The organism is Streptomyces regalis (assembly GCF_001509475.1).
Lineage (GTDB): Bacteria > Actinomycetota > Actinomycetes > Streptomycetales > Streptomycetaceae > Streptomyces > Streptomyces regalis.
In genome coordinates, this window is sequence record NZ_LLZG01000385.1 from 1 (window position 1) to 46,524 (window position 46,524).

Consider the following 46,524-nt stretch of genomic DNA (forward strand, 5'->3'; position numbering starts at 1 on the left):
TGCCCGAAGACGTCGATCCGGCCCGGTACAGCAGCGTCAGCATCTGGTGCGACCGGTTCGACGTCTCCTTCGGCGCCGCCGAACTCGCCCGTGCCTGACGGGTACTGGTGACGCCGGCGCCGGCGGTCGTTGACGCGCGGGGGGCGTAGCCGAGCTTGTCGTGGACGGCGGCGAGGTCGTCGGGGAGGGTCGAAGGCAGGCGGGCAGGTCGACAAGGGGGCGGCCGGGTCGGGCCCCTCGCCGACTCCCTGGCCTCAACGCCACAGGCGGCGCGGAAGGTCGCCTTCCGCGAAGAAGTGCACATCGTCGAGCACCCAGCCGTCGGCCAGGGAGTCGACCAGATCACGGTCGAAGAAGTGCACGGCGAACCCGCCGTGTTCAAAGATGTCGTCCCCATGGGCCGTGCCGGCTCCGAAGTGTGCGTGTGCTGCGGCCCGGGCCGCCTCCCGAAGCTGCTCCAGACCGGTCCTGCTGAAGTCAGCAGCCCGCACCGTGAAGCCCTCCCGCGCGAAGAACAGCGCGTCGCGACCGTGCCCCGCCCCCAGCTCCAGCACGTCACGTGCACCGGCCGCACCGAACACTTCAGCAGCATGGACGGCGGGCACGGAGGGATGCTCGCCGTACATCCCCGGGTGGGCGATGTACGTGCTCTGCCACTGCGCCCGCTGCGCGTCGGCCAGCTCCATCCCGTCGTCGCTCGCGTCTGTTCGCTCCTCTTGCCCAATCTGTACCGCCGACGCGCTCGGGCAGCGCGCGGTCACGCCGCAGCCGGTGCCGTGGCCAGCAGCTGGCCCATCGCGGCAAACACGGAGGGCTCCACCCGGTAGTACACCCAAGTGCCGCGCCGCTCAGAGGTCAGCAGCCCGGCCTCCTTGAGCTTCTTCAGGTGATGGGACACGGTCGGCTGGGAGACGCCGACGTCGGAGATGTCGCACACGCACGCTTCGCCGGCCTCATGCGAGGCCACCGCGGAGAACAGCCGCAGGCGGACCGGGTCGCCGAGCGCCTTGAACATCCGCGCGGCCGTCTCGGCCTCATCGGCGGTCATCGGGCGCTCGGTCAACGGCGGGCAGCAAGGCACCACACCCTGGCCGTCGGTCTCCAGCAGCGGCAGCACCTCGGCATTCGACATGCGTCTATGTTGACACACATCGAAGCAACCGGGCTGGGTTCACCTGTACCCCAGGCGGGCGGCCAGATGGCGGGAGATGCGGGCCGCGTCCCGGCCAACGCCTCGGAGGACGTTCGACGACAGACTTGGCTGCCACTCCAGCCCGGCGTATGCCAGACCCCGGTGGTTCCGGGAGACGCCCTGACGATGGAGGGGCCGCCCGGCGTCACCCAGGGCGCCGGGGAGGCCGGCGAGGTAGGGCAGGCCAGGCCAGGCCGGTAACGGCGCGGGAGCGGCAGTCGTCGATGACGAGTTGCATCGCAGGCTCGCGCAGGAAGCGGCCCGAGGATGCACTGACAGGCAAATCGCGACTCTGTCAAGATTTCCGTGAAGCCGATCATGCTTCCGTGCGCCGGTGACGCTCCGTTACAGGCGGCGTGACAGTCGCCGAGTGCGGGGAGCTGCTGCCGACCGTGTTGCCGCCGCACCTGGGCGGTGCACTCGTGGAGCAAGTGAGCCCCGAGCGGGGGCCGTAACGCATCGTGACCAGAACCTCGGAGTCGGTACAGGTTGCGCGAGCCACCAGAAGGCCCTACCGCCCTCGCGCCTGCTCCAGGTTCGACCGGTGGATGCCGGAGAGCCAGTCCGCATGCGGCCCCAGACGCGCATCGACCGGTTCCTCTCCTCGCCGGAGCGCGTCGATGTAGGCATGATCGGCGGCGAGGCGGGCCGCCACCTGGGGACCCTCGGCAACGGCGCCGTGGCCGGGGACCACGACATCGACATGCCTGGCGGCCTCATCCAGCCGGTCGAGTGCCGTCTCGTAGGCGCCCACCTGGTCGTCTTGGCGAAAGTCGAAGAGCGGGATCAGCACGTCGGAGAGCATGTCGCCGGCGAGCAGGACGCCATGGTCCGCGAGGAGGATCGCGGCGTGACCGACAGCGTGCGCCTGGTGCTCGATGATCTCGCCCGGCACGGGTCCGCCGTCCGCGGGCAGCGGGGTGACGAGCGCGACCAGCTCGAGAGGGATACCCGACGCGCTCTCCGCCGCCATCGCCTGCGCCCGCTCTCGCGCTCCACCGGCAACCCGGGCGCAGGCGGGGGTGGCGTAGCGCGGCACGTCGCCGAACCGGGAATGCCAGAGCAGGTGGTCCCAGTGGGGATGGGTGGAGAACCCGGCAACCACAGGAATGCCGAGCTGGTCCACGGCATCGGCGAGTTGGTCCAACTCGGAGCCATCGATGCCGGGATCGATCAGGATCAACCCATCCTCCCCGCGCACCGCGATGGAATTGCTCCAGACCCACTCGCTCTGCCGGACCCAGACGCCGTCGGCCACCTGATGCAGCTTGCCCATCTCCACTCCCATCGGTTGGTTACCGTGACGAGACTGCGATCCGCAGCCAAATTCATCGCTTTCGGCGCCCACTGGGCCCGATGGTGTGGTCGAGATGAAAGGAACGTTGTCGCCGACGTTCAGGTCATCCGCTGATCGGCCGTCCGCAGGGCGAGTCAGGTCTCCTCGCGACGCTGGAGTCGAGCCAGCGGTGAGGATCCCGTCAAGGCCGGCTGCGGGCCGCTATCCGCCCGCCGCCCTCCGTCTCCACGTCGGAGCCACCGTGAGCGCGCCGGACGGCGGCCACGCGGCGGCCCGTGCGGATGTCCGCATCCAGGCGGCGGTCGCCTCCAGCGCCACCGGCTTCAGACTCTGACGCAGCAGGGCATGCGCCGCCGCAAGGCCGGACTGCCCTGCGCCGAACACCACCACGTCGACGCGCTCCACGAATGAATAATTCGATGAATGTCTATGTTGACATATATCGAAACAGCTACCATGCCGGCCGCGCAAGCATCGACGGATGCCAAAACAAGCAAGGAGTCGCCGTGAACGCGCCCACCACCGAGCTGCCCGTCGTAGCGATCGGAGCCGGGGCAGCGGTGCGCGCACGTCCGTCTCTTCTCCACCTGGGGCGAGGTCACCGACCCGGTCGCCGAAAAACTCCTCGCCCCGACCGGCTGGAGCAAGCCCGACCCGGTGACCTACCCCTCCGGCGGGGACTGGGCCGAGCAGTACCTGGAGCCTCTCGCCGACGTCCTCGCCAGGCGCGTGCGCTTCGGTGCCCGGGTGACCGGTGTCTCCCGCGCCGGGCGCGACCGCATCGTCGACGCCGACCGCGAGACTCAGCCGTTCGTCGTCCACGTCACCCACGCAGACGGCCGGGAGGAGGGTCTGTTCGCCCGCGCGGTCATCGACGCCTCCGGCACCTGGACCACCCCCAGCCCCGCCGGCGGCAGCGGCCTGCCTGCCCTCGGTGAGAAGGCAGCGGCCGACCGGATCACCTACCGCGTCCCGGACCTGATGGACCGGGCCGTACGCGCTCGCTACGCGGGCAGGCGCACCGCCGTAATCGGCTCCGGCGCCTCCGCCTTCACCGCTCTCGCCCACCTGGCCAAGGCCGAGGACGGCAGCGGCACGAAGGCGGTGTGGATCCTGCGCCGCGGCATCTCCGGCTCCACCTTCGGCGGCGGCACCGCTGACCAGTTGCCCGCCCCCGGCGCCCTGGGGCTCGCGGCGAAGGCAGCCGTCGACGAGGGCTACGCCGACGCGGTCACCGGCTTCCGCACCGAGGCGATCGAATGCGACGCCGACGGCCGCCTGGTCCTCGTCGCCGAGGACGGCCGCCGTCTCAACGCGGTCGACGAGGTGATCGCGCTCACCGGGTTCCGCCCGGACCTGTCCTTTTTCTGTCCGAGATCCGACTCGGACTGGACGAGCGGCTCGAGGCCCCGGTCGCGCTCGCACCGCTGATCGATCCCAACCAGCACTCCTGCGGCACCGTCTACCCCCACGGCCACCGCGAACTCGCCCACCCCGAGCAGGGCATCTACCTGATCGGCATGAAGTCCTACGGCCGCGCCCCGACGTTCCTGGCGATGACCGGCTACGAGCAGGTCCGCTCCGTGGTCGCCGCCATCGCCGGGGACCTGGAGTCCGCCGACCGCGTCGAACTCACCCTCCCCGAGACCGGGGTGTGCGGCGGGGCCGGACTGTTCGACGCCCCCGAGGCCGACCAGGCCGGGGGCGGCTGCTGCGACTCGTGACCGCTCTCAGCACTCGCAATGGCCGGGCCGCGACCGGATCCAGGGACCGGTCGCGGCCCCGCGCCACCCTGCCCGCCTCTGCGTCACACAGATCACCAGCTGGAACATCGTCCACTACGCCTTCCCCGTCCTGAACCCGCAGATCACGCCGCCACGGGCTGGTCCACCGGCGCGACCACCGCGGCGTTCTCCCTTGCCCTGGTCATCTCCGCGCTCGCGGGGGATCCGCATCGGCCGCGTACGCGACCAGGCCGGCCCGCGAATGGTCATGACCGCGACGATCCCGAGGCACCCATGCTCCCGGACCGCGAGGTGCCGCGGCTGCAGCCGTTCTTCCAGCAGGCCCTCGTCGACGGCGACCATCGGCAGGGTCTCGGGGATGTCCAGGACGACGGCCGACTCGGGGTCGGGGGGTGACCGCGGCCTTGATGCCGGCCGGCGGGGTACGCAGGTCGTGGCTGACGGTGGCCGGCAGCGCGGTGCGGATGCGGTTGCCCTCGGCGAGTTCCTTTGCCTGGCCGGCCTCTTGCTGCAGGCGCCGGCGGACCAGGACTACGGCGGCCTGTGCGGCGAAGGCGGCCTGGACCCGGCAGTCCTCGGCGGGCAGAACCCGGCCAGCAAGGGCCGGCACCCGTCAGTGCACACTGCGCCGGTGGGCATTGCCCTCGCATGGGGAACATCAGGGGGAACAGGCATCCGCCGCAGCTCACAGCAAGGCTCCGGCCAGAGATTCCGCACGCGTACGAGGCTCTCCGGGATGCAAGCCAAGGGGACACGGGTCAATGGCCCAGGCTCACAGATCCGCCGAGAACCCAGGCACGCGAGGCATCAACAGAATGGCCGAGAGCCATACTTGGGCATGCGGAGATCATCCCGCGGCGGCCTGATACGGGAGGGGCAGCGTCCGGTGAGCAGCCACAGCGCAGGACTCGGCAAGGTCGAGGTCAGGCTCCGGTGGGATCCGAGCCCCTGGAATGAGCCGCCCCATCATCTCGACATCGTCGCCGCGACCTACTCGGCGGATTCCCCTCACGGACGCCCCCTGTACGTCGTCCACTTCGACAGCCGCTCACCGGACGGCACCATCAACATGAGCCGGCACAGCCAGACCGGTCAGGGTTTTGGCTTCGTCGAGGTGATGGTCCTGGAACTCGACCGGCTGGCGTCCTCCTACGCGCGGGTGGTCGCGGGTGTGGCGATCCATCAGAGCAGCGGCCCCAAAACCTTCGGCGACATAGCGAACGCCGGGGTGCTGGTCGTCGACGGGTACAAAGAGCTGCTGGCATACGACTTCGCGCAGGTCGCCGACTCCACCGCCGCGACGATCGCGGAGTTCACCCGGAGTGCCACCGGAGCCTGGGAGATGCACGAGATCATCCGAGGGTACGACAGCCACCCGGCGGTCTTCGCCATGGAGATGGGCAGGGCTCCACAGCCCTGAGCCGTCCCGCCCTCCATGCGGTCAAGCCCTCTCCGCTCGCGCTTCGACGGCCTCGATGCCGGTCGGGCGGCCGGCCCGGCTGCACCGGCGAGCGGCAAGCGGCAAGCGGCAAGCACCGCCACTGACGAAGGCGTGCCATCGGAGCGGATCCGGCGTCGTGCGCGGTGGCGTTCCGCCGCGGACTTCGCCGTATGCACCGATCCTTGCCGGACCCATCCGGAACCCAGCCCCGCATATGTAGAGATGTCGCCGATTGCCGTCTATTGCGCAACTATTCCTGGGTGCCCGGTGTCTTATGAGACGAGTGCGATGTCACGCACAACTCATGGGGGAATACGGGGGATTCGTATGAGTGATCGTCGTTTTGCCGCGCGCGACGCGCGGGTCCGGGCCGCCGAGGCGGAGTTCCAGCGCCACGTACCGGTCCACGCCTCCAACGGGGAGGAGACGGACCACCCCTTCGTCGCGAACTACTCCAAGGGATTGCCGCACAACAAGTTCGGAGAGGTCGACCCGGCCGCGTACCACCTGCTGCGCCGGGCGCTGGCCACAGGCAGCTACGAGGACTTCGAGCGGATCCCGCTCGCAGACACCCGCAAACTGACCAACCCGCAGGCCGGGCTGGCCTTCGACCCGCAGGGCCCGGACGCCCAGGCCCTGTCCATGCCGCCCGCGCCGCGCATCGACAGCCCGCAGAATTCCGCCGAGGCGGTCGAGCTGTACTGGATGGCGCTGTGCCGTGATGTGCTGTTCACCCGGTTCGGTGACAGCGAGCTGGTCGCCGAGGCGGCCGGTGAGCTGAGCGGGCTGGAGGACTTCCGGGCGCCGAAGCTGGACGGCCGGGTCACCCCCCAGACCATCTTCCGGGGCGACACCCGGGGCGATCTGGCCGGGCCGTACCTCTCGCAGTTCCTGCTCAAGGACATCCCGTACGGCACGCTGCTGATCGACCAGCGGCAGGACACCCTCGTCCGTCCGGTCGACCACCTGACCACCTGGGGTGACTGGCTGGAGGTGCAGAACGGCTCCGAACCCGAGCCGGACGAGCGAGACTTCACCCACCGGCGCTACATCCAGACCCCGCGCGACCTGGCGCACTACGTGCACTTCGACGCGCTGTACGAGGCTTACCTCAACGCCGCGCTCATCCTGCTGGGCAACAACGCCCCGGTGGACGCGGGCAATCCGTACAACTTCTCACGCAACCAGATCGGCTTCGGGACGTACGGCGGACCGCACATCCTCTCACTGGTCACCGAGGTGGCCACCCGCGCGCTGAAGGCGGTGTGGTTCCAGAAGTGGTACGTGCACCGGCGGCTGCGCCCCGAGGAGTTCGGCGGCCGGGTCCACCAGCAGCTGCGCGGGCAGCGCGAGTACCCGATCCACTCCGGCGTGCTGGACTCGGTCGCCGTGAAGCGGGTCTTCGAGAAGCACGGCAGCTACCTGCTGCCGCAGGCGTTCCCGGAAGGCAGCCCGACCCACCCCTCGTACGGCGCCGGGCACGCCACCGTGGCCGGGGCGTGCGTGACCATCCTCAAGGCGTGGTTCGACGAGTCGCACATCCTGGCCGACCCGGTCGTGCCCACCACGGACGGCACCGCCCTGGAGCGGTACACCGGCCCGGACGCCGACCGGCTCACCGTCGGCGGCGAGCTCAACAAGGTCGCCGCCAACATCGCCACCGGCCGCAACATGGCCGGCGTCCACTGGCGCACCGACTACACCCAGGCCGTCCGGCTGGGCGAGGAGATCGCCATCGGTGTCCTGCGCGAGGCCAAGGAGGCCACGCTGGAGGACGCGGCCTTCACCCTCAGCCGCTTCGACGGCACCACCCTCTCCATCTGACCGCCTCCGGACCGGCCGGCCCGGTGCCGCGGGAGCCTGCGGCACCAGGCCGGTCAGCGCAGTGCGTCGAGGGCGGTAAGGATGCCGGCCGGTTCGGCGCGCGTGCTGTAGTCGGGGTCTACGCAAGCCCAGCGAAGCGTGTTCTCGGGCCGCCTACCGCTCGCCGTCGTCGTCGATCAGACGCCTGTGGAGCTCCATGGTCATCGCGTGGATGGCCCGGGTCAGCTCGGTGTTGGTCTTGAACTCCCGCGGGTGACCGCGCGGCGTACGCCGGCTTCGGTGAAGGTCAGTGCGGCGGCGGCCACCAGGCCCAGCAGGACGAGGCCGATCGCGTAGGAGCCGTACGCGCCGTACAGCGAGCCCATCAGCAGCGGCGGCACGAACCCGCCCAGGCCGCCGGCCGCGCCGACGATGCCGGTGACCGAGCCGACCTTGTTGGCCGGGGCCAGCAGGGCGACCAGGGCGAAGGTGGCGCCGCTGCCCGCGCCGAGGGCGGCAGCCATGGACAGGAACGCGATGGTTCCGACCGGTGCCAGGGACGGGGTGAAGGACTGTGCGAGGGCTCCGGCGAGGACCACGGCCAGCGATCCGGCCAGCACCTGCACCGGGCCGAGGCGGTCCGACAGCCAGCCTCCAAGGGGGCGCATCGCCACTGCGAGGAGCACGAAGCCGGCCATGCGGTTGGCGGCGTCCGCCTGGGTCAGCCCGTAGCCGGTCTTGAGGTAGGTGGGCAGGTAGACGGAGAAGGCCACGTAGCCACCGAACGCGACCGCGTACAGCGCGGATGCCTGCCAGGTGATGCCGAGCCCCAGTGTGGCGGCCAGGCGGCGGGCGAGCGGCTCGGTGGGCACCGTGCGGCCGGGAGCGTCCCTCAGGAGCAGTGCGGCCGCGGCAGCGTAGACCGCGAGTACGGCGGCGGTGATCAGGAAGGGGTTGGCCATGCCGTGGGCGTCGACGAGCTTGACCGTGGTCAGGGCGCTGATCGCGGTGCCGCCCATGCCGGCGCCGAAGATCCCGATCGCCAGTCCGCGCCGTTCGGGCGGGAACCACGCGCTGACGAAAGGCACCCCGACGGCGAAGGCGGTGCCGCCGATGCCGAGGAAGAAGCCGCCCACGAGCAGCGCGGCCAGCGAGTCGTGCCCGGCGAGGCCCAGGTAGAGGACCGGGACGATGGTGGCCGCCGACACCAGCGGGAACATCACCCGGCCGCCGAACCGGTCGGTCAGCGCACCGACCGGGATCCGCCCGAGTGAGCCGACCACGACCGGCACCGCCACCAGCAACGACTGCTCGAACGAGGACAGCCCGAGGGAGTCCTTGAAGCGCGGGCCGAGCGGGCTCAGCAGCGCCCAGGCCCAGAAGTCGACGGCGAAGCCGACCGTGGCCAACGCCAGCATCAGCCAGGCCCGCCCGGACACGGACTCGGCCGGTGCCTCGCTTTGCTTTCTAGACGGCAGGAGCATGCCGCCCGCCCTTCCTGCTCGCCATGGGCGGCCCCGGTTGTCGGTCCGGGGCCGCAGGCCCTGCGGCCGCTCAGCGCGTGCCGGTGACCTGCTGCCACTATCCGCATCGCGACGCTCTGAACGGGTGGGCCATCAGTCCTCGATCACCGGGCCCGGCGGTCCCCGGTTTCTGGGCCGGGTGGCAGCAGGACCGCGCACCCGTCCGGGGTTGGTTGGGGCCGGTCGGCCCTAACAGGGGCTCGGCCCCGGGAGGGAGCATGGACTGATGTTCCACAACGACGGCTTTCGCACGCTCGACCGGCAGGAGTGTCTGCGGCTGCTGGCCAAGGTGCCGGTCGGGCGCATCGTCTACACCAGGCAGGCGCTGCCCGCAGTCCTGCCGGTCAACTTCTCCCTCGACGCGGACTCCTCCGTGGTGCTGCGCACCTCGGCCCGCTCGGAGCTGGTGCGTGCCGTCGACGGGGTCGTGGTCGCGTTCGAGGTGGACGAGTTCGATGCCTCCACTCGGTCCGGGTGGAGCGTGGTGGTCACCGGCCGGGCAATGGTGGTGACCGACCCCGCCCAGCACGAGCGGCTGCTGCGGACCGGCCCCCGTTCCTGGGCGGTCGCGAGCGACGGGGTCTTCGTACGGATCGAGTCCGAGCTCGTCACGGGGCGGGAGATTGTCGGCGCCGAAGACGCGGTGGGGGGCAGCGCCTCACGCTGAGCTTCGGCTCATGCCGGACAGCACCCGGCGGCGATGCAGGGCCGCGCAGATGGTTCAGCCGGACGTCGCCCTGCCTTGGTGTCTGGCGGTCTGTCTGCGTGCGTTGCGCGGCGGCGGCCGCGCCGCCCGTCACTGTCCGGTCTTTGGGCGGGCAGCCTCGGTTTTCAGGAGCTGTCCGGACGGGCTGTCGCCCGCGGGGTCCTCCCGCCCTCGGGGCCGTAGCCGAAACGGATCAGCAGCTGCGGGCAGCACCGCCTTTGTCGGAGGCGGGCCGCATCGCGCAGATCCGGCCACTCCATCGCCTGGTGCAGCATGGAGGTCCGCAGCCCGTACTCAGTCGCCGTCAGCAGCACGCGCTCCAAGCCCTGCCCCGCACGCAGCCAGTTCTCCGGTCGGTCGTGCGCGGTCCACAGCAGGGCCAGCTGGGCGTGGCGCTCGAAGCGCAGGGCCGGCAGGCGCAGCACTGGCAGCGGGCCGGTGAAGTCCCGCATCGGCATTCGCCCTGCTGTGTCTTGCGGACCGAGGGCAGTGAACGGGATTCCATACGGCGTACTCGCTGCCGGGGCGGTGATCCAGGTACGTGTTTCGGCGGTGCGTGCCGGGCTGGCCTGGTTGCGTGCCTCGACCGCGGCGGTCAGCCGCAGCAGCCGACGGGTCCCGGCGATGCCCGGTACGTGCAGCCGCGCGCCCTCGGCCTGTGCGGCCGCGACCATCTCCGCGACGACCGGCTCGGGCACCGGGCGGCCGGTGAACGGCATCCGGCTGGTGTGGCGCCGCTCGATGGCCGGGTACAGCCACTGGTAGTCCGGCGGGTCGCCCGCGGCGCGGGTCAATTGCACGGTTGCCAGCAGGTCGGCATGGGCGGGATCGGGCAGCAGCCGTACGACTGATTCCCAGCCCAGGTGCGCGACAGCGACGCGGAGGTTGAAGAGCGCGGCGCCCACGGACAGGTGCCGGGCGCGTTGCTCCGGATCGGCCAGTGGCAGTGCCCGTCTGCGGTCGGCGCGGACCTCGATGGACCGGGTGGCCGGGTCCATGCCGAAGCGCCAGGGCTGTGTGTTGTGGATCGAGGGCGCCGCCACCGCTGCTGCCAGCAGCGTTTCCAGCGCGGTGGCATCGATCTCCCGGGTCGGCATCGCGGCTCCTCACTCGTCCGGGGAGCCGCCTGTGCGGGCGCGGTTCCCCGTGTGCCCTCCACCCTCCGACGGCGGCGAGCGGGTGGCGAGGGCCGCCAGTCCCTCGCTGCGGGCCGAGGGGCCCGGGGCCTGGAGTCCACAGGGGCAGAGTGCGCCACGCGGTGGTCAGGCGGCGCGCATCGCGGTCGGGAGATCGGGGTGGACGTCGAGCAGGTGATCGGCTCCCGTGATGCGCAGCACCTTGCGGCTGATGCGGTGGCGTGCCGTGATCCGCAGGACCCGGCCGCATCGCGTCGCGACCGCGTGGGCGCGTTCGAGGAAGGTGACGCCGTCCGTGGTCAGGAGCGAGCAGCCGAGGTCCACGATCACTGTCCGCTCGGGACTTTCCCGGATCGAGGTGTCGAGTTCGGCCGCGAACTGCTCGACATTGGCGATGTCGACGACTTCGTTCACCTCTACGATCCGGTGGCCGTCGATGTCGTAGATCAACAGTGCCATGATCGGCTCCGGCGCAGTGTCATGTCATACCCGGGAGCAGCCGTGGCCCGGCCGTGCCCCGAGGATGCCTGGAAATGGGTTTGTCCTACCGACTACCCGTTGTCAGCGGTTCATCCCTACGGCAGCGACTGCCGCCGGCAGAACCTCAGCGCTGTCTCCCGCCGGGAGGGGTTACGTGGCGGGCAGCGCGGTGGCCAGCAGCACGACGCCGACACCGGTCGCCGAAGGAGTCTGGAGCTGCTGTCCGACCATCAGTAAGGAGCGGAGCACATGACCGTCAAGGACACCGGTGTCCATGCCACCACCGTCGCTGTGCACCCGACCGAACGTGCCGTCGCTATGACGACCGCCTCTCACCCAGCACGGCTGGCTGCGGCTCGAAGCCGACAGCGACCGCGTCCTGCGGATGCTGAGCGCAACGGGGCTAAGCGGCGCGGCTTCGAGACCAACGGCTGTCTGCCCGAAGCTCCCGCTCCCGGCGGAAGCCTGTCCGGCGCAGCGGGCTGACGAGGCCGTTGCCCCGTCACTCGGCGTCGTACAGCTGCTCCGGTGCACGTCGCGGACTGGCCGGGCCCTCAGGGCCGTACCCGAGCCGAATCAGCATCTGCGCGTGCCCTGTCAGGTCCGGTACAGGACTCAGGTCGCGGCGCAGGTCGGGCCACTCGATCGGCTGGTGCAGCAAGGAAGCGCGCACACCGTACGCCGTCGCCACCAGCAGGACGTGCTCCAGCGCCTGTCCCGCGCGCAGCCAGTCACTGCGGCGGTCGTGCTCGGTGGCCAGCAGGGCCACCACGGGGTGGGACTCGAAGGGCTTGGCGGGGAGCCGCTCGGTGTGCCGCTGTGCGGTGAAGTCGCGTATGGGGAACTGCTCGTGCGCGTCCTGCAGCCCCAGTGCCGCTCGCGGTATGCCGAGATCTGCGGAGTCGTCCGGGTCCCGGTGCACCCATCGGCGGCTCTCCACGGCCCGGTCGGGGTCAGTGCGATTGCGGTGCTCGGCCACCCTCGCCAAGCGCAGCAGCCGTGCCGTCTCGGCAGCACCGGGAAAGGTCAGCAGGGTGCCTTCCGCGTGGGCGGCTTCGCCGAGTTCGGCCCGCACGTTCGGCGCAAGCGGCCGACCGGAGAACGGAACCCGGCTGCTGTGCCTGCGCCAGATCATCGGATAGAGATCGGCGCGGTGCCCCGCGGGTGCACGGCGGCCCGCCCCGGACAGCCGGAGGTTGGCGAGCAGGCTTGGATCCTCGGGATCCGGCAGCAGACGTACGACGGGGGTCCAGCCGAAGTGGGCCGCCGCAATGCGTAGGTTGAAGACAGCGGCGCCGACGGACAGGTGCAGGGCCCGACCGACGGGATCGACGTGGCGCAGCCCCCGTTCCGGAACGGCGTGCACGTCCAGTGCGGCGGTCTCCGGGTCGAGCCGGAAGCGCCACGGCTGGGTGTTGTAGATCGAGGGGGCGGCCACGGCGGCCGAGATGCAGGATTCCAGGGTCGCCGCATCGAGGGGCACGGTGCGCATGCCGGCCTCCTCCCGTGCAGACGGTGGACAAGTACTGGCGTCCTACGAGCGTGAGAGCACCGCGGCAGCATGGTGAGGGGCCGTTGGTCCCTCTTCCGGGCCCGGTCAGGGCACAGTCGCCCGCCCGCCACACAGGCGGAGACCGAGGGCACGTCATCGGCACGTACACGTCCCGGACCGAACGTCCCGCCGATTCGGCGTACTTGGCCCCGATCGGCCCTCCGCTTCCACCTGATCGGCCCATGACGCGGTACCGCTCGGGCTGCCACCTTCCTGTTCCACCTGATCGGCCCATGACGCGGTACCGCTCGGGCTGCCACCTTCCTGGGGTGACCACGAGGAGGTGCGGGGAGATGCGCGCGGATCCGAGCGTCGGGGTGCAGGTCGGCGGCCGTCGGTTCACCGCTCGCGCCCGGGTCGCGTCCCCGGCCGAACGCGGGCTCCTCTGACCCCAGATGGCCCGCATCTTCTTTTCCCGCTGTACGACGAGTACGCACAACGGACCGACCGCGAAATCCCGATCGTCCGGCTCACTCCGCAGGACTGACCCTGACTCAAGGAACTTGACGGGGCACATCGTCACCGGGTGGCCCCGAGTCAGTCCTGCACGGCTTCGGTGAAGAACTCCGGTGGTGCCTGCAGGTCGTGGGCACGGGACAGGACGGCGTGGGACGTCCCCACCCAGGAACTTCTCAACGACCTCTTCGGCCGCCTGGCCGACCCCGAGCAGATGCTGCGCGCCTTCGGCCTGGACACGGCGATCGCAGCCACCCAGGAGAGCCAGGAAGGCAGGGCCGCGTGAGCGTCGTGGAATTCCTCACCGATCCCTGGCAACTTCCGTTCATGCAGCGGGCGTTCGCCGTCGCTGTGATCACCGGGCGGGTGTGCGGGGTCGTCGGCGTGTACGTCGTCCTGCGCGGCATGGCGTTCAACGGCGAGACCGTGTCCCACTCGGCGTTCCCGGGCGTCGCACTCGCCTACGCCTTCCATGGCAACCTGCTCCTCGGCGGGGCGCTCGCCGGCCTGACCACCTCGATCCTCATCGCGTTGGTCTCGCAGAACCGCCGCCTGAAGGAGGACACCGTCATCGGCGTGTTCTTCTCCTGCGCATTCGGACTCGGCATCGTCCTGGTGTCCACGGCCGCAGGCGTCGGCGCGCTCCTGGTGACTGTCGTCCTGCCGTTGAGCAAGGAACTGGTCGCCGTCAGCCTCGACCGCGAGACGGCGAGGGCGGCCGGGCTTACGGTCACGTGGCTCGACTTGATCCTCTACGCCGTCGTCACCGCCACGATCGTGATGTCCCTGGAGGCGGTGGGCAACATCCTGGTCCTGTCCCTGCTCATCACCCCGGCCGCCGCGGCCCGCATGCTGACCGAACGGCTGTGGGCGATGACGCTGCCGGCTTCGACGTTCGGCGGCACGGGCGCGCCGGCCGGGCTGTACGTCTCATACGCCTACGACCTGGCTGCCGGCGGCTCCATCGTCTGCGCGCTGACCGCACTGTTCGCCGTGACCTGGTGCCTGGCACCCCGGCACGGACTGCTGGCCCGGTCCCGCGCCCGTCGGCACAACGGCGCGGCCTGGCAGTCAGCCGGCGAACAGGCGGTCTCGACGTGACAGCGCCCTCCAGCGGATACGGCCGATCCGTCTGCCCCAGGCCCTCGGGCGCGCCGTCGTCCCTCAGTTGAGGTGGGCGACGTGCTGCGAAGCGGGCGCCGCACGCAGCCGGTCGGGCAGTGTGCCGTCGTCCGGCATGCCGGCCCGCAGCCACGCCCCGACCGCGTCGGCGTCGGCCTCGGTGACGAGCGGGCCGAGACGTACGACGGCGCCCGTGGGCCGGCGGTCCACCGTGCACGGCTGTACGGCGGCGTGCAGCCCACGCCGGCCGCGGCAGCGCAGGAACTTCTCCAGACAGCCGGTGGAGACCATGACGCCGTGGGGGCAGCTGCGGATCGCCAGGCGCAGCCCGTCCATCACCTGATCGGTCCCGGCCTCGCAGGAGGCGCAGACGACAAGGGTGAAGGGGCGGTCCCGGCGGTCGCCTCCGGCGTCAGTCATCCTGCACTCCCTCCGCCACTGAAAATGGTTTCCATTTTATATCACCTCAATCCCAGGAGCGGCTTTGCCAAGAGCGGCCCGCCGACGGGCACCGCCACCACCTGGGCCGGACGAATCGCGACCGACACCGGCTTCGCCGAGGTCGAGCACACCGTCGAACTCACCGGCGTCTGCGCTGGATGCCGGCCCGCATCGGACGACGACGAAGGAGCACCACCGCCATGCCACCGGGATTCCACCCGAGCGGACCTCCGGGGCCGAACCCGCAGCTGCGCGATCCGAGCTGCGCATGGACGCCGTCCAAGCAGCCCCGGTCAATGATCGTTGTGCAGCATCCGTTCCAGGTATGTGGGCACCTCCCCCGGACACAGGCGCTCGGGATGGCCGGGCGGAGGGCCGGTCAGTGGCGGAGGAGGCCATGTGGGCGGCGGGACGTGGATCCACAGGAGGCCGAATCGTACGACCGCCTCCCCGATGGCGCGCACACAGCGCAGGGCAAGCTCACGCATCCCGTGAGAGTGAGGTGGGAGGCCAAAGCGGTTCCAAAGCCAAGCGCCACAGGATGGACCCGCGGTGGTCGAACACCGAACGTCGCGACGCATTTCGGCCAGCCCGTCTACGTACGTACTTTCTCCGATGTGCGGACGGTGCACGCCCCTGCACAGTGATGGACATCAAATTCGAAAGCAGGTTCCCAACATCCCTTGAGGTTTCGATGCGCTATGAGCTGCTTGGCCCGCTCCGTGTCTCTGACGGAGTGGGAAACTTCTCTCTCAGCGCCCCCAAAATGGAGATGACGCTCGCGACTCTGCTCATCGGGGCGGGCCGTGTCACCACCAAGGAACAGTTGATCACGGAGCTGTGGGGCGACAAACCTCCCAAGCGGGCCTCCGCGGCCGTGCATGTCTATCTCTCGCAGTTGCGCAAGTTCCTTGTGACCGCCGGGGACAGCGCAGGAGGCGCCATCCTCACCAAGCCCTCCGGCTATGTGCTCGTCCTCGACGATGCCGGCTACGACGTGACCGACTTCCAGGAGCTGATCCGCACCGGCCGCAATCATCAGCTGGCGGGGCATCACGAGGCGGCGCTGGAGGCGTTCGAGCTGGCACTGCTGCTGGTCCGCGGTCCGGTTCTCGACGGCATGGCCGAGGGCCCGGCACTCTCCGCGTTCAGCACGTGGGTGGAGGCCGAACAGCTGGACTGCCTGGAACTGTCCGTCGAGTCCCGTACCGCGCTGGGCCGGCACCGTGAGGTGATCAGCCTGCTCGACGGGCTGATCACGCGGTATCCGTTCCGGGAGTCGTTCTACCGGCAGCTGATGCTGGTGCTGTACCGCTCCGAGCGACAGGCCGAGGCCCTGCGGGTGTACCGGCGCGCACAAAAGGTGCTGCGTGCCGAGCTGGGGCTGGAGCCGTGCCGGTCGTTGCGCCGACTGCACCAGGCGATACTCACCTCCGACCGGCTCCTCGACCTGCCCATGGCGGTCTGACCATGGGGCGCGCGGACCGCGAGGTCTGGCTCAGGTGTTTCCATCCGAGCCCCGACGCGGCCTCGGAACTCGTCTGCTTCGCCCACGCGGGCGGCTCCGCCGCCGGCTGGCACGGCCTGTCCGAGGCCCTCTCTCCAGAGGTCGAGGTGCTGGCGGTCCAGTACCCGGGGCGGCACGACCGCCATCGCGAGGCTCCGGTCGGCGACCTGCACACGCTCGCCGACCGGATCTGCGAGGCTCTGGGCCCCGCAGATCGGCCCAGGACGCTTCTCGGCCACAGCATGGGTGCCTCGCTCGCCTACGAAGCGGCCGTACGCCTCACCGCCGGTTCGGTCGGCGAGCCCGCCGCGCTGGTCGTGTCGGGACGCCGCGCGCCCTCCCGGCCCCGATCCACCGGGGACCGGCTGATGGACGACGGCGCCCTCGTCGCGAAGATGCGGGCCCTCGGCGGCACCGGAGCGGCTTTGCTGGACGACGAGGAGATGCTCGGCATGATCCTGCCCGCGCTGCGCGGCGACTACCGCGCCCTCGCCTCCTACGAACCCACACCGGGCAGACCGCTGGCCTGCCCGGTGCTGGCCGTCACCGGCGACCGGGACACCGAGGCGTCCGTCGAGGACGTGGCGGCGTGGCAGCACCACACGTCGGGCCGTTTCCGGCTGCGTGTGTTCGAGGGCGGTCACTTCTTTCTGACCGACCATCTGGCGGCTGTGGCCGACCTCGTCCGTGCCCTGTCACCGGCAGATGTACGGCCGTCCGGCTCTCCGACCGCCTGAGCCGTCGCTCTCAGCCCGACAGGGCAACGATCCGGGCCAGTTCGGCTCTTGAGTTGACGCCCAGCTTGGTGTAGATCCGCGTGAGGTGGGCGTCCACGGTCCGGGGACTCACGCGCAGCTTCTCCGCGATCTCCCGGGACTTGCGGCCCTCCCCGGCGAGCTCCGCCACCTCGCGCTCGCGCAGAGTGAGTTCGGCGAGCAGTTGCTCGGGCCGCGTCCCGGTGCTCCGGTCGGCCGCACGCGCCAGCTCCTTGGCGCGTGCGGCCGACGGGCTGTTGCCGCCGAAGAGTTCGAACGCCTCCCGGTAGCGCTGTGCGGCCTCCTTGGTGAGCCCTTGGCTCATCAGCGCGTGGCCGTGGGCCAGCATGGCATGCCCCTGCTGCTCGGCGAGGCCCACCGCCGTAGCGGCCTCCGTCGCGTGATCGGCCCACTCCTGGATGCTGTCCGCGTCCATGCCGCTCTGCACCGCTGCGGCGGCCAGCAACTCGTAGCCCCGTGCCGCGAGGACGGCGACGGGCTCGGAAACCCGCCAGGCCTCCTTCCTGGGCAGGAGCAGGGCCATCGCCGAAGGCCCGTCGCCCGCCGTCAGATAGGACTCGGCCATCAGGAGCGCGTTGAGGGGCGTGCGCGACGCGGCGAGCGGCTCACCGGTCGGCGGACGGCGGGCCGTGCAGGTGGCCGTGCGGCCCAACTGCGCCCAGGCGGCAGCGGTGATCGCGTCCGAGAGACCGACGTGATCGGCACGTCCGGCGGCCTTGGCCAGCACTCTGCCCTCCTGAGCGGCGTGCAGGGCGTCGGCCATGTGCCCCGCTTGGTAGTGCGCGTACGCGAGCGTGTCGAGGAGCGGCGGCAGCAGATGTGCGTCACCCCGTTCACGTACGGCGCTCAGCGCGCGCTCTCCGTGGTCGCACGCCCGCTCGTACCAGCCCATGAGCGCTTCGGACCAGCTGAGGACGAGCAGGTGGACGGACTCCTGGTCGCCGGCCGGACGGCCGTCGTCGAGTTCGTCCAACGCCTGGGCACCGGCGTTCAGCGCCCGCTCGGCGGAGCAGGTGTCACCGGCGAGGACGGCGCACAGACCGCGCAGCACGAGGGCCCCCGCCACGGTGCCGGGGGCCGCCCCGGCGGTCTGACGTACCAGCGCCTCCGCGTCGGCACGGGCCGGCACCTGCCCCGACAGGACCTTGACCACCTGTTGTTGGACATGGAGGAGGGCAGTGGCGTCGCGGTCCATGGCGGTGTCAGAGCCGAGTTCCGCGCCGATGAACGCCTGGGCCTCCTCGTCCCGGCCCAGCGCGGCCAGCACGCCGGACAGCAGGGTCACGGCGGCCAGCCGGGGGATCTCACCGTTCGGGCCGGCCGGGATGTCCCGGGCCAGGGCGAGGACTCCCTCGGCGTCGCCGTGGGCGGTGAGGGCCAGGACGACCGACCGCCACAGTTCGAGGCCGATCGCCTCGCCTTCAGGACTCGGCCGCGCGGTGCGGCGCACCCGCAGGGCGACCGTCAGCCAGCGCGCGGCGTCGGCGGGTTTGCCCAGATGCAGTGCCGTACGGGTGGCGGTCCCGAGCACCCGCAGGTCCGACGCCTCGGTCGTGGATCCGGAGCGTGCGATGTGCGGGGCGAGTTCGATGGCCGGTACGCCCAGTGCGGAGAGCCTGCTGAGCGCCCTGCGGTGGGCGCCGGTGCGCCAGCAGGCGTCCGCCGCCGTGTACAGGCAGCTCCTCAGCAGCGGGTGCCGAAAGGACAGCAGGCCCGGGCCCGCCGCGGGCCGTATCAGGTCGCGCTGCCGCAGTCGGCCGAGCACCGAGCACGCCTCGTCACGGTCGATCCCGGCGACCTCGGCCACGGAGTCCACGTCGAAGGGGTCGCCGAGGACCGCCGCCGCGTTGGCGACGGTGCGCGCCATGTCGTCGAGGAGGGTGGTCTCGGCGAGCAGTCGTGCGCCGAACCCGCCACGGGTCCAGATGTCCAGCCGGTCATCCGACCGGCGTGCCGACGCCAGGGCCGCCAGGTAGAGCGGGTTGCCGCAGCTCTGTTCCTGCAGCCGGGCGAGGGCCGGATCGTCGGGCGTCGTATGGAGCAGCTCGGCGCTCTGTTCCAGAGACAGGGCAGGCAGTTCGATGGCCTGGATGGCGCCCTGTTCGATGCCGTGCCGCAGCGCCACCCGCAGTTCGACCGGCGCCTGCCTCGGCCGGTGAGCGACGACGAGGGCGAGGCCTCCCTCGACCGGCCAGCGCACCAGCATGTCCAGGAGCTCCGCCGAGCAGGGGTCGGCCCAGTGGCAGTCGTCGAGGGCGATCAGCATTCCGCCGGTCGCGTGGGCCAGGCAGTCGGCCAGCAGGCGGCGCAGTTCGGCGTAGAAGTGGCAGCGTCGGGTGAAGTCGGTCGCGTCCTCGCTCGGGGGACCGGCCGCCAGAGCCGTGATCAGCGCGGTGGCCTGGGGCACCTCCGCTCCCGAGCCGTCCTTCGCCCGCCAGGTGGTGAGCGCCTGGATGAAGGGGTGGAACGGCACACCCCGCTCGGCCTCCGCACAGCGGCCGCGCAGCACTGTCAGCCCCTTCTCCACCGCCCGGTGGACGACGGCGGTGAGCAGCCGGGTCTTGCCGGCTCCGGGATCGCCCGCCAGCTCGATCGCCATGGAGCTCCCGGCGCGCGCCGCTTCGACGGCGCGCAGAAGTCGGTGCAGTTCTTCGCTACGAACCGTGCTGTGTCCAACCGTTCCCATACTCGTGACGGTCATCCGTCAAGTTCCCTTCCCCCGGTTTCGGTTCCCTCGTCCCCGCACCTGAACAGGCCGGGAAGAGCGGTGGCCCGCCATCAGCGTAAGAGAGCCCGGGGGACGTCAACTGGCCTGTAACAGAAGGTTCATCAACCACCCATCGGCCTCTGCGCAGCCGGCGTGGCCCGCCCGCCCCCGCGAGTTGACCGGAAAGGATCGGCAGAGCGCGAGCCTTAGCGGTGCTTTAGAGCCGCGGCCGAGCCTGGTGCTCCGCCGACGGGGCCCGCATCCGCGAGCGTCGTCCCGCATACCGAACGAGGAGCCGCCCGTGCCCGCGCCCGAGGACGTGCCCGCTCTGTGCTTCTCCCCGTCCCGGCCACCGTCTTGGTTGTCCGGGGTCCGGCGCATCCCGATCGGTGATCTCACGGAGATCCTGGTCGACCTGTCCGAGGGCGAGTTGATCGTCCGTCAGCTCGATCTGGTGGTCGCCGGGGCCCACCGTCATCTGCGCCTGGTCCGCGAGTACCACGGTCTCCGGCGGAGCGAGGAGGGGTTCGGCCCGGGCTGGACGTTCTCCACGGGGCTGGGACAGGCGCCCGACCTCTCCGCGGAGCCCCTGACCGTCACGGACGACCAGGGACGGGTCACCGTGCTGCACCGTGACCGCGAGGGGCGGATCGTCAAGACACTCGACCCGCTCGGCGCGGAGGCGGCGTCGTACGCGTACGACGCCCTGGGCCGACTGGTGCGGCACAGTCATGTCTCCGGGCTCGTCACGGAGTTCGTGTGGGACGCCGAGGACCGACTGGTGGCCCTCACCGTCGCGAACAGCGAAACCCTCCGGTTCTCCTACGACGGCATGTACGCGATCTCCGAGATCGACTGGACGGGCCCCGGGCATCGGCTGCGTCTCGACTTCTCCTACGGTGACGGACGCACGGTCGTCGTGGGGCCCGAGGGCCGCCGTACGATCCACTCCTTCGACGCGCAGGGCCGCCCGACCGCCGTGACCGACCCGCTCGGCAACGAGATCCGGCAGGGCTGGGACGCGGACGGCAACCCGGTGTCGCTCACCGACGCACTCGGCGCGGTGCTCACCCGGACCTACGACCACGAGGGCCGGCCCACCGGCCTGATCCTGCCGACATCGGCGCGTTCCAGCCTGGTCTACGGCGATCCGGCTCATCCCGGCCTGCCCACGGTGCTGCGCGACCCGGCAGGCAACGAACTGCTCCTCGCGTACGACGGCACCGGCCGGCTGCGGCAGACCCGGACGCCCGGCCGGGACGGCGTACTGGACGCGCGGACCTACCATCCGGAAAACGGCAGGCTCGCGACTGTGGTCGACGGCAACAGCGCCGTCACCACCTTCGTCCACGACGCGGACGGCAACCTGACCGAGGTCGTCCGGCCCGCGCCGCTGGGCCGGACCGTGTTCCGATACGACGGGCTCTCCCGGATCACCGAGGTGGTCAGCGGCAATGGCCGACGTACCGGATACCGGACGGATCCGGCGGGCCGGCTCGCCGAGGTCACCGACGAGGACTCGGGACAGACCCTGATCTCGCTGTCCCATGACGAACTGGGGCGCGTGGTCCACAAGTCGGGCCCCGGCTGGTCGTACGACTTCGACTGGCTGAGCACGGTGGGCGGCAGCAGGCTGGTGTCGGCCGTGCGTACGGCCGGGGCGGAACGGGAGGAGATCCGTGCCGCCTACGACCAGGAGGGCGCGCTCACCTCGTTGACGACCGCCGCGGGGACCACGCGCTACACCTACGACGCCGCGGGTCGCCCGGCGTCCGTCGTGACACCGGCGGGCCGTACGGCACAGCTCACCCATGACGCGGCCGGCCGGCTCACCGGTGTGGACTTGGGCCGGGGCACGCAGGAGATCGGCTACGACGCCTCCGGCCGCAGGACCACGCTCACCGTCCGGGACGCGGCGGGTGACCGGCTGCTGGGCGTCGAGTACGGCTACGCCTCGGGCAGCGGCGCCGACACCGACGTCCTGCGCTCGACGGTGGTCGACGGCGAGTTCACCGGCTTCGCCTACGACGGGCTGAAACGGCTGGCACGAGCCGGGGACACCGTGTTCGAGTACGACGACGCGCACCACCTCGTGCGTCTGGGCGACGTTCGGTTCACGCTCAACGCCGCGGGCCAGGTCACCCTGTTCGGCGAGACGGAGTTCGTCTACGACGGCGCCGGCAACTTCACGGAGGAGACCAACCCCACGGGGTCATTCACCTACAGCGCCACCCACCAGACACTTACCGGGGTGTTCGGCGGCCGGCAGGTCGTCGACGTCGGGTACGACGGGCTGGGGCAGGAACTGCCCCGGCGCATCACCGAGACCACCGTCGACGGCCGAACCGTCACCCATGTGCTGACACACGGTCCCCTGGGCATCGTGCGCGTCACCGACGACGGCGTGCCGACCGACTTCGTGCGCGCATCGGACGGCACCCTGCTCGCCGTCATCACCTCGGACGGACGGCACTTCTGGGCCGTCACCGACCAGCAGGGTTCGGTCCTTGCGCTGCTGGACGAGGAGGGCGGCCTCGCGACGCGCTACCGGTACACACCGCACGGGGCGGTGACGGCCTCGGGAGAGGCCGCCGCGGTCAATCCGTTCCGTTACCGGGGCGCGTACCAGCTGCTGCGCAGCGCGCATGTGCTCGACCACCACCTCTACAACGGCTTCTGGGGTCGCTTCACCCAGCCGGATCCGACGGGCCGCCAGTACGCGCCGTACACGTTCGCCGACAACGACCCGGTGAACAGCGGCACTTGGACCCGGCACGACTTCTGGTCGGTGCTCGCCCGCCCCCATGAGCCGGCCGCCGCGGTGTTCCTGCCCGGGCCGGACGCACGGGAGGAGCCCGACGTGCTCACCGGGGCCGGCCCGACGCCGGACCGGCCTCCCCTGATCGCCGGGGCACCGCCGTCCCGGACCGTGCACCACCCCTGAGTCGAACGACATTACGGAGAGGAACGGACATGGCCGACGAGATCGTGCTGCGCGTACCGAAGGAGATCGTCGTCAAGGTGGTCGACGACGTGGAGGTGTCCGACCCCGAGGTGGGCCAGACGGGAACGTTCGACGACGAGCTGTACGACGAGACGGGTGCCCTGATCGGCACCTCGCACGGCTCGTTCCGCATCGAGTACGTACGCCCCGGAGACGGCGGGCTGCTGACGTACTACACGGAGGACATCACCCTGCACGACGGCACCATCCACGCCGAGGGCTGGGCCGACTTCAACGACGTGCGCACCAGCGAGTGGGTGTACTACCCCGCCACCGGGACCGGCGGCCGCTACGCCGGGCTCACCGGCTTCCGCAAGTGGCGGATGACCGGCGTCAGGGCCTCCGCCGAGGCCCGGATCCTGCTCTCCGACTGAGCCCCGACCACGCACCGAGACACGACCACGCGAGGAGACACCCCACGATGACCGGTCGGGACGTATACATCCGTTCGGCGGCGTCGGCGCTTCCGGGAGAGCCCGTGGACAACGCCACGCTCGCCCGGCGCTTCGGCATGGACGCGCTGTGGGAGCAGTGGGTGGATGTGTTCATCGGCACCGCCTCCCGGCATCTCGCCCTGGACCTGGAGTCCGGCAAGGTCACCGGCACGCTGGCGGACCTCGCCGCGGAGGCCGGGCACGCGGCGCTCGTGGCCGCCGGGGTCGGGCCGGAGGAGGTGGACGCTGTGGTGCTGGGCACGGCCACCCCGGACCAGCTGATGCCGGCCACCGTCAACATCGTCGCGGACCGGCTGGGCATCAACGGCGTGCGCACCTTCCAGCTCCAGTCCGGCTGCTCCGGCGCGGTGCAGGCACTGGACGTCGCCCGCCAGTTCCTGCTCAGCGGGGGCGGCCGTACCGTGCTGGTGCTGGGCGGCGACGTGATCGCCCGCTTCTACGACGTCGAGCGGGACCTGCGTACGGCGGCGCCGGCCGAGCTGGTCAACTACGTCCTGTTCGGCGACGCGGCCGGGGCCGCCGTGCTCAGCACGCGGCCCGCTCCTGGCTCCGCCGTGGTGCATGAGCTGTTCACACGGCTCGTCGGGCTGGGCCGGGAACCGGGCGCGGTCCTGGAGTGGTTCGGTCCCGCGGACCGCGACAGCGACAGGCCCGCCGCCACCGAGGACTACAAGGCGATCGAACAGCACGTGCCGGAGATGACCGAGCAGGTGCTCACCGAACTGCTCGACTCCCGCGGCTGGCGTCCCGAGGACGTCGACGTCCTGCTGCCGCCCCAGCTGTCGGGCCGGATGACCAAGCTGATCACGGAGCGGCTCGGGCTGCCCGGGGCGCAGGACGTGACATGCGTGGACCGGGCCGGCAACTGCGGCAACGCCATCGTGTTCCTGCAGCTGGAGCGAGCCCTGGGCGGGGCACTCGGCCCGGGGCGGCGAGCGGTGGGGATCTCCGTCGAGTCCAGTAAGTGGATCAAGGCCGGTTTCGCACTGGAGGGGTGCTGACGCCGTGACGGACGCCCTGACGGCACTGACCGGGCTGCACCGGGACGGCATCCTCGCCGACCGCTATCCGCGGGTGCGTGCGCTGCTGGCCGGACTGTCCGACGCCGAACTGGCACGGGCCGGCCGGATGCTGGCCCGGGTCGACCCGGACGCCGTGCTCGCCGCGCATCCCCGCACTCCCGCCCCGCGCATCGCCGTGACCGGACACGGCACGCTGTCGGGCCTCGTGCCCGCGCTCACCGCGCAATTGGCCCGGCACGGGCTGCTGGCGCGGGTCAGTGCGTCCGACTTCGACGGCTGGGTCTTCGACCTCACCGATGCCGGCAGCGAGTTGTACGCGACCCGGCCCGATCTCGTGCTGTGCGTTCTCGATGCCGCGGTGGTGGCGGACGAACTCCCGTCGCCGTGGCGGGTGGAGGACGTGGCACGGGTCCTGGAGGAGAAGCTGGGCCTGGTCGAACGCGCCGCCGAGGTCTGCGCCGCCGGCTCACCGGCCACCACGCTGGTCCTCAATACCCTTCCACTGCCCGGCGAGTTGACCTCCCAGGTACTGGACCTGCGGGCCCGGGCGCGGCTCGGCGCGGTGTGGCGGGAGGCCGAGGCGCGGCTGCTGCGGCTGCCCCAGCGCCATCCCGGGGTGGTGGTGGTCGATCTCGCCCCGCTCCTCGCCGAGGGCGTCGCCGTCCGTGACGTACGCCAGAGCGTGTACGCGAAGGCGCACCTCTCGGACGGCCTGCTCGCCGGGTACGCGCGGGAGGTGGGACACCTGGCGCGAGTGTGGTCCGGCGGCGGGAAGAAGGTGCTCGCCCTCGACCTCGACAACACGGTGTGGGGCGGGGTGCTCGGCGAGGTCGGCCCGGAGGGCATCGAGACGGGCGGCGGCTACCGGGGCGAGGCGTTCCGGCGCTTCCAGCTCGTGGCCAGGCAGCTGGCCGCGCAGGGCGTGCTGCTCACCGCGGTCAGCAAGAACGACCTCGAACCGGTGGTGAAGACGCTGCGTGAGCACCCCGGACTCGTGCTGCGTGAGGAGGACTTCGTGCGGATTCGGGCCAACTGGCGGCCCAAGCACGAGAATCTGGCCGAGCTCGCCCGCGAGCTCAATGTGGGGACGGACAGTTTCGTCTTCGTCGACGACAGCGCCTTCGAGTGCGGGCTGGTCCGACGGGAGCTGCCGGGCGTGGCGGTCGTGCAGGTCGACGAGGAGCCGGCACTGCATCCGCGGCGGCTGCTCGGCGAGGGGTGGTTCGACGCGCGCGAGCTCACCGACGAGGATCTGGTGCGGCCCGTCCGCTACCGCGAGGAGCAGGCCCGCCAGGACTTCCTGCACACGTTCGACTCACTCGAGGGCTATCTGCGCGAGCTGGACATCGCGGTGACGGTGGCGCCCGCGCAGGCGCGGCAGTACGCGCGTGTCTCCCAGATCACCCTGCGCACCAACCAGTTCAACCTCACCACCCGGCGCCTGCAGCTCACCGATGTCCAGGCGCTCGCCGCGGACCCCGCGGCCCAGGTCCTCGCCGTGCGTTCCACCGACCGGTTCGGCGACAACGGGCTCGTCGGCGCCGTTGTGCTGCGGCGCGTGGACGACGTGCTGCACATCGACAACTTCCTGCTCAGCTGCCGGGTGTTCTCGCGCGGCATCGAGCAGACGGTCCTGGGCGCCGTCCTGCGCCACGCGCGGGAGAGCGGGGCGCGGGAAGTGCGTGCCGGGTACCGGCGCACCGCGAAGAACGGCAAGGTCGCGGACTTCTATCCGCGGGCCGGGTTCGAGACCGTGACGGCCGACGAGGACACGGCCGTCTTCCGGCACGACCTGGCTGTGCTGCCGGGCCCTGCCGCGCACATCCGTCTGACCGCGCGTTTCGACAGCGCGCCTGGTGAAGGGGACGCCCCGTGAAGACCGTCGAAGACTTCGTCGTGCTCCTGCACGACGAGCTCGCCCTGTCCGTCACGGTCGAGGACCTCGGCCGCTCGCTGGACAGTGTGGAGTCCTGGGACTCGGTGCATCTGCTGACGCTGTGCACGCTGCTGGAGCGGGAGACCGGCCGCTCGCTGTCGTTGGCCGACGTGCTGGAGGCGCCCAGCCTCGAGGCCGTGTACCGCATGGCGGTGGCGCCGTGAGCGAGGCGAGCGCGCCGGACCGGCCCGCGGTGCGGGAGGAGGTGCGGGAGGAGGCGCTCCCCCGTCAGCGTCACCACACGCTGTTCTTCCTGGAGGTGATCCGGGACTTCTCCCCCGTGTTCCTGGACACCGAGGTGGACATGAGCGGTGTCCTCGCCCACCGCACGGCGGCCCTGGAGGCCGAGGGCGTGCGGTTCGGCACGAGCTCGTACGTCCTGCGCGCCGCGGGCCGGGTACTGGCCAAGCATCCGGACGCGAACGCCGCGGTCCGGGGCGGGCCGCGGCGACTGCGCGTGGCGCACTACCCGTTCGTCAACGGCAAGCTCGCGCTGGACCGCGTCCTGGACGGCCGGCGGGTGGTGCTCGGCACGGTCGTACCGGATCTCCAGGATGCCGAACTGCCCGCGATCCAGGCGCATCTGGACCGCGTACGGGACGGCGACCCGCAGCGGCTGCCGGACTTCGAGGGCATCCGGCAGCTGCACCGGCTGCCCTGGCTGGAGGGCCGCAAGCGGTTCCGGCAGGCGGCCGATTCGCTGTCGTCGCGCCCGCATCTCACGGGCACCTTCGCGGTGACCTCGCTGGGGCACCGCGCGGTGGACTCGTTCCATTCGGTCGGTGGCACCACCACGACCTTCGGGGTGGGCCGGGTCCTGGACCGGCCCGTGGTGCGGGAGGGTCAGGTCACGGTGGCACCGGTGCTGCGGCTGAGTCTCACCTTCGACCACCGGGTCATCGACGGGGCGGAGGCGGCGGACGTACTGACCGAGGTCAAGGAGGCGCTGGAGAGCGTATGAACGTCATCGCGGAGCTGAAGAACTTCGTGGTCGCGCACACCCGTTCGCAAGGGCTGCCGCCCGAGCACTACGACCCGCTGCTGGCCCGGATCCGGCACGACGAGGACGGCACGCCCGGCTCCTGGGTGCGGGAGTGGAGCGACGAGGCCGCGCGGCTGGAGGGTGCGGGCAGGCTGCTGGAGGCGTGTGTGCACTACAACATGGCGCGCTTCCCCTTCGTGGACGGCGGGGCCCGTCAGGAGGCACTGGACAGATGCGTCGCCACGTTCGACGGCTGGCGCTCGGGTTTCCCGGCGATCGAGCGGCTGGACGTCGACCTGCCGGAGGGCCGGATCCGCTGCTGGACGTCCGGTCTGGACGCGGCGACGCCCAGGCCCCTGCTGGTGATGACGGGCGGCATCGTGTCGGTGAAGGAGCAGTGGGCCCCGGTGCTGCTCCAGCTCGCCGAGCTCGGCTTCGCCGGCGTGGTCACCGAGATGCCGGGCGTCGGCGAGAACACGCTGCCGTACCGGGCGGACAGCCCGCGGATGTACTCCGCGCTGCTCGACGCGGTCGGCGAGCGCGCCGACACCTCCCGCGCCTTCGTCCTGGCTCTCAGCTTCAGCGGTCATCTGGCGCTGCGCGCGGCCCTGCACGACACCCGCATCAGGGGTGTGGTAGGCGCCGGTGCTCCGATCCACGACTTCTTCACCGACACCGAGTGGCAGCGCTCGGTGCCGCGGGTGACCACGGACACGCTCGCCCATCTGACCGGTTCGACGCCCGCCGAGGTCTACGGAGTGATCAAGGAGTGGGCGCTCGACCCGGAGGAGCTGAGCGCGCTGCGCGTCCCGGTCGCCCATGTCACCAGCCTGCGCGACGAGATCATTCCGCCCGGGGACGCGGTGCTGCTGCGTGAGCGGGTGCACCGGGTGCGGCTGCTGGCCCATGACGACGTGCACGGTTCGCCCCGCTTCTTCGCGCAGACCCGGCTGTGGACGCTGCTGTCGGTGCTGCGGATGCGCGGCGGGTACGCGGAGCAACGGACCGCCCTGACACGGGAGTTCGCGCGGCTGCGGTACAGCGGGGTGGGGGCATGAGCGAGGCGCTGGCCCTGGAAGGCGGTTCGCGCTGTCTGCGCAGTGTGCTGGGGCGGTTCGCGACGGGTGTCGTCGCGGTGACGGGGCGGGAGGCGGAGACCGGCGAGCGGGCCGGGCTGGTGGCGAACTCCTTCTGTTCCGTCTCGCTGGATCCGCCTCTGGTGTCCTTCTGTGTGGCCCACACGAGTACCAGCTGGCCGCGTATCCGGGCCGCCGGGATGCTGGCCATCAGCATTCTGAGCGCTCAGCAGCGGGAGGCCGCGACGCGACTGGCGGTGTCCGGAGGCGACAAGTTCCGGGGCCTGCCCTGGCTCACGTCGCCGGGCGGGGCGCCGATCCTGGACGGGGCGCTGGCCTGGCTGGAGTGCGAGGTGGAGGCGGAGCACCCGGCGGGCGACCACGTGATCGTGGTGGCGCGTGTGCTCCGCCTCGACGCGCTGCGTGAGGGCGAGCCGCTGCTGTTCTTCCGTGGGGCGTTCGAGCGTCTCAGCCGCTGACGCGGGGCCCGGCGGGGGCGGTTCAGCCGCTCGCGTCGGGCCCGCTCACGCTGCCGCCCGTGCCGAAGGCGCGCAGGAAGGTGTCGACCCCGGCGGTGACGACCTGCCCCACCTGCTCCGGGTCGAGGGGGCGGGTGCCGAGCGCGCTCATCTCGGGCAGTTCGTCGTAGACGAGCGCGATGAACTGGTTGGCGGCCCGCTCCGGGTCGTTGATCCGCAGGTGTCCGGCGTTGGCGAGGCGCGCGAGCCGGCCGGCGAGGGCGTCGGTGAACTGGTTGGGGCCGCTGGCCCGGACCGCGTCGAAGAGATCGGGGAAGCGCACCGCCTCCGCGTACAGCAACCGGCGCACCGCCTCGGACTGTTCGTCGCAGTAGCAGTCGACCAGCTTGTGGGCCACGTCCTCCAGACCGGGCCGCAGTTCGCCGGGGTCGTTGGGAAAGGACTCCAGCACCTCCAGCGTCTTGGCGTTGGAGCGGGCCGCGGTCTCGGTCATCACATGCCGGAAGAGGTTCTCCTTCGACCCGAGGTGGTTGTAGATCGTCGGCTTCGCGACGCCTGCCTCGGTGGCGATCATGTCGAGGCTCGCCTGGGTGTAGCCGACGCGGGCGAAGACCCGCAGAGCGGCCTCCAGGATCGCACGTCGCTTGTCCATACGGCCTCGGTCCACCGGGGCCGTGCTGGTCTTCGGGGTCTCGCCAACGCTCATGCAGCCATGCTACCGTCCCAACCACAGAATTGAACTACCTAGTTAAATTACATGGGCGAGATGGTTCAAAGGAGTTGCCGTGTCTGAAACAAAGGCAGAGAGCGGGCCCGCCCGGCTCGATGCCGCGCTGCTCACGATCGTCGGCGTGATGGTGCTCGGCGGGATGATGTCCTACCTGGACGCGACGATCGTCAACGTCGGGATCAGCACCCTGAGCGGCGAGTTCAAGGCCTCGCTCGCCACGATCGAATGGGTCACCACCGGCTATCTGCTGGCCGTGGCCCTGGCCATTCCCCTGGCCGGCTGGGCCGTGGCCCGCTTCGGCGCCAAGCGCATGTGGCTGCTGGGTCTGACGGTCTTCCTGACCGGATCGGTCCTGTGCGCCGTCGCCTGGAACGCGGAGTCCCTGATCGCCTTCCGCATCCTGCAGGGCTTCGGCGGCGGCATGGTCGACCCGATCATGATGACGGTGGTCGCCACCGCCGCGGGGCCGGAGCGGATGGGCCGCGTCATGGGGCTGATCTCGGTGCCGATCACCCTGGGCCCCGTCGTCGGCCCGATCATCGGCGGTCTGCTGCTGGACAGCCTGTCCTGGGAGTGGATGTTCCTCGTCAACATCCCGTTCGCGCTCGCCGCCATCGTGCTCGCGATCCGGGTCCTGCCGGCCGATCCGCCCGGCAGTGGTACCTCCGCCCCGATCGACGCCCTGGGCGTGGCGCTGCTCCCGCCCGGTTTCGCCGCGCTGGTCTACGCCTTGTCCCAGGCGGGCGGTGCCGGCTTCGGCAGCACGCGGGTGATCGTCGGGCTCGTCGTCGGCGTGCTGCTGTTCATCGCGTACGCCGTGCACGCGCTGCGTACCGAGCGCACCCCGCTGCTGGATCTGCGGCTCTTCTCCAGCAAGGGGTTCTCCGCGAGCGTGGCCACGATGTTCCTGCTCGGCGGCGGTCTGTTCTCGCTGCTGTTCCTGCTGCCCCTCTACTACCAGCAGGTACGCGACCACAGCGTGCTGGAGTCCGGACTGCTGCTCGCCCCGCTGGGCTTCGGCACCCTCATCGGCATGCCCGTCGCGGGCAACCTGGCGGACAAGTTCGGCGCGAAGCGGCTCGTCCCGGTCGGTGCCCTGCTCATCGGAGCCGGCGCCCTGGTCTTCACCCAGGCCGACAGCGGCACCTCGCAGGTCGCTCTCACCGCGGCCCAGCTCGCCACGGGCTTCGGCATGGGCCTGGTCGGCGCCCCCACCATGGGGTCGGTGTATCGCACGGTGCCCGGCGAGGCGGCCGCCGGAGCGACCGGCGCGGTCTTCATCCTGAACCAGATCGGCGCCTCGCTCGGCATCGCCGTCGTCGCCCTCATCCTCCAGGGCGGCGGCTCGCACGCCACCCCCACCGCCGGCACGTTCGCGGACGCCTTCTGGTGGCCCGTCGCCGCAGCCGTCGTCGTGTTCCTGGCGGGACTCCTCCTGCCGGGAAGGCCGCAGCCCGCGCCCACCGCGGACCCCCAGGGCTCCGAACGAGTCGCCGACCCCGCCTGACCCTCCCGTCCGGCACCGCCCGGACCCGCCAGCAGGGGTGTGCGCCGTCGTTCATCCCCCGTCCACGGCGCACACCCCGTCCGCCCGACACCCAGGGACTCGCCCATGACCACTGCCACCAGCATCCCCGTGTCCGTCCTCGACGTGGTTCCCGTCTTCGAGGACGGCACCGCGACCGCCGCGCTGCGCGACACCGTGGCGCTGGCCCCACGCGTCGAGGAACTCGGCTATCTGCGCTACTGGGTGGCCGAGCACCACAACACCCCGAGTCTGGCCACCTCCGCCCCCGGCATCCTGGTGGGGCAACTGGCCGCCGCCACCAGCACGCTGCGGGTGGGCTCCGGCGGCGTCCTGCTGCCCAACCACGCGCCGCTGGTGGTGGCCGAGCAGTTCGGCACCCTTCAGGCGCTGCACCCGGGCCGCATCGATCTGGGTCTGGGCCGCGCGCCCGGCACCGACCCCCTCACCGCCCGCGCGCTGCGCCGGTCCTCGCAGGGCGAGGACTTCCCGCGCCAGATAGACGAGTTGAGCGGTTACTTCGCCCCCGGCGACCCCGCGTCCGGCATCGTCGCCGTCCCCGCGGCCGACGGCAGGCCCGACCTGTGGATGCTCGGTTCCAGCCCGTCCAGCGCCGAGGCGGCGGCCCTCCTCGGCCTGCCGTACGCCTTCGCGCACCAGATCAACCCGCACGCCTCCGCGGCCGCCCTGGCACGTTACCGGGAGGCGTTCCGGCCCTCGCCGTACCTGGAGCGTCCCCGCACCCTGATCGCCGTCCTGGTCACCGTGGCCGACACCGACGAGGCGGCCCGGTCCGTCGCCGCGCCGTATCTGCTCGGCAAGATACAGATGCGCACCCGGCCGCGCTTCGACGCCTTCCCCGGCCCGCGCACCGCGGCCGACCACCCCTACAGCGCGGCCGAACTCCGGTTCCTGGACGACCTGGTGGAACCGCAGCTGATCGGTTCCGTGCACATGGTCCGGGCCCGGCTCGCGGCCTTGGTGGAGCGCACCGGCGCGGACGAACTGATGGCGCTGACCGTCGTCCACGGCCAAGGCGACCGGCTGCGCTCGTTCGAACTGCTCGCCGAGGCCGCCGCGGACGTGGCGGCGCGGCCGGCCGAGGGAGCTTCAGTCCCGCTTTAGCGGACTCCCGACAGTGGATACGGTCCCCCGCACCCTGACCCGACCCGGAGTTGGCATGCAACTGCGCCGTACCGTCCGCAGAGCCGCCCTGCTGAGCGCCCTCGTACTCGCCGCGGTCCCGGCCTGTTCGGCCGGCGGCAGCTCCTCGGCGGGCGGCGCACCCCACTCCGGCGGCAGTCTCGTCTACGCCACGAACCAGGAACCCGACTGCTGGGACCCGCACACCAGCGCCCAGGACATCACCGCCTTCGTCCAGCGCCCGGTCTTCGACTCACTCGTCTACCAGGCTCCGAACGGTGATCTGGAGCCCTGGCTCGCCGAGAAGTGGACGATCGGCGACGGAGGCAGGAGCTACGTCTTCACCCTCCGTCGAGGTGTCACCTTCCACGACGGGACACCAGTCGACGCCGCGGCCGTGAAGGCCAACCTCGACCACATCACCGCCAGGTCCACCCGCTCCCAGTACGCCGCCGGCCTGCTCGGCCCCTACCGGGACACCACGGTCAAGAGCCGGTACGTGGTCGAGGTCCGCTTCACCCGGCCGTACGCCCCCTTCCTCCAGGCCGCCGGCACCACCTACCTCGGCATCGAGTCCCCGGCCTCGCTCAAGGCGGGCGCGGACAAGCTGTGCGCGGGGACGACGGCCGTCGGCTCGGGCCCGTTCAAGGCCGCCTCCTACGTCCGCGGCCAGCAGCGCGGCTACACCCGCAACGCCGCGTACGCCTGGGCACCCAGCGGAGCCGGACACAGCGGCCCCGCCCGGCTGTCCTCCTTCACCATCCGCTTCATCACCGAGGACGCCACCCGCGTCGGCGCACTCACCTCGGGCCAGGTGGACGCGGCCGCCGAGCCGCCGGCCCAGCAGATCGGCACGGTGAAGCGGGACGCACGGCTGAGCGTGGTCTCCAAGGACGTCCCGGGGGCGGTGGACGCCTTCTACCTCAACACCAGGAGCACGCTCTTCTCCGACATCCGGGTGCGCCGCGCCTTCCAGCACGCCGTCGACCTGGACACCGTCGTCCGCTCCGTCTTCCAGGGCACCGCCTCCCGCGCCTGGAGCGCCCTCTCGCCGACGACCCCGCACAGCTACGACGCCTCCCTGAAGAACAGCTGGCCCTACGACCCGAAGCTGGCCGCCCGGCTGCTCGACCAGGCGGGCTGGACCGGCCGAGACTCCCAGGGGTACCGCACGAAGAACGGCCGCACCCTCACCGTCGTGGCCCCCGTCTACGGCGAACCGTCCCTGTTCTCGCAGGCGGTGCAAGGCAGCCTGAAGAAGGCCGGCATCGAACTCGACCTCGCCGCCTCCACGGACGCCACCGAGGTCTCCACACTGCTGGACAAGGGGAAGTACGACCTGGTCGAGACCTCCTGGGCCCGGGCCGACGGCGACATCCTCGGTCACTTCTTCCTCTCGTCCCAGACCTCCGAGGGCGGCGGCCACAACTTCTCCCGGCTCGCCGACCCCCAGGTCGACACCTGGCTCGAACAGGCGGAGGCGGCGCAGGACCCCGAGGCGCGCGAGGCGGCGTACGCGAAGGTGCAGCGGCGCACCATCGACCAGGCCGTCGTCGTTCCCGCGTACGTGGTGAGGTCCACGGTGGGTGTCAACAAGCGCGTGCACGGACTGCGGCTGGGCATCTCCGCCTGGCCCGAGTTCTATCCCGCCTGGGTGGAGGCCCGATGAGGCCGGTCGTGCGCCAGGTCGCCGTGCGGCTGGGTGGCGCACTGCTCGTGGTGTGGGGCGCGGCCAGCTGTGCCTTCCTGGTGCTGCAACTCGTGCCAGGCGACCCCGTGCGTGCCGTGGTCGGCGCGAACGCCCTGGTCGACGCCGGGCAGCGGGAGGAGATCCGGCACCACTACGGGCTGGACCGGCCGCTGCCGGTGCAGTACGTGACGTATCTGGGCCACCTGCTCACCGGCGACCTCGGGGACTCCTACCAACTCCAGCAGCCGGTCTCCGGTGTGCTGGCGCAGCAACTGCGGCCGACCGCCGAACTGGCCCTGTACGCCACCTTGCTGGCGGTGCTGCTCGCGGTCGTGGTGACGGTGGCCACCTCGGGGCGGGCGCGCTGGCCACGTCGGCTGTCGGCGGTGGTGGAGCTGGTCGTCGTGTCCACCCCGTCGTTCTGGCTGGGCATCATGCTGCTGACGCTGTTCTCGTTCCGGCTGGGCTGGCTGCCCGTGTCGGACAGCGGTGACGTCCGCTCGCTGGTCCTGCCGGTGATCACGCTCGCCCTGCCGATCGCCGCCGTCCTCACGCAGGTGATGCGCGAGGGGCTGCTCGACGCCCTGCGCAGCCCTTTCGTGCTGACCGCCCGGGCCCGTGGCCTCACCGAGCCGGCCGTGCGGTCCCGGCACGCGCTGCGGCACGCCGCGCTGCCCGCTCTCACGCTCGCGGGCTGGTTCACCGGAACGCTGCTGAGCGGCGCGGTCGTGGTGGAGAACGTGTTCGCCCGGTCCGGGATCGGACGGGTCACCCTGCAGGCGGTCACCTCGCGCGATCTGCCGCTGGTGCAGGGTGTGGTGGCACTGTCCGCGGTGGTGTTCGTCGCGGTGGGCACCGTGGTGGAACTGCTGTGCCTGGCCGTGGATCCACGGTTGCGCGGCGCGACGGGGGTGAAGGCCGCATGAGCGTCTCCCCCGCACCGCGCACCGGCCCGCCGGCCGGCCGGGCCACTGAGGCGCGCACCACGCGGCGGCCACCGGTCTCCGTGCTGCTCGCCGCCGCGGCACTGTCGCTCGTCCTGCTGGCCGCGCTCGTCCCAGGGCTGTTCGCCCACACCAGCGCCACCGACACCGACCCGCTGCAGGCGCTCAGGCCGCCCGGCTCCGGACACTGGTTCGGCACCGATGAGCTGGGGCGGGACGTCTTCGCCCGCATCGTGCACGGCACGCGCTACTCGCTGGCCATCGGCGCGGCGGCGACCGGTGCGGGGGTCGCGATCGCCGTGCTGTGGGGGCTCGCCGCCGCGCTGTCGGGACGGCTCGGGGACACGCTGCTGATGCGGGCCGCCGACGTCCTGCTGGCGCTGCCCGGTCTGCTGCTGGCCCTGCTGGTCGTACTGATCACGGGCAAGGGGGTGGCGGGTGCGACCATCGCCGTGGCCTTCGGCACCGCGCCGGGGTTCGCCCGGGTCGTACGGGCCCAGGCGTTGGTGGTGCGCCGCTCCGGATACGTCGAGGCGGCGGTCGGACTCGGCGTGCAGCGGCCGCTGATCATCCTTCGCCATGTGCTGCCGAACACGCTCGGGCCGCTGCTGGTCCTGGCAACCGTCACCCTCGGCGCGTCCATCTCCACCGGCGCGGCGCTGAGTTACCTGGGCCTGGGCGCCCAGCCTCCGACACCGGAATGGGGTGCGATGCTGACCGAGGGCCAGGGTTTCCTCCAGCAGGCCTGGTGGATCGCGCTCTTTCCGGGCTTGCTGCTGGTCGGGACCGTGCTCGCGGTGACCGTCCTGGGCCGGTACGCCCAGAACCGGGCCGAGTGGCGGGCCGCCTCATGAGCGCCCCGCGCACCGGACCCTCCCCGGACGAGCCGCTGATCGACGTGGTGGACCTCGATGTGCGGTTCGGTGAGGGGACCACGCGGGTGCAGGCGGTCCGGGGGGCCTCGCTGCGGCTGTCCGCGGGGCGGTGCCTGGCGCTGGTCGGCGAGTCGGGGTCCGGCAAGAGTGCGCTGGCCCGCTCGCTGCTGGGTCTCGCCGGGCCCACCGCGACGGTCGGCGCCGGCCGGCTGAGCCTGTTCGGGCGGGACGCGCTGGCCTTCGGCCCACGGGACTGGCGTGCGCTGCGCGGGCGGCGCATCGGTCTGGTGGCCCAGGACGCGCTGGTGGCCCTCGATCCCCTGCGCCCGATCGGCAAGGAGATCGCCGAGCCCCTGCTGGTCCACCGCGTCGTGCCCCGGCACCAGGCGGCGGACCGGGTCATCGATCTGCTGGAGCGGGTCGGCGTGCCGGAGCCGGTCGAGCGGGCCAGGAGCCATGTCCACCAGTTGTCGGGGGGACTGCGCCAGCGGGCGCTGATCGCCTCGGCGCTGGCGGCACAACCCGGTGTGCTGATCGCCGACGAGCCGACCACCGCGCTGGACGCCTCCGTGCAGGCCCGGATCCTCGATCTCCTGGGCGAGTTGACGAAGGCGGGCACCGGACTGCTCCTGATCAGCCACGACCTGGCTGTGGTGGAGGCACTCGCCGACGAGGTGGCCGTGATGCGGGGCGGCCGGATCGTGGAGCAGGGTCCCGTCCGGGACGTACTCGACCGGCCCCGGCACGCCTACACGCGGGCGTTGCTGGACGCGGTCCCCGGCGGCGGGCCGCCCGGTGCCGCGCCGCCCGCCGCCACCGGCGGGGCGCCGATCCTGGAAGTCACCGACGTGGTCAAGGAGTTCAGGGGGCCGCGCGGCGCCCGTCGGACGGCCGTGGCCGGAGTCTCGTTCACCCTGCGCCCCGGAGAGACGCTCGGGCTCGTCGGCGAGTCGGGGTCGGGCAAGTCGACCCTGGCCCGCATGGTGCTCGGCCTGCTGTCCCCCGACAGCGGGGACGTACGGCTGGACGGCGCCGCCTGGAGCGGGGTGTCCGAGCGGGAGCGACGGCCACGGCGGCGGGCGCTGCAGCTGGTGCCGCAGGATCCGCTGAGCGCGTTCGACCCCCGCTGGAGTGTGGCCCGGATCGTCGGCGAGGCCCTGCAGACGGCCGGGGTGCACAGCCGGCAGGAGCGGCGGGAGGAGACCGTACGGCTGCTGGAGCAGGTCGGTCTGTCGGCGGAGCATCTGGACCGCCGGCCCCTGGCGCTGTCGGGCGGCCAGCGGCAGCGGGTCGCCGTCGCACGGGCACTGGCGCCCCGGCCCCGGCTGCTGGTGTGCGACGAGCCGGTCTCGGCGCTCGACGTGTCCGTACAGGCGCAGGTGCTGGGGGTGTTGCGGGAGCTGCAGGAGTCGCTGGACCTCGCGATGCTGTTCATCTCGCACGACCTCGCGGTGGTCCGGGAGGTCTGTGCGCGGGTGATGGTGATGAAGGACGGCCGGGTGGTGGAGTCCGGTCCCGTGGAGGAGGTGTTCTCGGCGCCGCGGGATGCCTGCACACGGGCGCTGCTGGAGGCGGTACCGCGTCGTGCACACGCGCGACATGCCGCTGAAGAACGGCTTTAGATCCGGCCAATGGACGACTGCCAGCCTCGACAGGCCAGTTTTCGGACAAGCCGGAGGTCACCACTCATGCCAGGCGCCCCAGCACACCCCAAGGTGTCGAGACTGCCGTCACTCACCGGGATGCGGTTCATCGCGGCCCTGCTCGTCTTCGCCTTCCACACCACCTGGCAGACCAGGTTCGTCGACGGGCGGGGCGGCGACGCCCTCGGCGACGTCTTCGCCAACGCCGGTTTCTACGGCGTGAGTTTCTTCTTCGTCCTCAGCGGATTCGTCCTGACGTGGTCGGCGCGGTCCGACGACACCGCGCCCGGCTTCTGGCGGCGCAGGCTGGTGAAGATCTACCCCAACCACCTGGTGACGTTCGGGCTCGCGGCCGCGCTGATGCTGATCGCCTCCGACGTCTTCACGGTCGAGGGCACCCTCGCCAACCTCTTCCTCGTGCAGGCCTGGATACCGGAGATCCAGGTCCCGAACACGATGAACGCCGTCAGCTGGTCGCTCTCCTGCGAACTGTTCTTCTATCTGAGCTTTCCGCTGCTGCTGCGCCTGCTGGACCGGGTGCCGGTACGCCGGCTGTGGGCGCTGGCCGGGGTGCTCGCCGCGTTCACGGTGGTCGCCCCAGTGGTCGCCCGCTACGGCATCGGCGGCACGCCCCTGCCGTTCATCGCCGACGGCAGCCTCTCCTTCGACCAGATCTGGTTCGTGTACTTCTTCCCGCCGGTACGGGCACTGGAGTTCGCCCTCGGCATGGTGGCCGCGCGTCTGGTGCTCGCCGGGGCCTGGCCGCGCCTGGGGCTGCTGCCCGCCGGTCTGATCGCCGTCGGCGGCTATACCGTCAACTCGAACGTGCCGTACCTGTACGGCGTCGCCGGGACCGCGGCCCTGTGGCTCACCCCGCTGGTGGCGGCCGCCGCCTCGGCCGACGAACGGACGACCGCGTCGCCGTTCCGCGGCCGGGTCATCGTCCGCCTCGGGGAGCTCTCCTTCGCCTTCTACATGGTGCACGGCCTGGTGGTGGCGTACCTCCACCGCTGGGTGGTCGCCGACGCCGGTCTGTCGCCGGCCGTCGGCGCCCTGACCCTGCTCGGCGCGCTGTTGCTGAGCCTGGCACTGGCCCACGCCCTGTTCACCTGGGTGGAGGCACCGCTCGTACGGAAGTTCGGCGCACCGGCCGGCAGCCGGCGCCCGCCCGTGTTCCCGGTCGCCCGCCCCACCGCTCTGGAGGCCCACGAATGACCGAACTCGCCCCCGACGAGACCGTCGACCCGGCGGTCCCCGTCTACCCGCAGGCGCGGGGCTGCCCCTTCCAGCCGCCCGCCGGGTACGAGCGGTACACGCAGGCGGGCCCGGTCTCCCTGGTCGAGCTCTACAACGGCCGCCGGGTGTGGGCCGTCAGCGGGCACACGGAGGCCCGGCAGGTGCTGCTCGACGCGGCCACCTTCTCGTCCGACCGGATCCATCCGCACTACCCGGCCACCGCGCCGCGCTTCGAGTCCGCCCGCAAGGTGCGCAACTTCATCGGCATGGACCCGCCGGAACACACCGTCCAGCGGCGCATGCTGCTGTCCCACTTCACGGTGAAGAAGATCCAGGCGCTGCGCCCCGGGATCCAGCGTCTCGTCGACGACCTGATCGACGCGATCGAGGCGAAGGGTCCGGTCGCCGACCTGGTACCGGACTTCGCGCTTCCGGTGCCGTCCATCGTCATCTGCGAACTGCTCGGGGTGCCGTACGCCGACCACGCCTTCTTCGAACAGCAGTCGCGGCGCGTGGTGACCGGCACGACCACGCTGGAGGACAGCGCGGACGCGTTCGCGCAGCTGAGCGCCTACCTCGACGGTCTGATCCGGCGCAAGGAGAGCGACCCGGGCGACGGGCTGCTCGACACCCTGATCGCCGAGCAGCTCTCCACGGGGGCGCTGACCCGGCGCGACCTGGTCGACATCGCCCTGCTGCTGCTCGTCGCGGGCCACGAGACCACGGCCAGCGCGATCGCGCTCGGTGTGCTGACCCTGTTGGAACACCCGGCCCAGCTGGAGGCGTTGCGCGCGGACGCCGCGCTGCTGCCCTCCGCGGTGGAGGAGTTGCTGCGCTACATGGCGATCGCGGACGGCGTGGCCCGCTTCGCCACCGCCGACACCGAACTCGGCGGCCACCGGGTGAAGGCCGGGGACGGGGTCGTGGTGGTGATCTCGACCGCCAACCGCGACGAGGAGGCCTTCGAGGGTTCCGGGGCCTTCGACGTGGCGCGCGGCGCCCGCCACCACGTGTCGTTCGGTCACGGGGTCCATCAGTGCATCGGCCAGAACCTGGCCCGCGCCGAGATGGAGATCGCCCTGTCCACGCTGTTCCGCAGGCTTCCGGGGCTGCGTCTCGCGGTCCCGGCGGACCGGTTGCCGGTCAAGGAACCGGGCGGCGTCCAGGGCATCTGGGAACTGCCCGTCACATGGTGACGACCGCTTCATGGTGAGAACCGCTCACATGGTGAGAACTGCTGAAAGGACCTGAGTGCCCATGCGCATCACGGCCGACACCCACCGGTGTCTGGGCGCGGGACAGTGTGTGCTGTCCGCACCCGACCGCTTCGACCAGTCGGACGAGGGGACGGTGCTCGTGCTCGACTCCCGGGTGGACGACGCGGCACAGGAGACACGACTGCGCGATGTCGTGGCGCTGTGTCCGTCGCAGGCGATCGCGCTGGAGGTCTGAGATGCCGGTGACCGGAAGCCTGGCGGACGCCGTCGCGGAACACCGCGAGGCGCTGCTGACGGTCGGTGAGCTGCCCGCCGTGCCGGAGGTCTCGGTGCGGGAGGTGAGAGTTCCCGGGCCGGCCGGGGCACCGGACGTCCTCGTCCGGGTCTACCGGCCGGTCTCGGCCGGCCGCGCGCTGCCGGCCGTGCTCTGGATCCACGGCGGTGGTTTCTGCCTGGGCAACGTGGACTCCGTGCACCTGGGCGCGGCCCAGGCGGCGCTGGCCGCGTCGGCCGTGGTGGTCGCGGTGTCGTACCGGCTGGCGCCCGAGCATCCGTTCCCGGCGGGCCTGGACGACTGCTGGGCGGCCCTCGAGTGGGTCGCCGGTCATTCGGACGAGCTGGGCGCGGACCCGGCGCGGCTCGCGGTGGCGGGGGCGAGTTCCGGCGGTTGTCTGGCCGCCGCTCTCACGCTGCTCGCGCGTGAGAGCGGCGGGCCCGCGCTGTGCTTCCAGCATCTGAGCACTCCGGTCCTGGACGATCGCCTCGCCACCGGCTCGATGACCGCGTTCACCGACACGCCGATCTGGAACCGGCCGCTCGCCGAGGAGAGTTGGCGTCTGTATCTGGGGCCGCATCCCGGCCCGGTCCCCGACCACGCCGCTCCGGCGCGCGCCGCCGACCTGACCGGTCTGCCCCCGGCATACCTCTCGACGGCGGACCTGGACCCGCTGCGCGACGAGGGCCTGGAGTACGGCCTGCGGCTGGCCCGGGCCGGGGTCCCGGTGGAACTGCACAACTTCCCCGGCGCCTACCACGCCTTCGGCGGCCCGGCGGCACCGGAGGAGCAGCGCCGGATCGCCGGGGAACACCTCGGCGCGCTGCGCCGCGGGCTGCATCCGGAGCGCTCCCGGGCGGCGGCGAACGGAGCGATTTAGAACTGCCAAAGGCCGCCGTTAGGGCAGGTCGCGAGGGTGGTTGTGCCAGGTGTCCCGCACCGAGGGAGTACGTGACAGACCATGCCTAACGACCGCCCCACGCCGATCGCCGTCGTCGGACTCGCCTGCCGCCTCCCCAAAGCCCCGGATCCCGACTCGTTCTGGGAACTGCTCAGCCGCGGCGAGGACGCCGTCGGGCAGGCCCCGGCGGGGCGTTGGTCCGCGACGGCGCCGGGGCGGGGGGCGTTCCTCGACGAGGTGGACCGCTTCGACGCGGCCTTCTTCGGGATCTCCCCGCGCGAGGCGGCCGCGATGGACCCGCAGCAGCGGCTGATGCTCGAACTGGGCTGGGAGGCGCTGGAGGAGGCCGGCATCGTGCCCGCCGACCTCGCCGGCAGCCGCACGGCGGTCTTCGCCAGCGCCATCTGGGACGACTACGCCGCGCTCCACCACCGGCGCGGCGAGGACGCGGCGGACCGCCACTCGGTCACCGGGCTGCACCGGGGCATCCTCGCCAACCGGCTGTCGTACGTGCTCGGTCTGACCGGTCCGAGCCTCACCGTGGACGCGGCCCAGTCGTCCTCGCTGGTCGCCGTGCACCTGGCCTGTGAGAGCCTGCGCGGCGGCGAGTCGGATCTGGCCGTGGTCGGCGGCGTCAACCTGATTCTGTCCGCGGGCAGCAGCGCGGACAGCGCGCGCTTCGGGGCGTTGTCGCCGGACGGGCAGTGCTTCACCTTCGACGCGCGGGCGAACGGGTACGTGCGGGGCGAGGGCGGCGTGGCCGTCGTACTCAAACCCCTGGAGCGGGCGGTCGCGGACGGCGATCGGGTGCACTGCGTGATCCTGGGCAGCGCCGTGAACAACGACGGCGCCTCCCGCGCGCTCACGGTGCCGGACCGGTCGGCGCAGGAGGCGGTGATCCGGGAGGCCCACGCCCGGGCGGGCACCACCGCCGAGGCCGTGCAGTACGTCGAGTTGCACGGCACCGGCACTCCGGTGGGCGACCCCGTCGAGGCCGCCGCCCTGGGCGCCGCCCTCGGCGTCGGGCGGCCCGCCGACGCCCCGTTGCTGGTGGGTTCGGCGAAGACGAACGTGGGGCATCTGGAGGGCGCCGCCGGTCTGGTGGGCCTGCTCAAGACGGCCCTGGCCATCGCGCGGCGACGCCTGCCCGCGAGCCTGAACTTCCGCACGGCCAATCCGGCGATCCCGCTGGCGGAGCTGGGGATCCGTGTGCAGACCGGGGAGACGGCGTGGCCGCGGGAGGACCGGCCACTCGTCGCGGGTGTGAGTTCCTTCGGCATGGGCGGCACCAACTGCCATGTGGTGCTGGGCGATCCGCAGGCGGTGGGTCGCGACGCGGTGGACGCTCGCGACGGGTCCCCGGCACGGGACGGTGTACGGCGGGCCGGCGGGCCGGTGCCCTGGCTCGTGTCCGGCCGGGACGCGGGGGCACTGCGGGCGCAGGCGGCGCGACTGGCGCGGCACGGCCGGAGCGCCGATGCCACGGCACATGCCCTGGACACGGCCTTCGCGCTGGCGGCGACGCGGACGCAGTTCGCCGAACGGGCCGTGGTCGTGGCAGAGGACCGTGCGGAACTGCTGCGGGCCGTCGAGGCGCTGGCGGCGGGCGAGGAGCATCCCTCGGTGGTGCGCGGCCGGGCCTCGGACCCGGTCCGTACGGCCTTCCTGTTCACGGGGCAGGGCAGCCAGCGCGCCGGGATGGGGCACGAGCTGTACGCGGCCGAGCCGGTCTTCGCCGAGGCGTTCGAAGCCGTCTGCGCGGCACTCGACGTCCACCTCGAACGGCCCCTGCGGGAGGTCGTGTTCGGTGACGACCCCGCGCTGCACGAGACGCGCTGGACCCAGCCCGCCCTGTTCGCCCTGGAGACGGCGCTGTTCCACCTCGTACGGCATCGGGGGCTGGAGCCGGACTGCCTGGCCGGGCACTCGATCGGCGAGCTCACCGCGGCACACGCGGCCGGTGTGTTCTCGCTCGACGACGCCGCGCTGCTCGTCGCCGCCCGCGGGCGTCTGATGCAGCAGGCCCCGGCAGGCGGCGCCATGGTGGCGGTGGAGGCGACCGAGGACGAGGTGCTGCCACTCCTGTCCGCCGGGGTCTCGGTGGCCGCCGTCAACGGGCCGCGGGCCGTGGTCGTCTCGGGCGAGGAACCTCAGGCCGAGCGGATCGCCGCCCACTTCACCGAGCGCGGGCGACGCACGCGACGGCTCACGGTCAGCCATGCCTTCCACTCCCCGCACATGGACTCCGTGGTCGCGGAGTTCCGCCGTATCGCCTCCGGCGTGGACTTCCACGCGCCCGCCGTTCCGGTCGTCTCCAACGTCACCGGTGAGTTCGCCACGACCCAGGAGCTGACGTCCCCGGACTACTGGGCGCGGCACATCCGCTCGGCGGTCCGGTTCCACGACGGGGTGCGGACCGTCGGGCTCGGTGGCCCGACGGTCTTCCTGGAGCTCGGCCCGGACGCCGTCCTCACCGGCATGGCCCGTGAGTGCCTGGAGGGCGGCGGCCACACTCTGCTGTCCGCTCTGCGGCGGGGCAGGCCGGAGCCGCGGACGCTGTTGTCGGCGCTGTCCGGGGCTCATGTCCACGGCGCCGTGGTCGACTGGGCCGGTGCGCTGGCGGCACGCGGTGGTCGGCCGGTGCCGCTGCCGACGTACGCGTTCCAGCGGGAGCGCCACTGGCTCGACGAGGCGCCGGTGGGCGGCGACGCGGCCGCCCGGCCCGGCAGCCCGCCTCCCGCGCGGGAAGCCGCCGACGGCGCACCGGACGAGGTGACCACGGGCGCGGACGGCGGGAGCGAGCGGCCGCCGGTGTCCCGTGCCGGGCTGCTGGACCTCGTACGCACCCAGGCGGCCCTCGTGCTCGGGCATGTCACCTCCGACGCCGTGGACGCCGGCCGCAGCTTCAAGGATCTCGGCTTCGACTCGCTCTCCGGTGTGGAACTGCGGGACCGGCTGCGCACGGCGACCGGGCTGGACCTCCCGACGGGGCTCGTCTACAACCACCCGACGCCCGAGGCCGTGGTGGAGCTGCTGGCCGAGCGGCTCGGCCGCGGCGGTGCGGCCACGGATGCGGCCGGGGCGCCGTCGGCCGTCGCCGCCGACGAGCCCGTGGCGATCGTCGGCATGGCCTGCCGCTATCCGGGGGGTGTCGCCTCCCCCGAGGACCTGTGGCACCTGGTCGACTCGGGCACCGACGCCATCGGCCCCTTCCCCACCGACCGCGGCTGGGATCTCGCCGCCCTGTACGACCCCGACCCGTCGACGCCGGGGACGACCTATGTGCGGGAGGGCGGATTCCTGCTCGGGGCGGGCGACTTCGACGCGGCGCTGTTCGGGATCAGCCCGCGCGAGGCCGAGGCGATGGATCCGCAGCAGCGGCTGCTCCTCGAGACGGCCTGGGAGGCCTTCGAGCGGGCGGGCATCGCGCCGGACCGGATGCGGGGCAGCGCGTCCGGGGTGTTCGTGGGGGCCACGGCCCAGGACTACGGGCCGCGTCTGCACGAGGCCGCGGACGGTCACGACGGGCATCTGCTGACGGGGAGCACCACGAGCGTCGCCTCGGGCCGGCTGGCCTATGCCTTCGGCCTGGAGGGCCCGGCCGTCACGGTGGACACCGCGTGCTCGTCCTCCCTGGTCGCCCTGCATCTCGCGGTCCAGGCGCTGCGCCAGGGCGAGTGCGATCTCGCGCTGGCGGGCGGGGTGGCGGTGATGCCGACGCCGGGCATGTTCCTGGAGTTCAGCCGGCAGCGCGGGCTGGCGCCGGACGGCCGGTGCAAACCCTTCGCGGCCGCGGCGGACGGCACCGCGTGGTCGGAGGGTGTGGGCCTGCTCCTCGTGGAGCGGCTGTCGGACGCCCGCCGCAACCGGCACCGGATCCTCGCCGTCGTACGGGGATCCGCCATCAACCAGGACGGCGCCAGCAACGGCCTGACCGCGCCGAGCGGTCCCGCGCAGGAACGCGTCATCCGGCAGGCCCTCGGTGCCGCCGGGCTGGTGCCCGCGGACGTGGACGCGATGGAGGCGCACGGCACCGGCACCCGGCTCGGCGACCCCATCGAGGCCGAGGCCCTGATCGCGGTGTACGGGCAGGACCGGCCGGCCGAACAACCGCTGCTGCTGGGCTCGTTGAAGGCGAACATCGGGCACGCACAGGCCGCGGCCGGGGTCGCCGGGGTCATCAAGATGGTGCAGGCCCTGCGGCACGGGGCGCTCCCCGCGACCTTGCATGTGGACGCGCCCTCCCCGCACGTGAACTGGGCCACGGGCGCCGTCGAGCTGCTCGCGCGGCCCACGAAGTGGCCGGACCGCGGCCGCCCGCGCCGGGCCGCCGTCTCCTCCTTCGGCATCAGCGGGACCAACGCCCACGTCATTCTCGAACAGGCACCGGACGCCCCGCTGCCGTTGCCAGTGCCGGTGCCGGATGCCGCTGGTGCCGACCCGGAGGCACCGGTCGAAGGCCCGGGCAGGTACGACGGCCCGGTCCTGCTGCCGCTGTCCGGGCACACCCCGCAGGCGTTGCGCGCCCAGGCCGAGCGGCTGCACGCCCATCTCGACGCCCTGCCGCGGATCGTTCCCGCCGCCGTGGCCCGGGAGTTGAGCAGGGGCCGCGCCCATCTGGAGCACCGCGCCGTCGTCGTGGCCGACCGCAGGGCGAGGACACAGGACGCTCTGGCGGCCCTGGCCGCCGACCGGGACCACGCCGGTCTGGTGCGCGGCCGGGCCTCGGGCCCCGTCCGTACGGCCTTCCTGTTCACCGGGCAGGGCAGCCAGCGCGCCGGGATGGGCCGCGAACTGTACGCCGCCGAGCCCGAGTTCGCCGCCGCCTTCGACGAGGCCTGCGCCGCCCTCGACCCCCATCTGGACGTGTCGCTGCGCGACCTCGTGCTCTCCGGCGACGACACGCTGATCCACCAGACCGGCTACACCCAGCCCGCCCTCTTCGCCCTGGAGACCGCGCTGTTCCGGCTCGTACGGCATGCGGGGCCGGAACCGGACTTCCTCGCCGGGCACTCGGTCGGGGAGCTGGTGGCAGCCCATGTCGCAGGTGTCCTCACCCTCGACGACGCCGCCACCCTGGTCGCCGCCCGAGGCCGCCTGATGCAGTCCGCCCAGCCAGGCGGCGCCATGACCGCCATCGAAGCCACCGAGGACGAAATACTGCCCCACCTCACCCCCCACACCGCCATCGCCGCCATCAACGGCCCCCACGCACTCGTCATCGCCGGCGACACACCCGACATCGAACACATCACCACCCACTTCACCCACCGCGGCCGACGCACCCGACAACTCCCCGTCAGCCACGCCTTCCACTCCCCCCACATGGACCCCGCCCTCGACGACTTCCACCACACCGCCACCCAACTCCACTTCCACACCCCCCGCATCCCCATCGTCTCCACCCTCACCGGACACCTCGCCACCCCCGACCAACTCACCACCCCCGACTACTGGACCCACCACATCCGCCAAACCGTCCGCTACCACCACGCCATCCAGACACTG

At 71.9% G+C, this 46,524-nt stretch carries 40 protein-coding genes and 3 pseudogenes; 30 read left to right on the forward strand and 13 right to left on the reverse strand.

What is annotated here, in order from left to right:
* Nucleotides 1–98, forward strand: a 98-nt coding sequence (locus ADL12_RS51660; protein ID WP_167364396.1) for a DM13 domain-containing protein, incomplete at its 5' end; no start/stop codon positions are given.
* Nucleotides 99–254: 156 nt separating this feature from the next.
* Here the strand turns inward: ADL12_RS51660 and ADL12_RS39055 are convergent.
* The 3 genes from ADL12_RS39055 to ADL12_RS39065 form a co-directional block, all read right to left on the reverse strand.
* Entirely contained in the window at nucleotides 255–686 is a 432-nt protein-coding gene (locus tag ADL12_RS39055) for a class I SAM-dependent methyltransferase (protein ID WP_062712085.1), read from the reverse strand.
* A gap of 71 nt (nucleotides 687–757) precedes the next feature.
* Nucleotides 758–1,132, reverse strand: a complete 375-nt coding sequence (locus ADL12_RS39060; RefSeq protein WP_062712089.1) for an ArsR/SmtB family transcription factor — start codon at nucleotides 1,130–1,132, stop codon at nucleotides 758–760.
* A gap of 571 nt (nucleotides 1,133–1,703) precedes the next feature.
* Entirely contained in the window at nucleotides 1,704–2,468 is a 765-nt protein-coding gene (locus ADL12_RS39065) for an MBL fold metallo-hydrolase (RefSeq protein ID WP_062712092.1), read from the reverse strand.
* A 585-nt stretch (nucleotides 2,469–3,053) separates the two neighbouring features.
* Here ADL12_RS39065 and ADL12_RS51670 point away from each other — a divergent pair.
* The 3 genes and pseudogenes from ADL12_RS51670 to ADL12_RS58700 all read left to right on the forward strand — a co-directional run.
* A pseudogene (locus tag ADL12_RS51670) lies at nucleotides 3,054–4,204 on the forward strand (SidA/IucD/PvdA family monooxygenase); the annotation flags it as partial.
* A gap of 5 nt (nucleotides 4,205–4,209) precedes the next feature.
* Nucleotides 4,210–4,490 (forward strand): annotated as a pseudogene (locus ADL12_RS57280) (MFS transporter); the annotation flags it as partial.
* Between the two features lie 17 nt (nucleotides 4,491–4,507).
* Nucleotides 4,508–4,630: a hypothetical protein gene (locus tag ADL12_RS58700; RefSeq protein ID WP_425265196.1), complete on the forward strand. Its 123-nt coding sequence runs from the start codon at nucleotides 4,508–4,510 to the stop codon at nucleotides 4,628–4,630.
* Here the strand turns inward: ADL12_RS58700 and ADL12_RS57285 are convergent.
* Nucleotides 4,626–4,838, reverse strand: a pseudogene (locus tag ADL12_RS57285) (hypothetical protein); the annotation flags it as partial. The gene ADL12_RS58700 and the pseudogene ADL12_RS57285 sit on opposite strands and share 5 nt — an antisense overlap.
* 282 nt (nucleotides 4,839–5,120) lie before the next feature.
* On the opposite strand from ADL12_RS57285, the gene ADL12_RS39080 reads away from it, so the two are divergent.
* Both ADL12_RS39080 and ADL12_RS39085 read left to right on the forward strand, forming a co-directional pair.
* Nucleotides 5,121–5,654, forward strand: a complete 534-nt coding sequence (locus ADL12_RS39080; protein ID WP_062712098.1) for a TerD family protein — start codon at nucleotides 5,121–5,123, stop codon at nucleotides 5,652–5,654.
* A 348-nt stretch (nucleotides 5,655–6,002) separates the two neighbouring features.
* Nucleotides 6,003–7,499: a vanadium-dependent haloperoxidase gene (locus ADL12_RS39085; protein ID WP_062712101.1), complete on the forward strand. Its 1,497-nt coding sequence runs from the start codon at nucleotides 6,003–6,005 to the stop codon at nucleotides 7,497–7,499.
* A 221-nt stretch (nucleotides 7,500–7,720) separates the two neighbouring features.
* On the opposite strand, the gene ADL12_RS39090 is transcribed toward ADL12_RS39085, so the two are convergent.
* Nucleotides 7,721–8,962, reverse strand: coding sequence for a nitrate/nitrite transporter (locus ADL12_RS39090; RefSeq protein WP_062712103.1), 1,242 nt, complete (start codon nucleotides 8,960–8,962; stop codon nucleotides 7,721–7,723).
* Nucleotides 8,963–9,227: 265 nt separating this feature from the next.
* On the opposite strand from ADL12_RS39090, the gene ADL12_RS39095 reads away from it, so the two are divergent.
* The gene (locus ADL12_RS39095) at nucleotides 9,228–9,668 is read left to right on the forward strand and encodes a pyridoxamine 5'-phosphate oxidase family protein (RefSeq protein ID WP_062712105.1); all 441 of its coding nucleotides are present in this window, start codon (nucleotides 9,228–9,230) and stop codon (nucleotides 9,666–9,668) included.
* Nucleotides 9,669–9,832: 164 nt separating this feature from the next.
* On the opposite strand, the gene ADL12_RS39100 is transcribed toward ADL12_RS39095, so the two are convergent.
* The 4 genes from ADL12_RS39100 to ADL12_RS39110 form a co-directional block, all read right to left on the reverse strand.
* Nucleotides 9,833–10,804, reverse strand: a complete 972-nt coding sequence (locus ADL12_RS39100) for an Acg family FMN-binding oxidoreductase (protein WP_062712106.1) — start codon at nucleotides 10,802–10,804, stop codon at nucleotides 9,833–9,835.
* 165 nt (nucleotides 10,805–10,969) lie between these two features.
* A complete protein-coding gene (locus ADL12_RS39105; protein ID WP_062712108.1) occupies nucleotides 10,970–11,302 on the reverse strand; it encodes an STAS domain-containing protein in 333 nt (110 codons plus the stop codon).
* 171 nt (nucleotides 11,303–11,473) lie between these two features.
* The gene (locus ADL12_RS57885; RefSeq protein WP_279617191.1) at nucleotides 11,474–11,599 is read right to left on the reverse strand and encodes a hypothetical protein; all 126 of its coding nucleotides are present in this window, start codon (nucleotides 11,597–11,599) and stop codon (nucleotides 11,474–11,476) included.
* Nucleotides 11,600–11,825: 226 nt separating this feature from the next.
* The gene (locus ADL12_RS39110) at nucleotides 11,826–12,815 is read right to left on the reverse strand and encodes an Acg family FMN-binding oxidoreductase (RefSeq protein WP_062712110.1); all 990 of its coding nucleotides are present in this window, start codon (nucleotides 12,813–12,815) and stop codon (nucleotides 11,826–11,828) included.
* A 586-nt stretch (nucleotides 12,816–13,401) separates the two neighbouring features.
* Here ADL12_RS39110 and ADL12_RS54515 point away from each other — a divergent pair.
* Both ADL12_RS54515 and ADL12_RS39120 read left to right on the forward strand, forming a co-directional pair.
* Complete coding sequence (locus tag ADL12_RS54515; protein ID WP_062712113.1) at nucleotides 13,402–13,617, forward strand: hypothetical protein; 216 nt, start codon at nucleotides 13,402–13,404, stop codon at nucleotides 13,615–13,617.
* Nucleotides 13,614–14,432, forward strand: coding sequence for a metal ABC transporter permease (locus ADL12_RS39120; protein ID WP_244188210.1), 819 nt, complete (start codon nucleotides 13,614–13,616; stop codon nucleotides 14,430–14,432). The genes ADL12_RS54515 and ADL12_RS39120 overlap by 4 nt, the downstream gene beginning before the upstream one ends.
* Before the next feature lie 63 nt (nucleotides 14,433–14,495).
* Here ADL12_RS39120 and ADL12_RS39125 read toward each other — a convergent pair whose 3' ends face one another.
* Both ADL12_RS39125 and ADL12_RS58705 read right to left on the reverse strand, forming a co-directional pair.
* Nucleotides 14,496–14,873 (reverse strand): hypothetical protein, encoded by a 378-nt coding sequence (locus ADL12_RS39125; protein ID WP_062712118.1) that lies wholly within the window; start codon nucleotides 14,871–14,873, stop codon nucleotides 14,496–14,498.
* A gap of 314 nt (nucleotides 14,874–15,187) precedes the next feature.
* Complete coding sequence (locus tag ADL12_RS58705; RefSeq protein WP_425265195.1) at nucleotides 15,188–15,475, reverse strand: DUF6059 family protein; 288 nt, start codon at nucleotides 15,473–15,475, stop codon at nucleotides 15,188–15,190.
* 191 nt (nucleotides 15,476–15,666) lie between these two features.
* On the opposite strand from ADL12_RS58705, the gene ADL12_RS39130 reads away from it, so the two are divergent.
* Both ADL12_RS39130 and ADL12_RS39135 read left to right on the forward strand, forming a co-directional pair.
* Nucleotides 15,667–16,362 (forward strand): AfsR/SARP family transcriptional regulator, encoded by a 696-nt coding sequence (locus tag ADL12_RS39130; RefSeq protein ID WP_244188211.1) that lies wholly within the window; start codon nucleotides 15,667–15,669, stop codon nucleotides 16,360–16,362.
* A gap of 2 nt (nucleotides 16,363–16,364) precedes the next feature.
* A complete protein-coding gene (locus ADL12_RS39135) occupies nucleotides 16,365–17,138 on the forward strand; it encodes a thioesterase II family protein (protein ID WP_062712125.1) in 774 nt (257 codons plus the stop codon).
* Between the two features lie 10 nt (nucleotides 17,139–17,148).
* Here the strand turns inward: ADL12_RS39135 and ADL12_RS39140 are convergent, their stop codons facing one another.
* Nucleotides 17,149–19,878 carry an ATP-binding protein gene (locus ADL12_RS39140; protein WP_062712128.1) on the reverse strand — a complete coding sequence of 910 codons (2,730 nt, stop codon included), beginning with the start codon at nucleotides 19,876–19,878 and terminating at the stop codon, nucleotides 17,149–17,151.
* Between the two features lie 307 nt (nucleotides 19,879–20,185).
* On the opposite strand from ADL12_RS39140, the gene ADL12_RS39145 reads away from it, so the two are divergent.
* From ADL12_RS39145 to ADL12_RS39180, 8 genes are read left to right on the forward strand one after another with little or no spacing between them, the layout of a single operon-like run.
* A complete protein-coding gene (locus ADL12_RS39145) occupies nucleotides 20,186–22,828 on the forward strand; it encodes a DUF6531 domain-containing protein (protein WP_244188213.1) in 2,643 nt (880 codons plus the stop codon).
* Nucleotides 22,829–22,857: 29 nt separating this feature from the next.
* The gene (locus tag ADL12_RS39150; RefSeq protein WP_062712130.1) at nucleotides 22,858–23,262 is read left to right on the forward strand and encodes an allene oxide cyclase barrel-like domain-containing protein; all 405 of its coding nucleotides are present in this window, start codon (nucleotides 22,858–22,860) and stop codon (nucleotides 23,260–23,262) included.
* A 47-nt stretch (nucleotides 23,263–23,309) separates the two neighbouring features.
* Nucleotides 23,310–24,344: a 3-oxoacyl-ACP synthase III family protein gene (locus ADL12_RS39155; protein ID WP_062712132.1), complete on the forward strand. Its 1,035-nt coding sequence runs from the start codon at nucleotides 23,310–23,312 to the stop codon at nucleotides 24,342–24,344.
* Between the two features lie 4 nt (nucleotides 24,345–24,348).
* On the forward strand, nucleotides 24,349–26,241 hold the full coding sequence (locus ADL12_RS39160) for an HAD-IIIC family phosphatase (RefSeq protein ID WP_244188214.1): 1,893 nt from the start codon (nucleotides 24,349–24,351) through the stop codon (nucleotides 26,239–26,241).
* Nucleotides 26,238–26,465, forward strand: a complete 228-nt coding sequence (locus ADL12_RS39165; protein ID WP_062712134.1) for a hypothetical protein — start codon at nucleotides 26,238–26,240, stop codon at nucleotides 26,463–26,465. Before ADL12_RS39160 ends, ADL12_RS39165 begins: the two co-directional genes overlap by 4 nt.
* Before the next feature lie 41 nt (nucleotides 26,466–26,506).
* On the forward strand, nucleotides 26,507–27,262 hold the full coding sequence (locus ADL12_RS39170) for a 2-oxo acid dehydrogenase subunit E2 (RefSeq protein WP_062712171.1): 756 nt from the start codon (nucleotides 26,507–26,509) through the stop codon (nucleotides 27,260–27,262).
* Nucleotides 27,259–28,341 (forward strand): alpha/beta hydrolase, encoded by a 1,083-nt coding sequence (locus ADL12_RS39175; RefSeq protein ID WP_062712135.1) that lies wholly within the window; start codon nucleotides 27,259–27,261, stop codon nucleotides 28,339–28,341. Before ADL12_RS39170 ends, ADL12_RS39175 begins: the two co-directional genes overlap by 4 nt.
* Nucleotides 28,338–28,838, forward strand: coding sequence for a flavin reductase family protein (locus ADL12_RS39180; RefSeq protein ID WP_062712136.1), 501 nt, complete (start codon nucleotides 28,338–28,340; stop codon nucleotides 28,836–28,838). The genes ADL12_RS39175 and ADL12_RS39180 overlap by 4 nt, the downstream gene beginning before the upstream one ends.
* Nucleotides 28,839–28,860: 22 nt before the next feature.
* On the opposite strand, the gene ADL12_RS39185 is transcribed toward ADL12_RS39180, so the two are convergent.
* Complete coding sequence (locus ADL12_RS39185; protein WP_062712137.1) at nucleotides 28,861–29,544, reverse strand: TetR/AcrR family transcriptional regulator; 684 nt, start codon at nucleotides 29,542–29,544, stop codon at nucleotides 28,861–28,863.
* Between the two features lie 79 nt (nucleotides 29,545–29,623).
* Here ADL12_RS39185 and ADL12_RS39190 point away from each other — a divergent pair, with 79 nt between their 5' ends.
* From ADL12_RS39190 to ADL12_RS39240, 11 genes are all read left to right on the forward strand, one after another.
* Nucleotides 29,624–31,075 (forward strand): DHA2 family efflux MFS transporter permease subunit, encoded by a 1,452-nt coding sequence (locus ADL12_RS39190; protein ID WP_062712139.1) that lies wholly within the window; start codon nucleotides 29,624–29,626, stop codon nucleotides 31,073–31,075.
* A 105-nt stretch (nucleotides 31,076–31,180) separates the two neighbouring features.
* The gene (locus tag ADL12_RS39195) at nucleotides 31,181–32,218 is read left to right on the forward strand and encodes an LLM class flavin-dependent oxidoreductase (protein ID WP_062712142.1); all 1,038 of its coding nucleotides are present in this window, start codon (nucleotides 31,181–31,183) and stop codon (nucleotides 32,216–32,218) included.
* Between the two features lie 55 nt (nucleotides 32,219–32,273).
* Nucleotides 32,274–33,905: an ABC transporter substrate-binding protein gene (locus tag ADL12_RS39200; RefSeq protein ID WP_062712145.1), complete on the forward strand. Its 1,632-nt coding sequence runs from the start codon at nucleotides 32,274–32,276 to the stop codon at nucleotides 33,903–33,905.
* The gene (locus ADL12_RS39205) at nucleotides 33,902–34,852 is read left to right on the forward strand and encodes an ABC transporter permease (RefSeq protein ID WP_062712148.1); all 951 of its coding nucleotides are present in this window, start codon (nucleotides 33,902–33,904) and stop codon (nucleotides 34,850–34,852) included. The genes ADL12_RS39200 and ADL12_RS39205 overlap by 4 nt, the downstream gene beginning before the upstream one ends.
* The gene (locus tag ADL12_RS39210; RefSeq protein WP_062712151.1) at nucleotides 34,849–35,724 is read left to right on the forward strand and encodes an ABC transporter permease; all 876 of its coding nucleotides are present in this window, start codon (nucleotides 34,849–34,851) and stop codon (nucleotides 35,722–35,724) included. The genes ADL12_RS39205 and ADL12_RS39210 overlap by 4 nt, the downstream gene beginning before the upstream one ends.
* Complete coding sequence (locus ADL12_RS39215) at nucleotides 35,721–37,367, forward strand: dipeptide ABC transporter ATP-binding protein (protein WP_062712174.1); 1,647 nt, start codon at nucleotides 35,721–35,723, stop codon at nucleotides 37,365–37,367. The genes ADL12_RS39210 and ADL12_RS39215 overlap by 4 nt, the downstream gene beginning before the upstream one ends.
* 66 nt (nucleotides 37,368–37,433) lie before the next feature.
* Entirely contained in the window at nucleotides 37,434–38,603 is a 1,170-nt protein-coding gene (locus ADL12_RS39220) for an acyltransferase family protein (protein WP_062712154.1), read from the forward strand.
* Nucleotides 38,600–39,820: a cytochrome P450 gene (locus tag ADL12_RS39225; RefSeq protein ID WP_062712156.1), complete on the forward strand. Its 1,221-nt coding sequence runs from the start codon at nucleotides 38,600–38,602 to the stop codon at nucleotides 39,818–39,820. Before ADL12_RS39220 ends, ADL12_RS39225 begins: the two co-directional genes overlap by 4 nt.
* A 61-nt stretch (nucleotides 39,821–39,881) precedes the next feature.
* On the forward strand, nucleotides 39,882–40,076 hold the full coding sequence (locus tag ADL12_RS39230; RefSeq protein ID WP_062712159.1) for a ferredoxin: 195 nt from the start codon (nucleotides 39,882–39,884) through the stop codon (nucleotides 40,074–40,076).
* A gap of 1 nt (nucleotide 40,077) precedes the next feature.
* On the forward strand, nucleotides 40,078–40,995 hold the full coding sequence (locus tag ADL12_RS39235; protein WP_062712162.1) for an alpha/beta hydrolase: 918 nt from the start codon (nucleotides 40,078–40,080) through the stop codon (nucleotides 40,993–40,995).
* Between the two features lie 81 nt (nucleotides 40,996–41,076).
* A partial coding sequence (locus tag ADL12_RS39240) for a type I polyketide synthase (protein ID WP_159053424.1) occupies nucleotides 41,077–46,524 on the forward strand: 5,448 nt, incomplete at its 3' end.

What these genes read in the sequence shown, in the direction of transcription:
- ADL12_RS39090 (WP_062712103.1), bottom strand. Translation starts at nt 8,962, where the DNA reads ATGCTCCTGCCGTCTAGAAAGCAAAGCGAGGCACCGGCCGAGTCCGTG.
- ADL12_RS39215 (WP_062712174.1), top strand. Translation starts at nt 35,721, where the DNA reads ATGAGCGCCCCGCGCACCGGACCCTCCCCGGACGAGCCGCTGATCGAC.
- ADL12_RS58700 (WP_425265196.1), top strand. Translation starts at nt 4,508, where the DNA reads ATGCTCCCGGACCGCGAGGTGCCGCGGCTGCAGCCGTTCTTCCAGCAG.
- ADL12_RS39140 (WP_062712128.1), bottom strand. Translation starts at nt 19,878, where the DNA reads ATGACCGTCACGAGTATGGGAACGGTTGGACACAGCACGGTTCGTAGC.
- ADL12_RS58705 (WP_425265195.1), bottom strand. Translation starts at nt 15,475, where the DNA reads ATGCGTCGCGACGTTCGGTGTTCGACCACCGCGGGTCCATCCTGTGGC.
- ADL12_RS39200 (WP_062712145.1), top strand. Translation starts at nt 32,274, where the DNA reads ATGCAACTGCGCCGTACCGTCCGCAGAGCCGCCCTGCTGAGCGCCCTC.
- ADL12_RS39175 (WP_062712135.1), top strand. Translation starts at nt 27,259, where the DNA reads ATGAACGTCATCGCGGAGCTGAAGAACTTCGTGGTCGCGCACACCCGT.
- ADL12_RS39065 (WP_062712092.1), bottom strand. Translation starts at nt 2,468, where the DNA reads ATGGGCAAGCTGCATCAGGTGGCCGACGGCGTCTGGGTCCGGCAGAGC.
- ADL12_RS39210 (WP_062712151.1), top strand. Translation starts at nt 34,849, where the DNA reads ATGAGCGTCTCCCCCGCACCGCGCACCGGCCCGCCGGCCGGCCGGGCC.
- ADL12_RS39125 (WP_062712118.1), bottom strand. Translation starts at nt 14,873, where the DNA reads ATGACTGACGCCGGAGGCGACCGCCGGGACCGCCCCTTCACCCTTGTC.
- ADL12_RS39055 (WP_062712085.1), bottom strand. Translation starts at nt 686, where the DNA reads ATGGAGCTGGCCGACGCGCAGCGGGCGCAGTGGCAGAGCACGTACATC.
- ADL12_RS39110 (WP_062712110.1), bottom strand. Translation starts at nt 12,815, where the DNA reads ATGCGCACCGTGCCCCTCGATGCGGCGACCCTGGAATCCTGCATCTCG.
- ADL12_RS39230 (WP_062712159.1), top strand. Translation starts at nt 39,882, where the DNA reads ATGCGCATCACGGCCGACACCCACCGGTGTCTGGGCGCGGGACAGTGT.
- ADL12_RS39155 (WP_062712132.1), top strand. Translation starts at nt 23,310, where the DNA reads ATGACCGGTCGGGACGTATACATCCGTTCGGCGGCGTCGGCGCTTCCG.
- ADL12_RS39100 (WP_062712106.1), bottom strand. Translation starts at nt 10,804, where the DNA reads ATGCCGACCCGGGAGATCGATGCCACCGCGCTGGAAACGCTGCTGGCA.
- ADL12_RS39135 (WP_062712125.1), top strand. Translation starts at nt 16,365, where the DNA reads ATGGGGCGCGCGGACCGCGAGGTCTGGCTCAGGTGTTTCCATCCGAGC.
- ADL12_RS39180 (WP_062712136.1), top strand. Translation starts at nt 28,338, where the DNA reads ATGAGCGAGGCGCTGGCCCTGGAAGGCGGTTCGCGCTGTCTGCGCAGT.
- ADL12_RS39105 (WP_062712108.1), bottom strand. Translation starts at nt 11,302, where the DNA reads ATGGCACTGTTGATCTACGACATCGACGGCCACCGGATCGTAGAGGTG.
- ADL12_RS39095 (WP_062712105.1), top strand. Translation starts at nt 9,228, where the DNA reads ATGTTCCACAACGACGGCTTTCGCACGCTCGACCGGCAGGAGTGTCTG.
- ADL12_RS39085 (WP_062712101.1), top strand. Translation starts at nt 6,003, where the DNA reads ATGAGTGATCGTCGTTTTGCCGCGCGCGACGCGCGGGTCCGGGCCGCC.
- ADL12_RS39235 (WP_062712162.1), top strand. Translation starts at nt 40,078, where the DNA reads ATGCCGGTGACCGGAAGCCTGGCGGACGCCGTCGCGGAACACCGCGAG.
- ADL12_RS39205 (WP_062712148.1), top strand. Translation starts at nt 33,902, where the DNA reads ATGAGGCCGGTCGTGCGCCAGGTCGCCGTGCGGCTGGGTGGCGCACTG.
- ADL12_RS39225 (WP_062712156.1), top strand. Translation starts at nt 38,600, where the DNA reads ATGACCGAACTCGCCCCCGACGAGACCGTCGACCCGGCGGTCCCCGTC.
- ADL12_RS39195 (WP_062712142.1), top strand. Translation starts at nt 31,181, where the DNA reads ATGACCACTGCCACCAGCATCCCCGTGTCCGTCCTCGACGTGGTTCCC.
- ADL12_RS39220 (WP_062712154.1), top strand. Translation starts at nt 37,434, where the DNA reads ATGCCAGGCGCCCCAGCACACCCCAAGGTGTCGAGACTGCCGTCACTC.
- ADL12_RS39185 (WP_062712137.1), bottom strand. Translation starts at nt 29,544, where the DNA reads ATGAGCGTTGGCGAGACCCCGAAGACCAGCACGGCCCCGGTGGACCGA.
- ADL12_RS39150 (WP_062712130.1), top strand. Translation starts at nt 22,858, where the DNA reads ATGGCCGACGAGATCGTGCTGCGCGTACCGAAGGAGATCGTCGTCAAG.
- ADL12_RS57885 (WP_279617191.1), bottom strand. Translation starts at nt 11,599, where the DNA reads ATGGACACCGGTGTCCTTGACGGTCATGTGCTCCGCTCCTTACTGATG.
- ADL12_RS39060 (WP_062712089.1), bottom strand. Translation starts at nt 1,132, where the DNA reads ATGTCGAATGCCGAGGTGCTGCCGCTGCTGGAGACCGACGGCCAGGGT.
- ADL12_RS39130 (WP_244188211.1), top strand. Translation starts at nt 15,667, where the DNA reads ATGACGCTCGCGACTCTGCTCATCGGGGCGGGCCGTGTCACCACCAAG.